The organism is Flavobacterium cheongpyeongense, from assembly GCF_003202435.1.
Lineage (GTDB): Bacteria > Bacteroidota > Bacteroidia > Flavobacteriales > Flavobacteriaceae > Flavobacterium > Flavobacterium cheongpyeongense.
This window is the reverse complement of sequence record NZ_QJHK01000002.1, coordinates 1-57,671: the sequence shown is the minus strand read 5'-3', so window position 1 is coordinate 57,671 and position 57,671 is coordinate 1. Positions and strand designations below refer to the sequence as shown.

Here is a 57,671-nt window from a genome sequence, read left to right as displayed (position 1 = left end):
ATTAAAGTTGTAGCTGAATTATTTGGATTTATAGTTACGCCTTCCTCCTGCGCACCTTCAAGAACATCTCCTGTCATTTGCAAATATCTAATATAAGAAGCAAGTGCTTCTGCCTCTTTTTCATTTCCTGGAAATTCAGGCATAAAAGTTCTTCCGTTGTGCATATTGGGCATATAAGCGGCCATTGATGCAATATCCAGAGGTTTTCCCCCAGCACCGTACATCCTGTCAAAAACACTCACTATACTGTTAACTCCCTGTGCAGTATGGCAACGGCTGCAAGCTATGATAAAAACATTTTTACCTGCTTCAATCTTGTTTTCGTCAGTTACTTTATTTACCGTAGTATAAGTGGCATGTTTTAAAATACCGTCCTGTTTGTAGACTGCATAATCCTCCTTGAGCAGAAGATTAGAATACATATACTGGCTTATAATATAGGGTTTTCGAATAAATTCGCGCACTCTTTCAAAAAAGCCCAGATAAGCCATAGCCGTTATAACAGGTATTATTACAACCCCGGGCCTTAACCATTTGGTTTTATAAATTCCTAATACCCCTATTATCAATGTGAGTCCTGCTCCTGCAAAAGCCACATAAAGCAGTAAATTGTAATATTGAGAAAAAGATAAGGATCCCACAGCTGTACTCATGTTTTCCACCATCGCTGCCGGCATTGCCCTATAGTACATATAAGCCGCAATAAGAGAGAGCGGAGCCCAGAGCAGCAGCCATTGTGAGGCGTATTTAACAGCATTGATTCTAATAGAAGTACCTGGTTTTGTAAATAAAGTAATAAAGAACATTCCAAATATTCCGGCAACAAGCATAGCAGTTGGTGTCCTGAAAAAAAGCTGGGGCAGATAAATGGGATTGGTAAAACCGTTTAGCAAAGTCTTATGGGTTTCCCAATTTCCCGGATCCATCATAAAACCAAGAATAGAAACGATGATTGCCATGGTAATCCAGGAGAATAAACTCAGATACCAGCCAAATTTAATATGACGCAATTTTGCTTTTAATGTAGTGTTGCTGTTTTTCCAGGTCAGGAAATAAATCATGATTAAAACCACTTCAGTAACAAAAACCAGCCATTCTGTAAACCATGCCCAGTAAAAAACCCGTATTAAACTCCCTATTGAAGCAGGACTTACAAGGGCAACAGAAAACCAGATCCCTACTCCTGTCATTGCTCCGATGGTTGTAGTGATAATAAAAGCAACTTTCATTATTTTATAAACCATAGCATCCCATTCCATATCGGTAATCTGATCTTTACCGCTTCGTGAAACGCCTCTTTGTTCAAGCCAGGTTACAAATGGCATAAAACCTACAGCCAGGCCATGATTGATAATAACGTGAAGAATGGCAATAATTGCGATGAGCATTCTATTATTTAGCCAGTCAAGATGAAACATTGGAAAATCCATAATCTATAAATTTATTGATGCAAATTTCAACAAACAATGAGGGTTCTCCTAAAAACAAAAAAGCGAAAAATTTAGAAAAACGTTCCTTTTATTTTAAAAAAACAACTTTTTTATATCATTATTCACCTGTGTTAATTTAGATATTCAATCCTGAAATACATTTTTTTAACTTCCAGCCTGGTACTTAAAAAGCAGCAATAAGTGCTAAGTCAGTTATATTAAAAAGTCTAAGGCAGAAAAAAAATAAGCCCGATATGATACCGGGCTTACTTTATAATCTGAGACTCAGAATTTCTTCATGTACTATCTTAAAGCTAAATGCAAAGTTATTTTACTTTAGTATTTATTGAGGGTATGCAAAAGGCTTGCTGATATCCCAAATTGTATGTTCTCGAAAATACGGATTACTGTGTTTTTGCCAGATATTCCTCCGGCTTTATAAGGAATTCATGTTTGCACATGCTAGAGCAAAAACCATATAATTTTCCTTTATAGGTAACAGTATCACTTACGCCGTATTTGGTAATATCCATTTTGCAGTAAAAATCTATCTTGTTCTCGTATTTGAGATTGTTCAGTGGATTTTTTGGTTCTATAACATTGGTTGTTTTTTTTACTGCATTAGTATTACTTTGCTTTTTGCTACAACTCAATAAAGCTGCAAAACAAAACAGATAAATTATTTTTTTCATTTTACTATTTTTAAGCAGTTATTAATGCTTACTTTTATTTCATTTTTTTCAGTGCAGCTGCATAATTGGCGCTTACCTGATTCCAGTTCACCACATTCCACACTGCTATGAGATAATCCGGACGTTTGTTCTGGTATTTTAAATAGTAGGCATGCTCCCATACATCAATCCCAAAAATCGGTGTTCCCTTGTTCTCTGCAATATCCATCAGAGGATTGTCCTGATTGGCCGTCGTACAGATCTCCAATTTGCCCTGCTGACTTACATATAACCATACCCATCCCGATCCGAATCTTGAAATGGCCGTCTGGTTTATTTTTTCTTTCAAGGCATCGAGGCTTGTGAAACGTTCCTGAATCGCTTTTTGCAGATCAGCTGAGGGTATGGTATTTTTTTCAGGAGTAAGAGCCGACCAGAAAAACTCGTGGTTATAGTGGCCTCCTGCATTATTTCTAATTGCCGTACTTAACTTAGAAACACTGGAAAGGATCTCCTCTATGGTCATTTTCTCAGCAGCAGTTCCTGTTATGGCTGCATTTAGATTTTTAACATAAGCAGCATGATGTTTACTGTAATGAATTTCCATAGTCTGCGCATCTATAAACGGTTCCAGGTCATTATAGGCATAAGGCAGGTTTTTTTGTGTGAACTGAGCTGAAACTGTGATGCACAGCAATAATAAAACGGATAAAATTTGATGCTTTTTCATAATTATTGATTTAATTGTTATTATTCATTTGATGCTTTTCGAAACTGCTCAGGGGTATTATTAATCTGTTTTTTAAAAAAAGTGACAAAATAGGAAGTGCTCTCAAAACCCAGCTGATCCGCAATTTCATTCACCGAATGGTTGGTATAATGAAGTAAGCGCTGGGCTTCCAGGATAATTCTTTTTCTTATAAGATCTCCAGCCGTACAATTTGAAATCTCTTTGCATATTTTGTTCAGATAGTTAGGGCTGATATGTAATAAATCGGCATACGCAGAAGGCATTTTTTTGAATTTAAAGTGCAGGTCAATCAGTTTTTCAAACTCCCTCACCTTCTGTTGTTTGATCGTATTATCAGGCACAAACCCCTGAGGGTTGGAGAGACGCTCCAGTTCGAATAAAAATATGTTCAAATACGAGCGGAGTATTTTTACTGTCTCCCTTTTTTGAAACTTGAACTCCTGAAAAAAAATCTCAAGGAGGTATATCCATTTGTTTTTTTCCTTTTCATTTAAGCGTACAAATGATTTTGCCGCATTGTGCAGAAATGAAAATTGATTTAAAATATTATTGTTGTAACGCAGTGAGAAAAAGTCGTCTGTAAAACAGATTATTTTTCCTTTTGCCTTACTATTTATATGTATACTGCTTATCGAGCGCGGTTTGATGACAATTACTTTAGAACCATCCAGGTTTATTTTTTGATTATCAATACTCACTTCTCCCTGAGCATCATCAATAAAAAGCAGCATAAAAAAATGCTGTTTATGAGGATCTTCTAAAATAGGAAAACGCTGTAGTAAGCTCTTTAAATCATCCATCCAAAAATGTCTAACTTCGTCGCCAAACAAACCAAAGTCGCAAACTGGTATTGCTGTAGTCTGCATTTTTTTTGATTTTATCTATTAATACTTAAAATTTTATTTTTTAAGCACACCGGGGCGGATGATAAATAGAAAAAATGAAAGCTGATTTCAACTGGTCTTTTTTAAGTACCGGATAAATTCTTTTAGAAAATAAGACGGGCTTAGAAAATGAAAAGATCATTTCATATTCACAGAACAATTGTATTTCTTTATAAGTTACTGTTGGGATTTTCTGATCCTGCTTTTCGGTGGTTTTTAATTCTTTGGTCAGATAGCACTGTCCTTTGCAGATCGGAACAGCATCAAATCTGTTGATACAGACATTTTTTGCAATATAATCCTGATTGATATAAAAAGCACCTATAACCCATAGGCTGCTCGTGTTTTGAAACACCAGCAGGATAAGAATAGATATGGAAATACTTTTTCTCATCAGAATAAATTATTTAGACTGGTTTTCTTCCAGAAGCGTTTTTATGTCTTTTATTAATCTTTTGGTTTCTTTCTGGTTGGTTCCATCATAAACACCACGAATATGCCTGTTTTTATCAATAAGAAGAAAACCTCCACTGTGTACATAACCTCCTGGCTCACTTGAATCAGGATAAGCAGTTGCGAAATAGCTGTCCTTTGCCATTTTATAGATACTGTCTTTATTTCCTGTCACAAAATGCCAGTTGTTTTTGATACCGTAATTATCAGTATACAATTTAAGATGTTCTACTGTATCGTTTTCAGGATCAATAGTATGAGATAAAAATAAGACTTCAGTATTATTTTTATAAGCATCGTAGACCTTTTTGAGTTCTGAATTCATTTTGGGGCAGATTGTCGGGCACGAAAGAAAAATAAAATCTGCTATATAGATTTTTCCGGCAAAGGTTTCATTGGTAACCGTATGGCCGTTCTGGTTTATAAAGGAGAAATCACGTATTTTAGGATAAGTTAAATTATTTCCTTCTATGGCAGGATTACCCAAAATGGGAAGTTTCTCCTGCATCTTTCCGCAGCTTACAATCTGTATGCAGACTGTTAAAATCCAAAATCCTTTTTTCATCTTATTTCATTTATTGACCGATATCACTTCATAATACTTAATCTGAACACATCAAGCTGTTTTTAGATCCCTTAGAGGGTATAATTTAGGTTAACGCTCCATCTGTAGTTGGCTTCCATTTTACCTGATGATAAATTTTGATTAACCGGCAGCATTGCATTTACACCAATTGATAATTTATCTTTTCCAGCCTCAATACCAAATTTTCCAAATAAAATATCCCCGGCAGTATTGGGAAGATCCAGTCCGTGCTGTTTATTGGTCTGGTATACCTCACCGGCCAGACCAGCCTGTGGCACTATCTGCACGGATTTTAAATCGAACAGATAAAACAGTGTCGCAGCGTAATTGAACTGATCGCCATATTGGTATTCATTTTTGTTCTGTGTCTTGAAAATATAATTCAATGTGGTGTTCAATCCAAGATCTTTTCTATTGACTACATACTCGGAAACTACTGAGTAGTCCCAGCTTCCGGTTCCGAGCTGAAAACTCTGGTTTACGCTTCCTAGATTATTGGCTTCGGTAAACTTACCGGTTGGTAGTTTTATTCCGGCTCCAATATTTACTTTATGGGTAAAAACAGCACTGTCCTTTTTAGTTTCAAAAACAGTATAAAGTCCCATCAGGGTAATATCCCCCAGGCCTGATATACTCGCTGTACTCGTGGTTAGTTTTCTTTCATGAAAATGATACGGCAGCAGGGCAGAAATCTGTATTCTCCCGGTTAGCGGAATTCTTGCCCAGGCCTGAACGGTATTGAAATTTTCATTTATCCATGGCGAATTGGCGAAAATACCATCGCGGCTGGTATAGCTCTGTTTGAAATACCTTAACCCCACAAAGTTGTTATTAAGCATTGAACTAAAGCCCATACTTCCTCCGCTTGCTGAACATCCGCAGGCATCGCAGTCAAAATCTTCCATCATCGCCAAACGCTGAAAAGTAAATCCTGAAATGCTGTCTTTTTCTGTTAAGCTAAAGGCTGAACTTACAGCCAAAAGCATCACTAGTACTATTATTTTTTTCATTTTTTGTATTATTCTGAAAAACGTTTATCGTTTATATACGCATAATCGGTCAGGGTTTTCAAAAAAGCAATCAATTGTTTTTTTTCTGTTTCAGAAAGTGGAATGCCTAAATTTCCATTCTTTCTTAATAAAGGATCTAAAGTAGACGAGAATAAAACACTGTTTGAATAATGTTCCAGAACAGCTTCTAAAGTTCCCAATCTTCCATCGTGCATATAAGGCCCTGTTTTTTCAATGTTTCTAAGGGTTGGCGTTCTAAATTTGCCTAAATCCTCACTACTGCCTGTAATTCTTGCTCTTCCTCTTCTCATCATGAGTTCGCTGTCATCAGTGAAATCATTATCAATCCCGTTATTGTGATACAAATTATCGGTCATCAGAGATCCGGCGTGGCACGAAAAGCAAAACTGCTCAGCCAGTTTTAATCCCTCAAGTTCTTCCTGATCAAGTATTCCGCCTGACTCTCCACGGACATATTTGTCATATCTTGAATTTGAAGAGATCAATGTTCTTTCAAACTGTGCAATTGCCTTTACAATATCAGCCTGGTTAATGGTTTTACCGAATGCCCTTTGAAACATTTTTGGGTAATCCGTATCTTCTTTGAGCTCATCAAGGAGTTCATCAAGGTTCTGGTGCATCTCATCCACATGCGCCAAAGGGGCAAATGCCTGAGATTCCAGATTCGTTGATCCACCATCCCAAAAAAGCCCGTTATTGGCCCAGGCCAGATTGATAAGTGCAGGCGAATTCCGCTCCAGTGCATTTCCAGAAATTCCCTGTTTTGTGAGGGCAAAACCATCTGAGAAGGCCAGGCTCTGCTGATGGCAGGTGGCACAGGAAACCTTATTGTTGCCTGAGAGCCTTTTATCAAAAAACAGCTTTTTACCCAGCAGTACTCCATCTGAAGTTAAGGGATTTGTTTTTGAATCCACAAACTCAGGAAAATTATCAGGAACCAAAACCAATGGCAGTGGTTCCTGATAGTTATCATCGAAATCATTACAGGAAAAACTTAAAAAAGCCAAGCCTGTAATACTTCCCAATTTTATAATTCTGTTCAGCATCAATTATTCTACGCTTTTAACTGTAAAAACATTGTTTTTATAGTTATCGGCTACTTTAGTCATTAATTCCGGCGTGCTTGCTGAAATTTTTGGTTTAGCTACTAAATCTATGTCTTTTATAATTTTCTCAACATCAACATTTAAGTTCAATTTTGCTGTTTTACCAGCACTTACGATCAAAGCAGTCGGAAGGGTAATTTCTACTGTTCTGTAGTTGGCGTTAAGTCCTGTTTCTACAGAGACAGCAACGGGAGTATCCGGAGTAACATTTTTTCCTGTCAAAGAAGAAAAAATATAGCTGGTATGCCACATCCACGATACATTGGTCATTCCGTTCAATTGTGATAGTTCTCCATCCTGAATACTCATATTATCATTGTGCGTCGCATCTACACCAATAGAAAAAATAACTTTAGTATATGATCCAGATGGAACGTCTTTTAAATCAATAGCTTCTCTTTTATTGGCTTTATAAGTAAATGTTTCCTGAACCAGAATGTCGCTTGTTTCTTCCATTAGAAAGAAAGAATTAGAAAGCGCGTAGGTTACGTTTTTATCACTTACCAGTTTAACATCGCTTACCCAGTAGCGCAAATGGTCAAATTGATAAGACTGTCCGCTGATGGTAAAGGGTGTATTTAGTGCAAAATCGGCAGTTCCTACTTTTGAATCAAAATTGATCTGTGTGCTTCCGCTTACATCAGCTATAGCCTGTACATCATCATTTGAACATGAATTAAGAGCAGTTAAGGCAATAAGAGCTAAAGTGATATTTTTAAAGTTTTTCATTTTTTTATATTTTATAAATAATCTATTTGTTTTTTTAAAATTCCGAAAATCGCTTATCGGTTAAATACTGTGTGTCTGTGAGCGTTTTTAAAAACGTAATGATTTGTTTTTTCTCGGTATCGGAAAGTTCAATTCCAAGCCTTCCATTTTGTTTCAGAATCGGATCCAGCGTTGGTGAATCGTTTACACCTGATGCATAGTGATTCAGGACGGCTTCTAGTGTACTAAATCTTCCATCATGCATATAAGGAGCCGAAACTTCTACATTACGCAGGCTCTGAACTTTAAATTTGTAATAATCCGAAACAACTTCGGTGACTTTATAACGGCCAACGTCATTTACTTTTGGATTCACTGCTAGTCCGTTATTACGAAACGAATTATCTGTCATAAGATCCGTGGCGTGGCAGGAGGCACATTTCGACTTAAATAAATTGTAACCGGCCAGCTCATCACTGCTGAATGTACCCCCGGTTTCATTGCGCCTGTACTTATCAAATTTTGAATTAGAAGAAACCATCATTACCATAAACTGAGAAAGCGCTTTGAGCATATTCTCTGTGGTTATAGCCTTGTCTTCAAAAGCCTGACCAAAGAGTTTCTGATACTCCTTATCTTCTTTCATCATTTTGAGAATAGTATTTAAGTTCCCATTCATTTCAATAACACTCGTTAAGGGAATAATAGGCTGCAGGTCTAAATTTTCTGCTGCACCATCGTACATGTAAAAGCTCTGAAAAGCCATGTTCTGGATCGGCGGTGCGTTGCGTGTTCCAAGTGCATCTCCAACTCCATGGCTTACCGTGTGTCCATGGTGGGTGAAGGCATTAGCCTGTAAATGGCAAAATCCGCATGAAACCAGACCATCGGAGGCCAGACGTCCATCATAGAAGAGCTTTTTTCCTAATTCGAAACCTTTCTCGGTAGGCCTGTTGCCATCAATATTGTAGGTCAGGTCTGGAAAATTAGAAGGAACAGTAAAGTCCAAAGGAACATCTACATATTGCTCATCCTCATCAGAACAGCTTATCAAAAATGGAATAACAAGCCAGAGAAAATATTTTATTTTCAGCATGATTGTAGTTTTATAAAAAGCAATTCGGTAGTTTTTGCCAAAGCATAAAGCAGCTTCCTTTTAGCTGTGAAGCCAAAAAACGGAAATAACCTGGCAGCAGACGTCCTCTGTGCTTCTTAAAATAGAATTAGTCGTTATGTACGTGGTCTACTCTGAACATTTTTGAAATGTTAGTGGTGATTTTAGGAAGGGCTTCTCCTCCCATAATCATAGCACCCATTCCGGCTTCATCGTAGTCTGAGAGTTTTATGGTATTCTCTCCATCAAGAATTTTAGACAAGTCCGTAACGATATGTACAGCAGGCTTGATGTTGCTTCTTACCAATGCTTTGGTAGGAAGATCCAGTGTTACTTCTGTATAGTTGTAAGCAGTTCCAATTTGCCCGGTGTGGATCATAAAAGGAGCCGCAGTGGTAACAGTAGCTGAAGTAAATGTTCCTTCGAAAGCAAGAAATTTATATCCTGCCGACCAGCTCCAAAGCAGATCTTTGGCCTGAGCCTTGGCTAGAAAATCACCCTGACCTGACGCACCGAGTTGCCATTGTTCCTTATCAACCCCAATTCCAAATTTTACCTTGGTATAATCTCCTGCCGGAATATCGGTAAGATCAAACTGATAACCAGCAGCATCGCCTTCGTCTGCTATAAAATAACTTTGTGCCTTTGGATAGGTAAAAGAAGTACCATCTGCTTTTATAAGTACAATATTGCTGACAATATAACGAACAACATTAATTTTTAATACCTCGTTATTTTTTGTAGTATTGCTCTGGGTGCTTAAAATTAGATCATTATCACCAAAAGAATTGTCAAATTTCAATCCTATTTTTCCGGTTTCAGCTACATTGTTTTCTGCATCATCACTTGAACAGGCTGTAACAAAAGCGCTGAGGGCCAAGATTGCTGCAGCCTTGTATAGTATCTTTCTCATTTTTGTATTTTTTATATAATTGTAATTTAAATTTTATCAGAGTGCATACACCTATTCATTGCTTAATAAACAATGAAAAAAAACATTCCAATAACAATTGAAATGAAAATTAGAATTTATATAAAAAAGGAAGGAGGACGAAAAGTTTCCGATGAAACGGCAACAGGCTTGTTATCGAATATACTTGGAAAGTCCGGTTTAATTTCGATAGGTTCTATAAGCCTGAAAGTATTCATTGAAGTATGTAAGATGTAGACCAGCTCTGTTTTCTCTTTCAGGTTGTCCTGCATTTTCTTTTCGTTATCGTCGTATTTCTTTAGGCTCTTTTGAAGTTCACATCGCCCGTTACAGGTATTGAAAACCATTTTTCGCTGTACACAGATGGTCTTAACGATCTCTTGCTGATCCAGCTTAAAGGATATATAAACAAAAACACTGCCCAATGAAGGTGCTAAAATAATACAGCTAAGCAATATGATTAGGTACTTTTTCAAAGTTGTTTTTTTGTTTATGAGCGCAAAAGTACAATTTTTTGTTTTTCTTTCGAAGAAACTTCCTGTTTACTTAAACAAAAAAGATGCTTCACTCATTTCCAAAAATTCATAAGAGGCTTCAATACTGTTCACCGTTATTAAAAAACCGCGACAGCTTTTGGTTATTTAGGCATTCAAATTTAATCGTGTAAAAAAGCTGTTTCACCTTTAATTGCAGTAGTTCTCTCAATAGGAAAAGGGTCTTTGTTAGAGAAAAATCCATCCTGCAGGTCCATAATTTCATCGGCGTTACAAAGACAGCTTTGTAATTGTTTTGTCATTTCTTTTTCATCCATTGAAATCCCAATAAAAACCAATTCGTTAAGCCTGTCGCCAAAATCAAGTGTCCAGCGTTCTTCAATAATGTCCTGATTCTGCACAAAACTCTGAAAATTCATTCGCTCACCCAGCGGCATGCTTGCCCACCAGACCCCTGCATTTTCTGCTTTCATTGAACCTCCGGCCTGACTCCAGTTGATGGCTTGTTCCGGACGGGATGCGATCCAGAACAAGCCTTTGCTACGGATGACAGTCTGGGGGAAATTCTTCGAAATAAAATCCCATAATCGGTATGGATGAAAAGGTCTCGGATCCCGAAAAACAAACGAACTGATACCGTATTCTTCAGTTTCAGGGGTATGAATACCTTCGAGTTCGCGAATCCAGCCTGCCGAAGTTTCGGCCTCTTCATAATTGAATAATCCTGTATTTATGATTTCGTTTGGGTTCACTTTTCCTAATTCCGAAAAAATAATTCTGGCAACTGGATTTAGTTTTTGAATGGAAGCTTTTAGGATTTCCAATTGTTTTTGGGTGACCAAATCGGTTTTATTGAGGACAATCACGTTGGCAAATTCTACCTGATCGACTAGTAAATTTACAATGGTTCGATTGTCATTTTCGATATTCGTTGCTTTGATATCCTCTAATGTCTGGGCAGAGCCAAAGTCTTTGAAAAAGTTAAACGCATCGACCACAGTTACCATAGTATCGATATAACTGAAACGAGATAAATCAATGTTTTCATCTTCATTCACAAATGTAAAAGTTTGCGCCACCGGAATAGGTTCGCTGATGCCTGTGCTTTCGATTAATAAATAATCAAAACGGTTTTCTCGGGCGAGTTTTTCAACTTCGAGCATCAAATCTTCCCGAAGGGTGCAACAAATACAGCCGTTGCTCATTTCGACCAATTTTTCTTCGGTTCGGGATAATGTCATTTCGTCTTTAACCAATCGGGCATCAACGTTTACTTCGCTCATGTCATTGACAATTACGGCAACTTTTAAGCCTTCTTTGTTGTGCAAAATATGGTTGAGCAAAGTGGTTTTTCCAGCTCCAAGAAATCCTGATAGTACGGTTACGGGTAGTTTTTTCATTGTTTTTAGGTATTAATTTGATGTGTTTTCGGGTTTGTTTTTGATTTGGATAGCACTTTAAAATAAATTGTCCTGGAATCTATTTTGAAGCTGTCATAAAAAACTCCATCTTTTATATCAAGCTTTTGCATAATTGGAGTCAATTTCAAAAAGCGAAGCAGTTTGTATTCTTCCTCGACTGTATAAACTTCAAAAGCCGTTTCGATAGACCGGCCATTTCCCGATTTCATTATTCTGATGATGTCTTTTGGAACTTCTTGATCGGGGTTTGCCAATGCTGTAAATTCATTTGTTTTGAATTCCGATATTTTTTTGGAGAATTTAGTTGGTTCATTTTTTGGAGTAAATCTAAAAGGTAATATTAGTATGAGGAAAATCAGTATGGTTTTCATAATAATTCTGTAAATTGTTAATGGAAGTAATATTGCAAATGTAGTTTTATTTCTTAATTAACGCAATTTAGTTGCGTTAATAATTGTTTTCAAATAGCCTAAAAAAATATCTCATTGTTCAACTTCTACACTATTTTTATCTGTTTCAAAAAGAATGATTTTGAGTTTAATGTTTTTGGGTAATTTTGATTTTAAAATAAAGTAGATTATCCAAGCAAAGTTTTCGGTAGAGACCATTTTGTTTTCAAATTCAGGACAATCGAGGTTTAGATTTTTATGATCAAAACGGTCTTCTATTTCTTCTTTTATAATGGTTCCCAGTTCCAGAAGATTCATTACAAAACCTGTTTCTGGATTAATTTCACCAGTAATTTTAACAATCAGTCTATAATTGTGTCCGTGGTAGTTTTTGTTATTACAAATTCCAAAAACAGTCTTGTTCTTTTCTTCCGTCCAATTTGGATTGTGCATTCTGTGGCAAGCATTAAAGTGGGCTTCTCTGCAAATGGTAGTTTTCATTGCTTTCTTCAGGTTTTTTGTTCCAAAATTTATTCATATTCGGTTACTAGTAATCCTTCTACGGGATGAAAAAGGAATTCTATATTTATATTTTCGAAAGCAATCAAAAAAGCAGTACTCAAATAACGACTCCCTTCAGAAACGACTTCTATTTTTTTAAATGGAGAAATTAATGCGGTTTTCCAGACGTCTAATACGGTTGCTTCTACTTTTTGTAGCCTTATTTGTTGTAGGAATTCGGTTTGCAAATTGGTTTTGTATTTTTCGAATTCAAATTCGGTTGTAATAGCAATGCCTGAATCATCATCATTAATTTTAAAAAATACAGAAGAAGAATCATCAAAAACCAATTCAATAACATCAATAAATCGATAATGCTTGTCAGGATTTGAAGTGTTTATCCAATAATAGTAGAAAACCGAAAGGATTTTGTTTTTGGAGTTAAAGTCTTCCAGTAGTTGAATTTCTTCGGAATTAAGGTAGGTTGAATTTTGCATTGCTAATTTTTATTTTACTGGCTTTTTCTACAAATCTCTAAAAGCAGGTGTTTCTAATATGGAAATATCAAAAGTTTTTTCTTCCATTTCATTGGTATTGATGACCTGAAAATTTCGAACATCTACCATATCATTAAATTCGGGTGAGGTATTGATGATGATGCCTCCCAATAAAAAAACACGTTTACAGAGAAATTCTTTTTTAGACATTTTGACCAGCAATTGTATTTTTTTATGAATTTCTTCGTAGAAAACTTCAGTAATTTCTTTTTTCGGGTTCTTGGCTTCCAGAATTCTTTGTTTATAAGGCATAACGGTTTGTTCCAACAGTGTTTGCTGGTAATCCAATTCGGAATTGATGGGAACGTATACTTCGTTTTGTTGTTGTAATCGTTCTAATCCAAGCATCAATGCACCGCAGCTGTTGGTTAATTTGCTTTGTCCGGGGCGTCTCATTTTGCCGAGTTCTCCATCATCTGTAATACCAATATGTGGTGCATAAAAAATAAACGCATCGCCACCATCGGGAATATGATGGGCAAAAGCCACCATTCCTGTAAGTCCGGAATACGGCAAACCGCCCAAACCTCCCATCGTAAAGGGGCGTGCCAAAACTTTTCTAAAATCAGTAGAAACATTGATATCATCTGAACAAAGGGAAGTCGCAAAAAGCATTTTCTTAAGATCGGACTGGTATTCTTTTTCTAAAAAATTCAAGTATTTGTGTGTTACACTTTCGCCTGTTTCAGCATTGGGATATTCGTTTAATACAAATTGATTCATAGTGTTTCATTGTTTTTACTTTGACATTTTTCACAGGTGCCTTCTATCAAAAGATTCATTGTTTCTATTTTGTTTTTGCCTAATAATTCTAGGTATTCAGTTGGTAAATCAGGAAGTGAAACCACTGATTTGCAATCGTTGCATTTAAAATGAGATTTGCCATTACAATTGGGATTATTAAGATTTAAAGTATAAACGGCTGTGCCAGATGCGTTGCAGAATTTTTCTAAAATTCCTTTCTCACAATACGTTTGTAAACTTCTAAATATACTGGATCGATCGTGTTGACTGTGCACCATTTTTTCTAAATCCAATAATGTAAAAGCCTTTTGAGAACCTAGAAAAATAGCCAAAACATCCAATCGGTTTTGGGTGATTTTGAGTCCATTTTCTTTGAGAATTGCTGAGGCTTTTGGTGTCATTTATATCATTTTAAAAAAGTCATTTCGAGTTTGAGTATCACAAAATTGTCCTCCGTACTCCAGGGTTGTTGTTGTACTGGATTTGTCATTTACACCACGGGTAGAAACGCACAAATGCTCGGCTTCGACCACTACAATCACATCATCGGTTTGCAGTGCGGTTTTTAATTCGTTAAAAATTTGCAGTGTCATTCGTTCCTGCACCTGGGGTCTTCTGCCATAATAGTCAACAATCCGATTCATTTTTGACAAGCCAATCACTTTACCCGACGAAATGTATCCGATGTGTGCCTTGCCAACAATGGGTAAAAAATGATGTTCACAAGATGAATTAAATGTAATATCACTTTCAATCAGCATTTTGTTGTACTCGTATTTATTATCAAAAACCGAAATTTTCGGTTTGTTTTTGGGGTCTAATCCTGAAAAAAGTTCTTTGACATACATCTTTGCCACCCGATAAGGTGTGCCGCTCAGACTGTCATCCGTTAAGTTCAAGCCTAATTCTTCCATTATTTTTTGATAATGAAAGGATATCGCTTTGATTTTTTCGTCATCTGTTTTAGTGAAAGCATCACTACGCAAAGGCGTTTCGATGGATGTTCCAATGTGGTTGTCACCAAGAGCCTCTATTTTTTCTTGATTTTTCATTTTTCTAAAAAATTCAATTGATGATTATTGAAGTCTAATTTTCGATAGAAACAGGCTTTTCTGTTTTTGCCTTGCTCGTTATAAGTATGACAAACCCCTCCTTTTTCGAGTGTAACTTTATAAACAATAGCATCTTGGTCGCAATCCACTAGAATTTCGTCTATCCGTAAAGTGTTTCCTGAAGTCAGCCCTTTGGTCCAAATCTCATTTTTTGAAGTACTCCAAAAAGTCGCTTTTTGGGTTTTTAAAGTGATTTCTAATGCTTCTTGGTTTACCGAAGCCAGCATTAACAATTGCTCTGTTTGCGTTTCCTGAACAGCTACGGGGAGTAATCCGCCACGCTTTTCAAATTGTAAAAGCAGTTTTTGGGTTTCTTCTAATTCGTTTTTACCAGTCTTCATTTTTAAAGTCTTTATATAAATAACTTGGTTGGATGCCATCGTTTTTTTGATATTTTCCGCTAGTGTAACTGTCAAAATCACCATGGATTGCATGGTAATAAATTTGGCAAGTTTCTACCTTGGGATAAATAATAAGGGGCTGAATAACAAATATTTCCAGTGTCCAATAACCTTCAAAACCCACATCGCCAAAACCTGCCGTAACGTGAATGAACATTCCCAAACGCCCAATACTGCTTCTGCCTTCTAACATTGGCACATAATTATGGGTTTTGGTGTATTCTACTGTTCGCCCTAAATACAGTTTGTTGGGTTCTAGCAACAAGCCCGATTTTGGGATGGTAATTCTCGATGTTTTGTTCTCTGTTTTCATATCCAAAACAGCATTGTCATAGACCAACAATTCCTCGTGCAACCTCAAATTATAACTATTGGGATTGAGTTGTTGGGCATCGAATGGTTCAATCGAAATGTCTGTTCCGAGTTTTTTTTCAATTTCTTTTCCGCTTAAAATCATTTTAGACTATTTTAAGTTCTTTTCTAAAATTCTCCATAAATTCTGAAACTAAAACCGCTCCTTTATCGCCTTCGCCGTGTACCCGAATCGAAATTTTGTTTTCCTGACCTGATAAATCCTCATAGATACCTTGACTGGTTCTGTCTGATACGGTAATAATTCCAATTTTTAGTTTTTCCATTTTATACCAATTGAAGTTTATCTGTTTGGGCAACAGCAGGTTTAAGGATTCGGGCTATCGTTTTTAATTCTAATTCTTTTCCAATAAAAACCAACTGACCTTTGCTTATTTCCTGATTATGGGCTAATTCAATAACTACTGATTTCCCTACTGTTTGAACCAAAACAACCTGATTTTCTTTGGTTACAACATATCCTTTTATCCTATAAATTTGATGGTAGTACAAATACAGATGTCTAAAAAGTTCGTATTTTAATTTTTGAACATCAAATAGCTCCTCGGTTTCATAAAGCATTGTTTTGATTTTATGGGTACTTTCGGATTTATAAAGCGTGCTGGGAGTGAACGTTTTTTGACTATTTTCTGTTGCTAAAATCATTCGATCTAACGAGCCATCTTTGGATAAAACAATACTCAAATACGGATTTATTGATTGTATAAAGTCTTTTATATTGGCCAAAATTTTGCTTGAAACCAAAGCAGATTTGTTAATTACAATACTATCTGCAGCTACAATTTGTTTTTGCACTTCGGAGTTAGCATCTTTATAAAAAAGTATATTTTCGGCATCAACTACGGTGATGATTTTTTTTAAATCGAATGCTTCTGATACAAAAAGAGAAGTAAAATTGGCGGCTATTTCTCCTGCGTCGGCAATGCCTGTAGTTTCTATGAACACATTATCGGGTTGGTTTTCTAAACTTATAATTTGAGTTAAAGTTTCCAGCAATTGATTGTTTATCGAACAGCAAATACAGCCGTTTGTGAGTTCATAAACCGATTCAAATGTTCCGTTTACAAGGGTTGCATCAATATTGATTTTACCAAATTCGTTTTCAATGACTACATTTTTTTCACTGGTAAATTGGGGTAATAAATTATTCAGTATTGTGGTTTTACCAGATCCTAAAAATCCTGAAATTATGTAAACATTTATTTTTTTAGACTTCTTCATTTCTGACTTTTCCAATTTGATTATATGATGCGAAAAGAAGTCGATTACAATTTTATGTAACACCAATTTAATATTTAGGTTACAAATTTGGTGTAATAAACTCTTACTGTGTTTGTAATTCTTCCGGATAGATTATCCTAAAAGAGCAATAGTAATTGGCTTAAAATTAAATCGATTTGAGAATATTTTTGTAATAATGGGACAGACGGAATTATTGGCACAAGGCAAAACAAATATTTATCAGCAATACTATTTCCTGATAACATCAGTGCGCTTGTTTCTCCCAAAAAAGAAACAACAAGCAAACGGCCTTGTTATTTTATACTATTGATTATTACATATTTTCCTTTACAATTTTAAGGATTGGTGGTGCTCTAAGAGCAAAAAGACTTCCTTTAAAAAAAAGCGAATGCTGCTGGAAGTAATAGAATGGAGAATAATTTTTACTACTGTTCTTGTAAAACGGTAAAAGATAAACCGTAAGAACTGTAAATAAGCTAAAGCTAAAATCGCAGGTAAAACATTTTTCAAATGCACTATGATCATCAATTATTAAAGCTTTTTCATTAGATAAATGATGATGCTCTTTCTTTTGAATCTGCAGGGAATGATGTTCATAAGAATGTATCGACTGGAACAGTATTGAAAACAATACAGCCATAGACAAAATAATACTAATTAGGATCCATTTTTTTTTCATTCCTAAACACAATAATTAAGCGACTTAAAAAAAGACTATATTGAAATATCTTCTTTCTAATTCTAAACACTCTTATAATTATTGCAAATATATAAATCTTATATCAAAATGCAACATTGTTGCGTTTTAAGTTTCGTTCAAAAATGAATTTTTTAGAACTCGGTTCTTTCGCATCTGTCAGAATCAAAAATAAGAACTTAAGTAATTTAAAAGTTAGACCACAATTTACAGCAATATTTAGACATAGATATCCCTGATAGTGTTCTGAATTTTTCTTGCTAATTTGGCAAAGCTTATGATTTTATCTTTTTTGTTTTCAAAGATTCTGCGAAGTTTTTGAGTTTGTTTATTGATCACTGAAAATCCATTAATACAAAAAGATAAAACGAAAAAAGAGCTGTTAGCAAAAACAGCTCTTTTAGGTTTTTCTAGTTAGTTGTATAAGCTTACTAATTCAAAATACTTCTAAAAATGAATGAAAAACCAAGATTTTTATTATTGAGGTGCAGCGATCTGAGGTTTTGACTTCATGATTACTTCAACCGTTTCTGGTACTGCGAAAAACTCTTTTGCAAAAGCTTTTATATCTTCGGGAGTTATTTCATTTATCGTCTTTTTATATTTTAAATCATCGTTAAAGCTTTCGTTGTTTAACAGCATATTATTAAGGCTGCTCAGCCAGAACCCGTTTGTCAACACCTTTTCTGTCCTGGTTTTTAAAACGGTGTTTCTAATAGACTCGATATCCTGTTCTTTTGTTACATCTTTTTGCGTTATATTAATCTGGTCATAAATAATTTTTGTTAGTTTTTCTACCTTTTCAGGATCACTGTCAAAATTGATCGTTATTGAATATTCATCAGAGGGTATTCTGCTGACACCAGATGAAACGTGAACACCGTAACTTCCTCCCTCCTCTTCCCGAATTAAATCAAGGTATTTTTTTGAAAGAACTTCAGATAAAATATGCAGTATAAAGACATTTTTGTACGTATAAGGAATTTTTTTTACAAATCGGATATAAACGCTCGCTTTGGGGACATTCATCTCCCGAATTAACAATCGTTTTGAAACACCCGGAGCAGGATCGAGATGATTGTCTGTAAAAATTTCTTTTTTATTGCTATCCGATGTTATACTTCCAATATACTTTTCCAATAATGAAATTGCATTTTCAGGAAGATTTCCGGTAAAGATAAAAGTAAAATCAGCTGCATTTTGAATTCTTTGTTTATATAAATCTGAAGCCTTTTCGAAACTCAACTGTTTCAAAAAATCCTGATTAAACAATGGAACTCTTTTGTTACGATTGTAATTCAACAAAGAGATAGTATCCTGAAAAACCTTTAGATTTGTATTTTCTGAATTTTCTAATGAATTCCTATAACCGGTTACCATTCTGCTATAAGCATCTTTATCAAATCTCGGTTCTTCGAAATACAAATACAGCAATTGTAATAAAGTTTCAAAATCTTTCTGATTTGTAGAACCTTTAAAGCCTTCTGTAAGTTCTGTAATATAAGGTTGTAAAGCAACTATTTTCCCGTTTAGTTTGTCTTTCAGATCGGTACTTTTGAAAGTACCCAAACCGGAACTTTGAACTAAATTTACAGCAATTTGAGCCGACGGAATATCTTCTGTTTTTATTAAAGAAGTGCCACCAAAACTGAAAGCAGAACATAAAACTTCATCTTTTGCTAAAGTTGTTGGATACAAAATAATCCTTGTACCATTTGCCAGTTTATAATTTTTTGCACCCTCAATTCCATCAATTGTTGTTTCTTTTGCAACTTTAGAACCTTTAAGTTCTGCTGTAACCAAAGGGAGATCGGTAGTTGTTTCTTTGTATTTTTCAAGAGGCATTTTTTTTACTGCATCGATGACTTTTGTGTAGGCTTCTTTTGATGGAAACACAATATCGTTTTTATCCGGACCCGTAACAGTCATGACGATATTATCTGTACTTTGTATTTTTTTGACTGCCTCGTTTATTTGTGCAAGTGTGATTAAAGTTAATCTTGTTTTTATATTTTCATATTGCGTTTCGATACTTTCAAACGGGTTAGCTTTCAGAAAATAGTTCACCAATTCTTCCGAATATTCATCAGATTCGATTTTATCTTTGTTCTGGAGAATATTTTCATAAAAGCTTAAAACACTTTTCTTGCTGCGATCCAGTTCTTTTTGTGTAAATCCGTATCGAACCGCCCTTTCAGTTTCAACCATCATTTCTTTGAAGCCCTCTAAGGTTTTATTGTTTTTTGGGGTAACATATAAATAATATGAGTTTGTTAATCTGGAGATTTCAGAAGATCCAATTCCGAGATTTAATAGTGCGGTTTCATGGTTTTGAATAAATTCCTTATAACGTCTGTTCATCATATTGAAGCATAAATCGTTTACAAAATCTCTTCTGATGGTTTCGTTATTTTTTACCTTGTCAAAATCTCTTTTGTAATACAAAACAACATTCGTTTCTGTTGCTTCTTTATCTTTCGCTAAAACATATTCCATTTCTTTGTTTTTGGGAACCGAAACATAATAGCGTTGAGCAGGGTTTTCAGGCATTTCTATAGAAGAAAATGTTTCTATAATCTTCTTTTCAATTTCTTTTGCATCAATATCTCCCACTACAATTACAGCTTGTAAATCCGGGCGGTACCATTTTTTGTAATAATCCCTTAATGCTTGATAATCAAAAGAATTTATAATATTTAAATCGCCAATCACATCCCGTTTTGCATATTTTGAACCTTTGTAAAGTGTTTTATCAGTTTCTAAACGAAGCCTGAATTCTGAATTTCTTCTGGTACGCCATTCTTCTCTGATTACGCCCCGTTCTGCATCTATTTCAGTATCTTTTAAAGAAAGAAAACCGGACCAGTCGTGCAGTACCAAAAGGCAGGAATCTATTAGTTTTGAATCTCCGGCAGGAACATTACTCAGGTTATAAACCGTTTGATCCTGTGCGGTATAAGCATTTATATCGGCTCCAAACCGAACGCCTTTTTTCTCCAGCATATCGATAATGCCTTTTCCTTCAAAATTTTTTGTCCCGTTAAAAGCCATGTGCTCCAGGAAATGCGCGAGTCCGTTTTGATCGTCGTTTTCTAAAATCGCACCAACATTTTGGGCAAAATAAAAGCATACACGGTCTTTTGGAAATTCATGATGTAAGACATAATATTTCAGTCCGTTTTTTAATTGTCCGGAAACTACATTTTTGCTCAGCGGAATGGTTGTCGAAAATTGAGCAATACTTTTAAATCCTATAAAAAGGGCAAAAAGTAAATATATTGATTTTGAAATTTTCATCGGGTTAGTTCTGTTTTATTCTTGAGATTAATTTTAGACGCTGATAAAACGGATTTGCTATTGCGTAAAATCAGATTTACACGGATTTTAAACTCTAAATTCAAATAAATCAGTTTTTTTCTGCGTCTTTTCAATAGGAAATCCGTCTTATTCGTGTACCCATTATTTTTTAAAATTAGCAATTCCTTCCTGAAGCCATTTATAATACGTTTCAATATCAGGATTATAAGCCGATGGTTTGTTTAAGTCATTTTCGTTATGATCCATTAAGACATAGTACGGCTGAGCGTTGGTTTTGTATTTCAAAATTTGAAGTTCACTCCATTTTTGTCCTGTGTATTTCAAGACTTTTCCTGTAATTTTAGAAACCACTTGTTCACTTTTTGGTAAAGGTCTTTTATCATCTACATATAAAGAAATCAGTACAACATCATTATTGAGAACACCCAAAACTTTTGGATCCGGCCACACTCTTTCTTCCATTTTTCGGCAGTTTACACAGGCATATCCTGTAAAATCGATCATTACGGGTTTGTTTACTTTTTTTGCGTAAGCTAAACCTTCGTTGTAATCATGAAAAGTCGGAATTCTGTTTGGGCCACTTTCTGCACCTTCCGGCAACGCTGTTTTTTCATTGTTAGTAACTGTTGTATTTCCAAAGCCATTTGGCGATTCGCTGTATTGTTTTGCAGGCGGGAATCCGCTAATGTATTGCAGTGGTGCTCCCCAAAGTCCCGGAATCATGTATATTACAAAAGAAAATACGACGATGCCTAAACTTAGTCTTCCAACTGATATATGGGTAACGGGTGTATCATGCGATAATTGGATTTTTCCAAATAAGTATAAGGTGAGTACCGAAAATATGGCAATCCAGATGGCGATAAAAACTTCTCTTTCTAATAAATGTAATTGTAAAACCAAATCGGCATTACTTAGGAATTTAAGTGCTAGAGCTAATTCTAAAAAGCCCAGAACAACTTTAACTGAATTTAACCAGCCACCGGATTTTGGCAACGAATTCATCCAGCCCGGAAATGCTGCAAATACAGCAAATGGCAATGCAATGGCTAAAGAAAAACCAAACATTCCGATAATTGGTGCCATTCCTGCCTGACTTGTGGCCTGAACCAATAATGTCCCAACAATTGGGCCAGTGCATGAGAAAGAAACTAAGGCTAAAGCCAAAGCCATAAAAAAGATTCCGATTATACCACCAACTTCAGATTTCTGATCGACTTTGGTCATCCATGAACTTGGCAATACAATTTCGAAAGCTCCTAAAAAAGAAATCGCAAATATTACTAAAAGGATAAAGAAAACAATATTAAAAACCACATTTGTAGCCAAAGCATTTAAGGCATCGGCACCAAAAATGGCGGTTACCAAACTTCCTAAAATTACATAGATGATAATGATAAAAACTCCGTAAAGAGCAGCATTTCGTATTCCGATGGCTTTGTTTTTACTTTGTTTGGTAAAGAAACTTACGGTCATTGGAATCATCGGGAAAACACAAGGCGTAAACAAAGCAGCAAGGCCTCCTAAAAAGCTGAAGAAAAATAAGGTCCAAAGGCTATCATCAGCTTTTTGGGATGATGGTTCTTTAAGTTCCGTTTTCTGTATTTTAGGAGTGTCTTTTTCGCTTTCAGTAACAGAATTTGTAGTGTCGTTTTTGGTTTCCTGTTTTGTTATTGTTTTTTTACTTGATTTCTTTGTTAAAGTTTCATCTGCTTTAGCAATTGCTGCAGTTTCTGCTTTTACCGGAACATCCGATTTTTTAAACGTAAATTTTAAATCTTTAGCTCCCGGAGGCAAACAGCTGTTATCGTTGCAAACCATAAAAAATATGCTCGCATTTATCGTAAAGGCTTCTGCAGTTTTGCGTTCTATATTTTGAGTAAAGACAGCTTTATCTGCAAAATATTTAATCCGCATGTTAAAAACAGGATCATCTACTTCATGTCCGTCAGGTTCTGTAACTGAACCTGCGGTTTTATAATTTTTTGATTTGGGAAAAGAAAAACCAGTTGGTGCAGGTCCGCCTTTTGGTACATTTTGCGAATAGATATGCCAGCCTTTATCGATTTTGGCTGTGATGATTAAGGTACATTTGTTTTCTCCTATTTCTTTTACGGATGTTGTAAAGGAAACGGGATCGTAAATTTGGGCAGTAAGGTTACTTACCGCAAATAAAATTGCGATAAAAAGAAATAATTTTTTCATGATAAAAAGTTAGATTTTAAATTGCCACAATGAATTCTCTTTTTTGTCATCCTGACGAAGGAAGGATCTCCGCAAGAAACTCTATGCAGTAATCGCAAATCTTTGTCGAATATCTTACGAAGATTCCTCGTTCCTCGGAATGACAAACACATCTTAATATTATGTGTGTTTATTTAATAAATTGAATTATTTTTTATAACGGGCCAAAATCCATTTTGAAATATTGTCGAGAACTTCCGGGGCGAAAACTTCATCTAGTTCTTTGACTTCGCTTTGTGTACAAGTTTTGCAGTGCTGGTACATATGATTCAGGCCTGGATAAATCTTTGCTGTAAGATCTTTTGTTTTCAGGTATTTTTTGAATGAATTGATATTCTCTTCAGCTGGAACACTGATGTCTTTATCGCCGTTTGCCACCATTACCGGAATGGTAATTTTTGGCAGGTAATTTTCCGGATTGTAATGAATGCTGTAACGGTACCATTTTCTGTCAGCATCTTTTCCGTAACGATACAGGAAATCCTTGTCCCGTCCGTCCCACAGATGTATTTCTTTTAATGTTGTCGAATCCTGCTTTTGCATCCATTCTTTCAACTTTACTTCCATTGCAGGCTGCGCAGATTCTCCGTCTTTTGTATCGTAAACAACCTTAAACATGATGTTGTACATTTCCATCTGTTTCGCCACCACTTTATCTGAAAAATTATAACTTTTCAAAATTGCCGTATTTTGAAGATTCAGCATTTCCAGTCCGTTTACTCCTACTCCGGATAAACTGATCATGAATTTTACATTTTTGTTTCTCGCACTTACGATCGATGCGATCATTCCGCCTTCACTGTGTCCGATTAAACCAATGTGGGATGCATCTATGTTTTTATCGCTTTGCAAATAGGCAATTTGCGCATCAACGTCGTCTGCAAAATCTCCGGTTGTTGACTCTTTAAAGTTTCCGGATGTTTTGCCAATTCCTCTATCATCAACACGAAGCGATGCGATTCCTTTGCGGGCTAATTCATCAGTCAGAACCGTAAAAAATTGTCTGCCTGCATAGGTATAATTTCTTTCATGCTGACCTGTTCCTGAAATTAAAATCGCCAGCGGATATTTCTTTTTATTCTTCGGAATTGTTAAGGTTGCTCCGTAGGTTAATTTGGTCTTTTTGCCAAGAAAAGTCATATCAATAACCTGATACGGATATGGCTTTTTGGGATGTTGTGGAAAATAAACGGGCTGTATTTCTTTTTCTTTTTTTAAGACAATGGCTGTATTTGGAATTGAATAGTAGTTAAAAATTCCTGAAATAGCACTTTTATTACCGTTGTATTTTCCTTTAAAAGAGAAACCGTATATTTCATTTTTAAAAAATATACTGTCTCCTTTTATAGTTGTAACTACTTTTTTATTAATTTCTAATTCGGGCAAATTGACACTTAGGGAATCTGTTTTATATTTTGCCAAATCTCCTGATAAAATAATGCGGTACGAATGATGCTGTCCCTGCCAGATAGTTTGGGCAAAACTATACTGGCCGGTCATCAGTAAGAAACTTAAGAATCCGTAAAGGATGCTTTTTCTCATTAAATTAAATAAGACTCTCATTATTTTTTTTCCGACTTTAAATATTCAACAATGATTGAAATTTCGTCTAATAATTCACTTGGGCTTCCGAAATAACCGTTTGACATCCAGCGTAATCTTCCGTCTGCATCGATAATCATTTTCTCCGGAATTCCAGAAAATTTAAATGCTTTTGAATATTGCTCATACGCTACATCCATTTTTCCCGTTTTGGGATTTTTTCCGTCGTAAAGCACATTAAAATCAAATCCTTTTTCTTTGATGAAGGCCTGGGTTTGTTCTTTATAATCTTTGATATATTCTTGTGTATCTACAAAATAGAATTTTATATTCGGGTCATTTTTGTATTTGTCAACTGCCATCTTCATTCCCGGCATAGCATTTTTACAAGGCCCGCACCACATTGCCCAGAAATCTAATACTACGATTTTTCCTTTCTGATCTGCCAGTTTTACCCTTCCTCCTTTGCTGCTTTCTAAATCAAAACCTGCAATTGGAAGGTTTATTAATTCTGATATTACTTTCTTTTTATGGCCTTCGATATTACTTAATGACTTTAACGATTCTAAGTATGCCTCAAAACCTGTTGCTGCGCCTCCATCTTTTAAATAAATTTCTTTTAATGATGTCAGTATCTCAGGACTTACCTGATTTTGTTTTACCGCAAGTGCCATATAATTTTTGGCATCTGCTGTTTGTCCTTTTCTTAATAACATTCTGATGTAAACTTCATTGTAAGCTGCATCATTGTAACCGTACAGAGGTTTAATTTTTGCTAAATATTTTTCTTCGAGATCATAATTTTTTGTTTTTTCTGCTAAATGGGCATACGTAAAATATTCTCTGGCCAGCATTTGCAAAGCCTGTTGTTTCCATTCATTTAAGGATAATTTTCCTTCATACATTTTTGGAACAAATGTTAGTCTGTTTTCCAATTCTCCCATAATTATATCGGCATATTTTTTTAATGTTTCGATTGAAGATTTTTCGATCCCGTCATGGTCTCTGTTAAAAGGAATAGATACTAAATGCCAGTGGTAATCTAATAAGTTGCCAAAAGAAACGGTTTTTACACTATTTAAAGCATAATTGTAATCTTTGTTATTTACGATATAACCGTAAACAATCGATTTAACCATTTTATCATAATACAAACTTTCTAAATCTGTGTAAACATCTTCAAATTTGTTTTGTGGAAAGTTTTTTTCGAAATCGGTAAACATTTTTACTTTTTTAGCAAAATCAACTTCCCTAAATATCTCCTGAATTTTTCTGTCTCTGGCTAAAACTCCTAAAGGATATTGAGTTAATAAAACCTTTTGTACAGAATCAATAAATACTTTATCTTTTGTATTTTCTAATAAATTCAATGTTTTTTGAACATCATATTGTGTGGTATGATCAAGATTGGTATCTGTTAATAAACTGCGCAATTCTTTCTTAATAGCTACAGATTCGTCTTTTCCTGATGCTAGTTTTTTTAATTTTAATCCATAATAAAAAATCTTTTTACGGCTTTCCGGATGATATTGCAATTCATAGTTAATCCACATTAAACCAACCTGATCTGCAATAAAAGCACTGTCATGCACCACATTGGGTACTTCATTCTCAAAAGCTTTGCTTCTTAAAATACCCCAGCCTGTATATGATCCGGGAACTTGAGCAAACATATATGCATGTGGAAATTTTTCGCCTTTGTCTACAATGGTATCCGATTTAAAGACACAGTTAATAAACGAAGCGTGACTGGAAAGTTTCATTTTGGTTTCCCATTTTTTATCTCCTGATGGTTTTAATGTAATATCGTTTGCAATCCATTTAAAATTATCAAAAGTATACACTACCCCACTTATATGCATAGCATTGGCAAGTGGACCATTTGCAGTGTTATATGTTATGGTAATTTCATCACCTGGATTTGGGTGTTCCGGAGAAAGCACAAGTTTTTGCATCGGTGCATCTTGAGCCAATAAAGCCGTTGTGATACTAAAAAAGAATAGTATCAGTTTTAATTTTTTCATTTTTTTTTGAATTGAGTGCACTCAAAAGAAATCTGAGTGCACATTTTTAATTAACCTGATTATGGATTTTGTTGTAAGTCTGGAGCGTACTCAAAATAGATTGAGGCAAAAGGCAATTGATAGCGATCACTGTTTGGGGCAAGTGTAAAAGTTTGGCTGCCAAAAGTATGTGTAATGGTTTTGGCAAATTCAGGTTCTTTGTTTAATCGTTTCAAATCAAACCATCTAAAACCGCCTGTTCCCATTAATTCTCTTCTTCTTTCTGCCAAAACTTTAATCAAAGCATCTTTACTGTCTGTTGCGGTTAAAGCCACATATTCTCCAGTTCTGAATCTTTTTTGTCTTAATTTATTGATTTCTGCTATTGCCTGATCTCCTGCTCCTGCTCTCGCCAGACACTCGGCTTTAATAAGCATCATTTCCGGAACTGTTGGACCGGCATTTCTGCTTTCACCTGTAAGACCTTCTTTAGAATAAGATCGTCCTATGGTATAATCAAAATTAAAGTTACTGGAGGGTTGTGTAAATAACACATAACGCAAATCATTGGTATCAAACAAATTGATTAGTTCATTGCTTAACGATAGTAATTGAGGTGCATAAGTGTAAGTTCCATATCCATTCCACTTTGATAATATCAATTCTTTGTCGAGTTTTCTTGATGGATAAGCTTCAAATTCATAATCTTCAAGATTGTTCAGTGTATTTTGTAAGGCCAGTGCTTTTTCTGCATTTTCTAAAGCCAATGGATAGTTACGCATATACAAATACGTTCTTGACAAAAGTGCATAAGCTGCTGCTCTGGAAGGAAATGCTACATTATTACCTGAATTAATTGGCTTCAAACCAGAATTTACAGCATCATTAAGATCGCTAATAATCACATTGTAAGCCTCCTGAACAGAAGTTCTTTTAATGTTATCAGATACTGTTGGCGTTGTAAACAATACAATTCCGGGATCTGTTGCTGAAGTTGAGGCATCATAGGCTTTTCCAAAAGTATTCACTAATGTTAAAAAGATAAAGGCACGGTGAACTTCTGCTTCTCCTTTTAAGGCTGCTTTTTCGGCTTCTGTTCCATTTGTGCTTTTCATTACTTCATTGATTACGATATTGATATTGTATAATGCGTTGTACAGATTCTCCATATCATAATCTCTTTCCCCTTCAAAATAGATTTTATCTGCCCACTTATACAAATTAACAAAAGGTCGGTAATAATCGGTTGATGTTAATGCGCTGGTTTGTGACTCATTTTGAAAACTTATATCATCTGATGCAACATCGATATTGCCATAAGCTTTGTCTAATGTGGAAGTGTTGTTTAAAAGATATCGGTAGTTTTGGGTTTCCTCCGGTATTAATTTTCCTTCGGTCTTAATATCAACGTAGTTATCACAGCTTAAAACGATTGCTCCTACTGCAGCAATTGTGATGTATTTTAAATATTTTTTCATCTTTAAAAATTAAAAATTAAGATTTAAACCAATTGAATAAATGGCTATTGCCGGCAGTTTCATATTAGTTCCGGTATAAGGTAAAAAATCAGGATCTAAACCGTCTTTGTTTTTTCTCCAGAAGAATCCAAGATTTCTGGCTGTAAAAGTTAGAGAGGCTCCTCTTACTATGCCTCTGTTTATTAGGTCTGTCATATCGTATTTTAAAGAAAGTTCTCTAAAACGAATATGATCTCCTTCTATAATTTGGTCTTCTCCAAAAACATACCTCACATAACTAAACCCGGCTGAACCCTGAATTCCCGGTACAGAAGTCGTAGCTTCATCTCCCGGATTTCTCCATCTTTGATCTATATCGCTATTTAAATCGTATTGGTTAAATCTTCCTTGTCTGTTGACATAACTACCATAAGTTGGTTTAAATAATACATAATCAAATTTGTAAGTGGCCAGGATATACAATGACAATTTTTTATAATTAAAAGTGTGACTGAAACTTCCGTAATATGAAGGAATATTGGTCCCCATATATTTCATGTCTTTAATATCTTTTAGAGAAGTAAAAGAATTTACAATATTACCTGCTTTATCATAAATCAGGGTTCTTCCTGTTGCATCCAATCCGGCTGATCTAAATGCAAATACACTGTTTAAAGCATATCCTTCAATAGGCGGTGTTGTTCCTGAACCGTTCAGATACTGACTGTAATTTTTAAAACGAGAATCGGTAATATCTGTTTCATTGAAAGAAACTACAAGAGCTGAATTCCATGAGAAATCTTTAGTTTTAAGAACAATTCCGTTTAAACTTAAATCAATTCCGTGCCCTTGTAAAGTTGCCGCATTTTGTACCAGCGAATTATTTGATACACCGTAAAATGCTGACACCGGGAACTCTACAATTAAATCTTTACTGTTTTTTTTATAATATTCAACTGTACCGCCTAATCTGTTATTTAATATCGAAAAATCAACTCCTAAATTTAAGATTGCTGTTTTTTCCCAGCGCAAATTAGGATTTGCCGGCTGCGAAATAAAAGCATAAGGCTGCTGCGAAAAGGAATCTAAATTGCTTAAACTGATATTGGTAAAAGGAAAAACATTTAAATTGATATTTCCGTTAAATCCGTAACTCGCCCTCAAATTCAAACTATTAACCAGATTCACATTTTTAAGAAAAGATTCGTCTTTAATATTCCATTTTGCTCCGGTTGACCATAATGGCGTTCTTCTTAGTTTTTTATCTACTCCAAAATTGTTGTAGTCGTCCAAACGTGCACTTCCGGTAAGGGTATATCTGTTTTTGAATGTATAACCGGCATTTGCATAATACGATAAAAAACGTCTTTTAAAATCTTTATGCTCATTTCCATTGCTCAAAGTATAGTTGTAACCGTTTACATCTACATAGTTTTGTGAAGGTAAATCGACAGATGTCTGCGTTTTTGGGTTATAACCGTAAAGTGTTCGTGAATCCTGAGTTTCTCTCGTTTCCCTTGCTTCTATACCACCAATAGCATTAATCAAATGGTCTTCGCCAATAATACCGTCATAGTTTAGTTGTCCTCGCATAGTAGAACTGCTTTTTCCAAATTCATTACTTTGAAAAATTCCTCCGTTTGGAATCGCTCTTACTAAATCACCATTATTGTTTATTGATGTAGCCGAGTTAATTCTGTCACGTGTATAATACGTATTTTCGTTATACATATTATCATTTGACGAAGTTGAAGTTTCTATAGAGTAAGTTCCAACAGCATCCAGACCTTTTAATAAAGGAACTGTTGCAGAAACAGTAGCTCCAAAATTTTGCTCGTTTACCTCATTATCTTTATTCTTCAATTCATCAATATAATTATAAGTCCATGGTAAATATCCTGCCTGCTCCAACGGAATGGTTTGCCCTGCATAATAATGACGGTAATAATCAACCGACTTACCATCATCATCAATAATCTGATTATAAGGTAATAGAGTAGTTGCTGAAATTCCTAAAGGAGAAAGTCCTAGTCCATTTTCGTTATATTTAAAAATAGAACCTCTTAAGTTAGTTGTCATTTTTAGATAATTAAACAGCTTAAAATCCTGATTAGATAATAATGTCAAACGCTGTCCGTCGTTTCCTTTTGACTGTGTTTCTTCTTTAGAATAGGATCCTGACATGAAATAAGAATAATCATTTTCTGCTCCGCTAAATGACAAATCATAATTTTGACTTGTTGAAGCCTGCAAGAAATATTTTTCTGCCTGACCATACGTATTACGGTTACGTAAAACATCTAAACCTGCATTTCTCTGAGCCTCTGTTATTTGACCTCGTTTGTATTGAAACATCAAATCCATTCCCTGGCTAACAGGAGAAGTAAGCATATAGGTTACATTTGCAGGATCTGTTACCAAATTTTTATTTACAAATTCCTGCTCCAGATTTAAAACCTGAGAAGAATTCATAAGCGGTAATTTAGATAAAGAAGGTTTGTTTGAAAAAGAATAATTTTGAGAAAAATTAATTCTTGTCTGACCCGATTTTCCTTTTTTGGTGTCAATGACCATAACTCCGTTTGCTGCTCTTGCCCCGTAAATAGAAGCCGCTGCCGCATCTTTGAGGAAAGTAATTTTCTCTATGTCATTTGGATTTATCGTTCTGATATCTAATTCTGTAGGCGTTCCATCAAGTACAATTAAAGGCATTTCGTTGGAATCAATGGTAGATTTTCCTCTAATGGAAATATTATAAGCTGTTTTTTCAGATTCTGAGCCAAATTTTCTTCCATAGACAAATGTATTATCTGAATCTAATAAATCTAACTGAAGACCTGCAACCTGCCCTTCTAATCTATGCAGTACATTGTTCACAGGTACTTTTTCTAAATCTTTGGCACTAATTACCGCAATAGATCCTGTAGAACGCTCTCTGTCAATTTTTTGATATCCTGTTGATACGATTTTTACTTCATCTAGTTTACTTACATCTTCCAGCATGATGGGATTGATAATCAAACTGTCCGAAACTGTAATTTCTAGTTTTTTGTATCCTAAATATTCAAAAACAAGAACATCTCCTTTGTGAGCCATAATTTCGTAAGAACCGTCAAAATTGGTAACAGCACCGTCTTTGGTACCTTTAACCCAAACCGATGCACCAAATAAATTTTCTTTTTTTGCATTGGTAACAACTCCTTTTATCTTTACTTTTTCTGCCAGTACTGTAGTAGTTCCATTTTTAACATTTTCCTTTACGGCTATAACAATCAGCTTATTATTAACAAATTCAGCTTTATAAGCATCACCAATTAATTCTTTCAATACTTGCAGCAATTCTGCATTTTTTACTGAAATATTTACTTTTCTCTGCGCATCAAAAACATCATTACTGTAAAAAAACTCAACATTTGTTTTTCTGGTAAGTGATTTTAAAACGGCTGCTACTGACTGATTTTTGGCATTGATTGTTACCTTTTGCCCATAAGCAAAAGCAACTATGTGGCCTAAAAAAATGGATAATATTAGGGATTTCCTCATAATGCAAAGAAATTTATCCCAAAGTGCGGATTTTACCCCACAATCTTTTGCGGATAGGTTTTTTTTCATACTTTTAAATGTTTTGGTTGGTTAAATTGAATTCGATCTCTTTTTTCGACTGAACAAATACTAGCCGGGAAATACTGCAATATTTTCCGGTTTTTTTGTTTTACTTACTTATAGTTACTTCATAGGTTTGGTTTACTTTGGTTATTTTATATTTCACATTCGATGTTTTACTTATGATATCAAGAAGATGTTCTATAGGTTCTTCTTTTAAAACAATTCCGGTGAACTTAATCTGCCCGATCGATGTGTTTTCGAACTTGACATTAAAGTTGTACCATCTTGACATTTTGGCTAATATGCTTTTAAGGCTTTCATTTTCAAAATAAAATTTTCCATCTTTCCAGGCTGTATATACCGATGGATCCACAGTTGCAACAGTTACAGAACCATCATTTTTAGTATCCACATTTGATTGTTCTCCGGGATTTAAAACCACCGATTTTTTTTCATCAGCACCAAAATCAGAAACTTTTACTTTTCCTTCTGCAAGTGTGGTTGCAAAAGTGTTGTCTTCTGCATAAGAACTTACATTAAAGTGTGTTCCTAAAACTGTAACATTCCCGAATTTTGTTTTTACAGTAAACGGACTGTGTGGATCTTTGCTTACTTCAAAATAAGCTTCTCCTTCAAGAATTACAGTTCTTTTGCTACCGCTAAATTCAACCGGATATTTTAATGATGATTTTGAGTTCAGCCAGACTTTTGTTCCGTCTGAAAGATTAACGGCATAAATACCCCCAACAGGGACAATTAAGGTATGCTCTCCGGAAGTTTGACCTTTTAAGTTTTTAGCATCGTAAACTAAAACGTGATTCATATTCGAGATCACCCCATTTTTTGAAACTATTTTTTCTTTTTTAGCCTCTAAGGAAACTAAAGTGCCATCTGCCAAAACTAAAGTAGGACTGTTATATTTTGGAGAAATAGTTGTAACACTAATTTCTTCTTTCTGAGCTGCTTTATTATTTATAAAAAGATAAGAAGCGGTAAGACCAAGTAAGAATAAAAAAACTGCCGCATATTTCAGCAGGTTTTTATATTTGAAAAGAGGAACAACCGGTACATGATTCTGATTGATTTTTTCTCTGATTCTTTCGAATGCAATATCAGTATCAATACCGCTGTAAAATGATTCTTTCGATTTTAAAGTTTCAAAATTAATAACCTTTTGATAATATGCCTCGTTTTCGGGCACCGAAAGCCATTTTTGCAAAAAAACATTCTCCTCTGTCGATAATTCACCCAGAAGCAACTCTTTTCTTATGAGGTCAGCGATTATAAATTCTTTTCTTTCTAAAGACATATTTTTGATATTAAGTATCTGTTATTAACATTTTAAGTAAATGTTATATAACTAAGAGTACGAAACATTAAAAATGGGTGGAAGGTTTTTTGAAAAACTTTAAAGAAAAAGTAAAATAAATAAAAGTTCGGAGTGATTTTTTAGTTTTTCCTTTAATAACTCAATGGCACGGGCACGCTGTGACTTAACCGTATTGACAGAAATGTTAAGCTTTTCGGCTATATCTTTATACTTCATTCCTTCAAGACAGGAAAGTTCAAAAACTTCTTTACATTTTTCGGGAAGCGAATTTAAAGCATCTATTAAAACAGCGTATATTTCTTCTTCCAAAATATTAAAATCAAATTCGGGAGCATCTTCAGACAATGATTTGTCAAGTTCTACTGATTTTATTTCTTTTTTTAAAACAAGTAAAGACCCGTTTCTGACCATCCTGTACAAATAGGATTTTACGTCGACAATTTTTTCAAACTTTAAGCGGTTTTCCCAAAGTTGAAGCATCACATTTTCGACTACTTCCTCGGCCATAAAATTATCTTTTACAAAACCAAAACTATAGCTCACAAGTCGTGGATATAAAGAATAAAAAAGTTCTTTATAGTAGGTTTCATCGATTCTGATATTTGTTTGCTCTGTAATAATTTTGTCTAAATTTTGTTGAACAAATATATAAGTAATATCAATAAAACTGCCTTTTTACAAAAGATTTAGCATCAAAACTAATGAATAGAAGTAAAAAAGTAGGAATAAAACTCGATTTATTATTATTTGAATTTTTACGATAACGTTTGAACAAAATGATACTATTATTGCCTTCGATATATTTTTGTCCCTCATCTATGGCTTGCAATTCTGTCCTGTATCGCAGTAACCCGTTTGGTGAAATTATAAAAAAAGTCAGTTGGGGAACTTATTGTGTAGAGAAACATAACAAAAAATGTATCGGGAATCGTTTTCAAATCATGATTTTTCTGTTATAGATATCATTTTACATAAGAAATTACTCTTAAATAACGAGAAATTAGCATCAAATGCTAAGTACACCCAATGTATCTTTAAATTCCATAAAAATGTATTTCTAATACCAAAGCTAAAAAATCATTAATTTTGTTTAAATTTATACTCAAAAGATTAAACAAAAAAAACAATGAAATCCATAATTTTAAAAATCGACAATAGTGTATTGAATGAAGTTCAGATCGATAGAATTATTGAAATGGCCTGGGAAGACCGCACACCATTTGATGCTATAACATTTCAATTTGGTCTGTCTGAAGCCGATGTAAAAGCTTTGATGAAAAAAGAACTAAAGTTCAGCAGTTACAAATTATGGCGTGAAAGGGTTGAAAAGTGCAAAACAAAACACGCTGCAAAAAGACCTCAGGCAATGAATCGATTCAAGTGCAGAAGGCAAAAAGCAATTTCAAATAATAAAATCTCTAAACGTTAAAAAAATATTAGCAAATGATCCAAAAAGACAAACCCGATAATGTAGTATTTTCTAACGAAGAGGGCTATAATGCAAGCCTGTTACCGTATGCCACTAATGTAGGTGCGCCGGTAATAAAAGCTGATGATGTTGCCGGCTGGAAAAATACGGGTATCAATAAGGTAAACAGAGAATTTGAGAGTAAATTCAATGAACTAAAAATTCAATACCAGAATTTAATCAAAGAATTCCAGTGGAATGAACTGGTGTACAATGCCAGATTTTCTTTTGAACCTATTGTTGGTGAAATATATCACTTATATAAAGATACAGACGGTTTTGATTTTCTCTCCCTAATCGGACCTAATGAATGGAATAAGGAACATGTAGGTACTTTTAGACTTAACAGTGATAAAAAGTGGATACGCATCGATTAAGAGGTCCTACATTTTAAATCTGTTGATTCTGAATTACTCAAAAAGTCAGTTCGGTTTTTGTGTAACGGAAACGGAACAAAAAGATACCGAAACCCGTTTTTGATGATGTTTTTTATTCTCGGTTCAATTTTCTATCAAAATTACCCGAACTTAAGAAAAAATAATCATCAAAAACGAATTTGACCCAATGCGTTTTTTTATAAAATTTAAACCTAATGAAAAACAAAACAAATTTTAAGACCAGTGACCTGCAAAAAATGGACAGACAAAATGCCGTTCATTTAATCAATAGTCTGGGAGGTTTCAAAAGTGTCGCATTGGTAGGAACTTCTGATGTACAGGGAAATACAAATTTATCCATTTTTAGTTCTTTTTTTCATATTGGTGCCAATCCGCCTTTAATTGGAATGATTTTTCGTCCGAGTCCGCCCGAGCGTGATACTATGAGAAATATTATGAATACGGGTTTTTATACCATTAATCATATCAACGAGCAGATTTATAAGCAGGCACACCAGACATCAGCGAGGTATAACAGAGAAATCTCAGAATTTGACGCTACAGGGCTTAGTGCAGAATATAAAAATAACTTCGCTGCTCCTTTTGTAAAAGAAAGTAACATACAGTTAGGTATCCAATTTAAAGAAAAAATAGAAATTGCAATTAACGATACCAGTATGTTTATCGGGGAGATTGTCGAAATTTTTATTAGAGAAGACTGTCTTTCTGAGGATGGTTTTGTGAATTTAGAAAAAGCCAATACACTAACATGCTCCGGACTGGACAGTTATCATAAAACCATACAGTTAGACCGGTTAAGCTATGCTAAACCCGATAAGGAAATTACCTCACTACTCAAAAGCTGAACAAAAAAAAGATAAATATTAGGTGGTTTAAATGTGTTTTTTGTTTTAAAGATCCTGTTTTTTGTTTCGTTTTTAAAGACCTAAATTGACAAAAATAGTAGCAGGAACACTGTCTGAAATTATTTTCAATAGTGCATGAGTTTTTACGTTAGTTTTTCAGATTTTTTTTGAAGTACAATTTTGTACCTGTAAACAAGATTGCGTTTTAATGTTAAAAACACGTATAAATACTCTTTTTTCATCTCTTCGATGTTCACAAATTTAGCATTGAATTTAAACAATTGTAAATCAGTAGTTTATTTGTTTTTTTTACTCGCACTAAAATTTGATTTGTTATCTGGAGTTATCTGATAAAACAATATCTGTGTACTATTATTACAAATTATCTTTTCATTTTGAAGAAAGACAAAAAAGTAATTACCATCAACAATCAGGTACCTGAAAAATGAACATTCAAAATATTTATTAATTAAAAACAAACTACCATGGCATCAATGGTACCATCAGACAAAAAGAACAACTACGAAAGATTATTTGCCTCCTGTACCATAAAAGAAGATAAATACCCTGAAATTGACAAGATAACAGCAAAAATACTTTTAAATAAAGTCAGATATCAAACTATGGGGGATCTCTTGCAAATTCCTTGGTATGTTATTGCTATTATACACTGTATGGAAGGTAATTTGAGATTCGATACCCACTTACATAATGGCGATTCACTTAACAAACGAACAGTACAAGTTCCTGCGGGACGTCCAAAAGCAGGAAATCCGCCTTTTACGTGGGAAGAAAGTGCTAAGGATGCTTTAGTATATGACAAACTAAACTTGTGGACAGATTGGAGCATTGCCGGAATCTTATATAAGCTGGAATTATTTAACGGATTAGGATATTACAAACAAGGAATTAATTCGCCGTATTTGTGGAGTTATTCTAATCATTACACAAAAGGAAAGTATATTCAGGATGGGCGATACGATCCTAGTTCAATTTCTAAACAATGTGGGGCAGCAGTATTGCTAAGACGTTTAATGGAGCAGCAATTAATAATCCTGACAAATGGTAATATTGTAGAGCAAATTCTGAAACTGGGAAACAAAACAATGTATTATACAGGGACTGTCTCCAGGGAGGCTAAAGAATTGCAAACTTTACTTAATAGAGCCGGAAGTGTATTACGAGTCGATGGCAAAGCAGGCGAAAAAACGTCTAATGAGTATTTCAAGTATAGCCACACTTATTTAGCAGGAGATCCAAGAAATATTTGATTTGATATGCTAATCTAAGTTAGTTGTTATATAAATTTTAATGTCTGATATACCCATTTTTTATAAATCATAAGCAAACAAATAACCCTTTGGGGTAAGTTTTTGTTCATAATTTTTCATCAAGTTTAATAAAAATATTGCAGTGCAGAATGGTATAAAAAAAAAAAATTGATTTTAAAGATACCGATCGGTATTTATAATTATATTTGTAGCAAACTTTTTTACATAAAGCAGAAATCATGAATACATCTGAATTTATATTAGAGAAGGTAGCACCAATTTTTAATAAACAAGGCTATGTAGGAACTAGCCTGGCCGATATAACCAGTGCGACCGGACTTACAAAAGGCGCCATTTATTGCAATTTTTTGAACAAGGAAGATTTAGCATTGAAAGCTTTTCAGCTAAATATAACTGTAGCAATAAAACCTTTATTCAGAATAATTGCCAATACACATGGCAGTATTAATAAATTATTCTCAATAACAGATTACCAGCGCAGTTATTATGATTTAGTCAAGGATAGAGGCGGTTGCCCTATGCTGCGTGTTGGAGTCGATACAAAATTTATCAATCCACTTTTATTTGATGAAGCACAAAAATTATCTCAAAAATTTATCAATGGTCTCACTACTATAATAAAAGACGGTATTGTTAATAATGAAATCAACTCCAATACTGATCCGGATAAATCTGCTAGAGTTATTTTGTCATTAATTGAAGGAAGCTCGCTTTTAGCTTTCACTCATGATGATCAAACCTATATATCAAATACAATGGACTATATCGACAGCACTTTTATAAACAGCATTCAGAAATAAAAAAAATTTAACCCTGTAGATACCAATCGGTATTTACGCAATTTATATTCAAATGAATAAGATATTAAAAACAAAGAGAAAAATCAGATTTCAGGATTGTGATCCTTTTAATCATTTAAACAATTCTAAATATCTCGAGTATTTTATTAATGTTCGTGAAGACCAGATTGCAGAACACTATGATCTTGACATATTTAAATATATGGCAGCGACAGGGCTTAGCTGGGTTGTTGCCTCTAATCAGATAAGTTACGTAAAACCTGCCGCTACAATGGAAACAGTCGTAATAGAATCGCAGTTAATTCAATATTCCGAAAATCTTCTTCTGGTTGAAATGAAAATGTGGAATGAGGATGAAACAGAATTAAAAGCTATTCTATGGATCAAATTTATTCCATACAACATCCTGACAAAAAAAGCAGCGAGCCATTCTGATGATTTAATGAAATTATTTGAATCGGTTTTGGTACCAATTGAGGAATCAATTTTTGAAAACAGATATGTGAAAATTATCAAGGAGTTCAAAAGCAAAACTGCAGCTTAATTATTTTAAAGGATTCATCAGTAGTATTTTATAACTTTTCATAAAAATTATATAAGAACACCTGTAAGTATTTGGGATACCTTTAATGCAGCTTAAAATTGGCAAACTATGAACCCCAATAATCAAAATTCGAAAAGTACTAAAAATAGGGATTCTGAGAATCGGACTGATACCTCAAAACATCCATATAAAGATCATGATGAAGTTTTTAAAATCGAAAAAATTATGATGTTGATACTCAAAAATTCAAATGAAAAGTACCTGATTTTGGTGAAAAACTAAATAATGAAGAAAAAACAAAATGTAAAACGTCTTAAATCAATAATTTATGGCGTTTTTTAATTTTTTTAATGTGAAGTGTTTTTTTAAGAGAATTTATACTTCAAAATCCTAAGTTTGTATATGCTTTTTTCGTTAAATTCGGATATGAAAACAAAACAGGATGTAATAATTATTGGTGGAGGTCTGGCAGGTTTGGCTGCAGCAATACATCTGTCCAAAAAGGGTTTAAAAGTAACCTTGATTGAAAAATCAGAATTCCCGCGTCACAAAGTATGCGGGGAGTATATTTCGAATGAAACCCTGCCCTATCTTCTTTGGCTGGACATAGATGTTTTGTCATTAAGTCCTCAAAAAATTACCTCTTTTGAATTTACAACACAAAACGGCAGAATAGCCAAAGTAAAACTACCCCTGGGAGGCTTTGGTATCAGCAGGTATTTACTGGATTCTACCTTATATGAAAAAGCATTATCAAATGGATGCCAGATTTTAAAAGAAACAGTTACGGATATTTCTTTTCAAAATGATGAATTTTCGGTTGCAACATCGAACGCAAAAGTATCAGCAAAATTAGTGTTGGGAGCCTTTGGAAAACGCTCTAATATCGATCAGTTTTTAGCACGGGATTTTATTACTAAAAAGTCCCCATGGCTGGCCGTTAAAGCACATTATTCAGGTACTGTTCCTAATGATACTGTGGCTCTTCATAATTTTAATGGAGGTTACTGTGGTGTTTCAAAAGTAGAAAACGATATTATAAATATCTGTTATCTGGCAGATTACGCTACTTTTAAAAAATATAAAAATATAGAAGAGTATCAAAAAAATGTACTTTACAAAAATAAATATCTCAAATCAGTTTTCGAAAAGAGTACTCTCTTATTTGATAAGCCGCTTACAATCAGCCAGATCTGTTTTGATAAAAAACAGCCTGTAGAAAACCATATCTTAATGATTGGAGATTCTGCAGGCCTTATCCATCCGATGTGCGGTAACGGAATGGCGATGGCAATACACAGTGCAAAAATAGCATCTGAATTAATACTTGATTATCATATAGGAGTAATTCCATCAAGAAATAGCTTAGAAAAAAATTATGCCACAGAATGGAAAAAACATTTTAGTAAAAGATTAACAATGGGAAGACTTTTATCACACGCCTTAACTAATAAAACAATTACAAATATGTTCATGAAAATCGTTACAGCAATACCTGTTCTATTATACCAAATAATCAAACAGACACATGGAAAACCCATATCAGTCAATTAAATGTCAATAAATACAAAGTACAGGACACTGCAAGCAGAAATAATGGATGATTTTTTGCTTCAGGGAACAGAACTCCGCGAAGCTCTTGATCAGATTGCCCGTATTAATCAATTGCTTGGAGGCAATAAAATAACCTTAAACGGAACAAAAGAGATATTAAAAAGAGTCCATAAATCAAAAACGATAGTAATCGCTGATATTGGTTGTGGCAACGGCGATATGCTTCGCATGCTGGCAGATTACGGTTTAAAAAACAATTTAAAATTTAAATTAATCGGTATAGATGCTAATGTTTTTACTGTAAATTATGCAAAAGCGTTATCAAAAGAATATACTAATATAACCTATTTATGTCTGGATATTTTTAGTGAAGAATTTTCAAAAATTCATTATGATATTGTGCTATGCACCCTTACCCTGCACCATTTTACTAATGAACAAATATTAAATATAATTACTATCTTTAAAGATAAGGCAAGCATGGGGATTATTATCAATGATTTGCATCGTAGTAAATTGGCTTACAGGCTTTTTAAAATAATTTGCATTTTATTTAATCTCAAAAAAATGCCCCGTGAAGATGGTCTGGTGTCTATTTTAAGAGGTTTTAAAAAGAAGGAGCTGGAGGAATTCTCCAAAAAGCTGAATTTATTAAATTATACTATAGATTGGAAATGGGCTTTCCGTTACCAATGGATAATTACAAAAATATGAGTGTCAAAATAATAACTGTTGCCAAGCAACTCCCACAATATTCGAGAACAACAGAAGAAATACTACCGCTTTTGGATGGATGGCTGCAGGGTCAGGAGGAACGTTTTATAAAAAAAGTTAAAAAAATTTTTGAGGGTGCTGCTGTAAGCAAACGATATTCGATTATGGAACCCTTAGAGGTTTTTACAGCAACTTCTTTTGAAGATAAAAATGATATTTACAGCCGTGAAATGATTGTATTAGGCGAAAAAGTTTTAGAAAAAGCGCTCGCCAAGGCAAACTGGACCCCGCAAAGTATCGACTATATTATTACCGTAAGCTGTACGGGTATTATGATTCCTTCTTTAGATGCTTATCTTATCAATAAAATGAACCTGAGACAGGACATTGTACGTCTGCCTGTTACAGAAATGGGGTGTGCTGCAGGAATTTCAGGCATCATATATGCCAAAAACTTTCTTAAGGCAAATCCCGGAAAACGTGCTGCTGTCATAGCAGTAGAGTCACCTACGGCAACTTTTCAGCTTACTGATTTTTCAATGCCCAATGTTGTGAGTGCTGCTATCTTTGGCGATGGTGCTGCATGCTGCCTTTTGTCTTCACACGAAGAAGATAATGGTCCGGAAATACTTGATGAACAGATGTATCATTTTTATGATGCAGAACACATGATGGGTTTTAAACTTACTAATAGCGGCTTGCAAATGGTATTGGATATCGAAGTTCCGGATACGATTGCAGCTAATTTTGGTGACATTATTCATCCATTTCTGAAGAAAAACAATTTAGAAATAAAAGATCTGGATCATATGATATTTCATCCCGGAGGCAAAAAAATCGTTACTACAGTCGAATCTCTTTTTGAAGACTTGGGTAAAAATATTAATGACACTAAAGAAGTATTGAAACAATATGGAAATATGTCTAGTGCTACTGTGCTTTATGTTCTGGAAAGAATCATGGACAACAATCCAAAGCATGGAGAAAAAGGCCTGATGCTTAGTTTTGGCCCCGGATTTTCAGCACAAAGAGTGTTATTGCAATGGTAAATTAGACAAAACAAAATTATGAGCCTGAATGATATTATTGAAAAATTGCCTTATACAAAACCTTTTTTATTTGTGGACGAACTGCTTCATGTAGATGAAAACAGCGTTTCAGGTACTTATACTTTTAAAGAAGACCTTGATTTTTATAAAGGTCACTTTAAAGATAATCCTGTAACACCTGGTGTGATTTTAACCGAAACTATGGCGCAAATTGGCATGGTTTGCTTAGGAATCTATTTATTAGGAGACGCATTTAATAAAGAAACCGTAATCGCTTTCACATCTGCTGATATGCAGTTTTTAAAAGCTGTTTATCCTAATGAAAGGGTAACAGTGACTTCTCAAAAAACATTTTTCAGGTTTGGAAAATTAAAATGCGAAGCGGTAATGAAAAACGAAGCAGGGCAGGAAGTTTGCAAAGGCGTTTTAGCCGGAATGATAACAACAAAATTATGAGTAAGCGGGTTGTCATAACAGGCCTTGGCGTAGCAGCTCCAAACGGTGTTGGTATTCCCGCGTTTACCTCTGCAATAAAAAATGGAATTTCAGGCATCCGACATGATTCACAACTACAAGAGCTTCAGTTTTCCTGTCAGATTGCAGGTAAACCTGAAATAACAGACGAACTCAAATCGCAATATTTCACAGATCTTGAACTGCGTGGTTTCAACAGTACCGGTATCTTATACGGCGTTATTGCAGGTATGGAAGCGTGGAAAAATGCCCGATTACCAATCGAGGTAAACGAGGATCCGGATTGGGATAGCGGTACTATTTTTGGATCTGGAACTTCCGGAATTGATAAATTTCGCGAAAGTATTTATAAAATAGACGAATTACAAACCCGAAAATTAGGAAGTACAGTAGTTGGTCAGACCATGAACAGTGGCATAAGTGCTTATCTTGGCGGTAAACTTGGCCTTGGAAATCAGGTGACGACCAATTCATCAGCCTGTTCAACCGGAACAGAAGCTGTTATAATGGCGTATGACCGCATAAAATCCGGACAGGCAAAACGCATATTAGCCGGAAGCACAGGAGACAGCGGACCATATATCTGGGCAGGATTTGATGCACTTCGGGTATGCAGTTCTAAGTATAACGATAATCCTGAACTTGGCTCCCGCCCTATGAGTGCAACAGCTGCAGGATTTGTACCCGGTAGTGGTGCCGGTGCTTTGCTTATTGAGGATTTAGATACTGCTTTAGCAAGAGGTGCTACCATTTATGCAGAAATTTTAGGCGGAAATATAAACTCAGGAGGCCAACGCAGAAACGGAAGCATGACGGCACCAAACAGTACTGCAGTACAGCGCTGTATTACTGATGCAGTTCGTAATTCGGGTATTTTGCCAACTGATATCGATGCTATAAATGGTCACTTAACGGCTACCACAAAAGATAGCCTTGAAATAGAAAACTGGACAAAAGCACTTAACCGAAAAGGAAATGATTTTCCCTACATAAATTCATTAAAAAGCATGACCGGTCATTGCCTTAGTGCAGCCGGAAGTATTGAAAGTGTAGCTGCTGTACTGCAGCTTTATAAAGGTTTTTTATTTGGAAATACAAACTGTGAAGATCTTCACCCGGAGATTTCCAATCTAATTGATCCTTCAAAAGTGCCTTTTAAAACCTTTGATAGTGATTTGAAAATTATTGCCAAGGCCAGTTTTGGTTTTGGCGATGTAAATGCCTGTTTATTATTGAAAAAATATAAAAATTAATATGAATAAAGAAGAACTTATTGCAAAATTGAAAGTCATTATTAAGCCTTATACGGCCAATATTAAAGCATATGACAATCTTACTGAAAATACAGATTTTATTAAAGATCTTGAAATCAACTCAGCAAATCTTGTAGATATTGTGCTGGATATTGAAGAGAGTTTTGATGTTGTTATTGATAATGCTGATATGGAAAGAATGCTGGATGTGAAAACTGCAGTAGAAATTATAACTACTAAACTAGCTGCAAAATGATAGGTAACGATGTGGTTGACTTGCTACAATCACGTCAGGAAAGCAATTGGCAACGGACTGGATTTCTTGAAAAATTATTTACCGCTGATGAACAACAGGCTATAAAACAGGACATACATCCTGAAATTATGGTATGGCTGTTTTGGAGTATGAAAGAAGCTGCCTATAAAATTTATAACAGACAAACAAAATTAAGAGCATATATTCCTAAAAAACTGATTTGTAAAATTCTTTCAAATACCAACAATTACATTACAGGTATGGTAACTTGTGATGAAAATGTTTATTATACCAAAAGCACAATTTTAAATGACAGTATACACACCGTAGCGGTTAGCTCTTTTGATGATTTAAATAATGTTATTGAAATTAAAAAGATAAGAATATTTAAAGACCAATATGGAATCCCCTATTTAAGGAACCTCGGAGCCAAAATTCAGGATGTATCGATTAGCCATCATGGCCGATTTGAAAAAGTCGTTACCATCATTTAAAGACAGATAAGAGCTTTTTTCAAAAAATCACGAGTATTTAAACATATCCCAATAAAAAAATAAGCCTGTTTTTTTCATAATTATATTAGCATTACCAGAAAATTTAGAACTGCTAAATATATTTTGCTATTAGATCTAAAAAAGTTATAACTAAAAAAGCCCCATTAAATGGAGCTTTTATATCTGGTTCTATAAGTAGAACCATACATTACATACAAATTATAATAAAATATTACATTTCGTTTAAATCGTTGAACTCGTGTAATGATTTTAGAGTACCCTCGTAAAACAAAATAGCAGCTATTAAATTTGCCTTATCGGAATAGGGCATCATTTTTCTTTGAAACTCTACTGTAGTATCTAAGAAAGTCGTAGTGCCAATTGCCTGATTGTCTAATATCTTTTTGTGGTCACTATCATCCGGAATCCCCAAGTCTGCCATTGTAACACCTGGTTTGGTAACCAAAGCAATGTATGGAAGAGTTTTTACCAGAACCTTAATACGTTCTATGTATAATTCCAAAAGTTCTCCTTTTTGCATACCACTCAATTCTTTTTGATCGTGGTATTTGCGAATTAGAGCTGTTGTACTGATGATACTTCTTGGTGCGTTTTTTGTCTGTGCTGAAATAGCACCAGTTGTCAAGAAGAAAAGGAAACTTAATAAAATAATTTTGCTCTTCATTTTATAAATTGTATTGGTTGTTAATGAAACAAAAATATATAAATTAACTTAAATTACAACTTATATTGACCTCTTTTTTAATTAACAATAGTTATAAGGTATTTTTTTGAGGATTTTACCACATAATGCTTCTTTATTGCTTTATTATTCTAAAACGCCCCGGATATTTTACAAATATGCTTTTTTTATTGCCATAATAGTCCATATACTCTTCACAAACAAAAACTGCATGCACTTTTGACCATGCAACAACCCCACAAAATTCACTTCCTGATTCTCGTTTAAGCTTTTGTATTTGTTTTCCTACTTCAAACCCTAAATATTTATAAATAGTTGGAGTATATACTTCGCCATCTTCTAAACCTTCTAATGCTTTATCAAAAGTTTCCTCCTTGTCAATAATTTGCTTATATTTTGCCATTACCGCGTATGTCAGTACAGCGTATTCTATTATTTTTTCGCTTTCGTAATTTTCTTTGATGTATACAAAACCTGCAGATAATTTAGCTTTTTTTATTTCCTCATTTTTCAGATCAAACGATGCATTATTTTTAAGTATTATTTTCTGTAAACTATCATTTATTGCCTCTGTTGCAAAAAGATTGTCTAAGCCATAAACATTTAAAGAAGCTTTAATAAAAGCTATCGATGAACAATTTGTGCGGTCCCCCTGTTTGAAGCTTTCGAATATTTTATCTGAACTCAGTTGTGAATAGGAATTCAGACAGGTAAACATTAAAAATAAAAATATTGAAGTTACAGATTTCATTGTTTTTATATTTTATAATTATTTCCCGGGTATTTTGTTTTTGGAAAATACAGATTTTACAAATCTATAAAAATCAATTCATAGTTGTTTTTTAACTGCTTAAACTTTTATAAAAAAATAAAAACTAACTTAAATAATACATTTTCAATTAGTTAAAAGCAAATAAAACTCATTATCTATAAAAAATAAGACTATGCTGTACGGATAGTACCACAATTAATTTGTACTGTTAATTTAGGTTCAGCCTCTCATGGTTTTGATTGTAAATATTCCCGAATTGTTAATCAAAAAATAGAGTGTGCAATCGTTATAAAATTAAGATACAACCGGAAAACTCAATTCTTTTATTTATCGCTATTTTTATGTAATCCAAAATAGGATTCGAACGTATCAATATCTGATGTGTTATTAAAAAAGAACGCAGAATACGAAGCAATTGTATCACATAATATGATGTATAATTTAGAAAAAGAAGTAGTTAAAATTAGATTTTTTTGGGATGTAAATGCATTTATTAATAAAACACCAATTGAACAAGGCGGAAGTTATGAAGTGGATTTTTTATAAAATAGATGATTTAAAAGATCAGTATCAAATTAGCAATGTTCTGTGAATTATTTGTTTCTACTTTATTTAGATATATCCTATTCAACATTACGCGGCATGTTTGTCAATACTTAGAAAAATATTTATTTGAGTAATGTCATCATACCAATTATTGGCATATATGAGTTATTAACTTACCTTACGCAAAAAAGTTATCAAACCTCCAGTTTTAACATTTGCCTTGTTAACAACACATTTGGCATAAAAACATTATAGCTATGCTGCTGTTCTAAGTTTTGCTAACATAGCTAATTCTGTTTGAGCCGCTAAATAGATTTGTGCTTTCATTGCAAAATGATTTTTGTTTGTTCTTTGTTTGAGCCATTCCAGCTTTACGTAGGCTACAATGGATAAAACATAATGATTAGTTTGTGCTTTGATTGTTTTTGTTGGCGACTTGGCAAAGCCAGTGTTGCTTTTTATGGATTTATGATATTCTTCTACTCCCCACCGTTTTTTGTAGATTGTATTGATTTAGCTATACGATAAGTTTAAATCACTACAAGCAAAGTACAACTCGCCGACTGTACCATTATCGTTTTTGAAAACTTGCTTTGTGAGCAACAGCGAAAAATCTAATTCTTTGAGCCAAATATCCACGGTTTGTTGCCCTGACTGTAATGTTTCAATACCTATTTATGTTTATTCCTTATTGCCTTTATTTTTTTTGATAACGCTACTTTTCTATTGCTTTTTATAGCCATAATAAAATGGTTATTCAATTCTTCTTTACAGCAAATCATATTTCTGCCGCTGAATAACAGCTGTCAGCCAAAACATAATCAAAATGAAATTTGCCGTTGCATTCTTTGAGCATCTTTCTAAAAGCTCATTTTTTTTCACGCTAGCTTTACGCTTATTTTTACCTGTTTTAGAATCAACTTCCCAAGTGTCTTTCTTCACAAATTCAACCCCAACAGGCAATTTCATCCCGCCAACTTCAACTAAAGCAGTCAAAAAATTTACGCCTTTTACCGACCTGCCAAAGCTATGGTATAATGCCAACAATAAAGTGGACTATCATCAGTATATAGTTTTTCATCTATCGAATCATCAAAACTTAATGCGATGGTATATTTGGATTGTGTGAGTTCTTGAATGTATGGTTTTACCCGTTGCCATAAAAATTTACGGTCATAATCTCTTCTGGGTAATTCTTGAGTAACCTTGTCGTGCTTTATATTTAACAAAATAGACATACCAGTAGCCAGTAGTATAAGAGGTAGAACATATCAAATAATCACTATATAAATCTGCGAAATTTTCAATCTTATTCTACGCTAAATCTTATCAACATTCTAAATGTTAAAACTATGAATTTTTAAGCTATTTCTATGTAAAGTGTGTCATTAATATAATTTATCTAATATAATTTCATTAGGAATCAGATTATTACCACTTCTTTTTGAAAATTGCAAAGCTCCTTCATTTACATATAAAACGCCACTTGCAGAACGTCCATCTTTAGTTTTAAATTCTATATGGGCTTTATCTCCAAGTCTGTAGACATATCCTGAAACATCCATAATTCCGGAATTCACTTCTTTTTTGTCACTGCTAATTTCGGCTATTCCAAAAAGCTGATAATAGGACTGTGCAATTTTAATTGTAAAAATATATTCCTTTTTACAATCTTTACAATTTTCATTGCTCCATGTTCCGGTAAATTGATTGTGCTGTGAATATGATTTTAATGAAATTAACAGCAACATCAGAACAAAAATTCTCATATATAATTTTTGTTCAAATATAAAGTAATACTGGTTATATTTTCAATATAACCCAATAAAATTAAACTATTTTATCATACGCATTATATCAGAAAACTTTAGAACTGTCCAACATAATATAATTGGTAAAAAAAATCCGGATTTTAAAATCCGGATTTTTTTTACACTTGTTTTTTATCTGGTCTGATAATCATTCTAAGAGACTGGTCACTTGCAAAATAAGCAACCATCCAATTATAAAAGGTATTTAATCGGTTTCTGTATGTGATCAGCGAAATTAAATGAACAAATAACCAAATAAACCAGGCAAAGAATCCTTTGAAGTGCCATTTCGGATTGGGCAAATCAACTACAGCTTTATTTTTTCCGATAATAGCCATTGATCCTTTATCATTGTAAACAAAAGGTTTAAGTGGCTTTTTTTCAAGTGAAGCTTTAAAATTTTTAGCAAGATTTATTCCTTGTTGTATCGCAACCTGAGCTACCTGAGGATGCCCTCCCGGAAAGTTTTTATCAGTAGTTAAAATAGCGGTATCTCCAATAGCATATATGTTTTCTGTAGCATTCACTTTATTAAAAGCATCAGTAGCCATCCTTCTGCCACGACCATAACTTTCTGCCGGCATTCCTTCGAAAACTTTAGCCGTAACACCTGCAGCCCATATTAAATTTTTAGTCTTAATAGTTTCTCCATTTTCAAAATATACGGTATCATCTATATAATCAGTTACTTTGCTGTTTAATTTAACTACAACCCCTAATTTTGTAAGGGCTTCCAACGTATCTTTTTGAGAAGCTTCGCTCATTGGGGCAAGCAGGGCATCGCCACCATCAACCAGATATATGTTACTTGCTGTTGTATCTAATTCAGGATATTCTTTTAATAAAATATTTTTTCTCATTTCAGCAAACATACCGGAAACCTCTACTCCTGTTGGTCCTCCACCTGCTACAACAATTGTCAGGAGTTTACGTCGTTTACGGATTTCTTTGCAAATTGCTGCTTTTTCTAAATTCTTAAGTAATGTGTTTCGCATTACGATGGCATCATTTAAGGTTTTCATCGGAATGGCATTTTTCATGACGTTTTCCATACCAAAATAACTGGTTTCGGCACCTGTAGCAAAAACCAAATGATCGTAGGACAATTCACCATTGCTTAGAATAACTTTATTTTCTGAAGGAACAACTGACATTAATTCTCCAAGACGAAACTGAAGGTTTTTTTTGCCAGCAAAAAATTTCCTAAAAGGATAGCTGATGCTTGAAGGCTCCAAAAAAGCCGTTGCAACCTGATATATAAGAGGTGGAAAAAAATTATAATTGTTTTTATCTACGAGGGTTACTTGTATTTGTGGATGATTTAGAAGCTCTTTTGCCAGATTTAATCCTGCGAAACCACCTCCAATGATGACTATGTTCATATTATATTATATTAAGACTTTTGTATAAAAATATTCTGTTTTTATGTATTGTATAAATTTAATGCTAATAATTTCAAGTACAAACTTATCTTTAAAATTTATTTAAATTACAGAAACTAATATTATTATTTGAATTTGATATTAACGGATCAGAATGACACTAAATGGAACATGAAGCTACTTTTTAAACTTTTTAACGACTTTTTCGGTTATTTCGACTTTATTCTGCAAAATGTAGTTAGCCATTAATTTTTCAATTAATTCATCTTTGGTAAGATGATGAAAGACGGTTTTTACTTTTGTTTTTAAATCATCTGAAACGTCGTGATTTGGTTTTGTTTTAAAAATTTGTTTCGCCCACAAAAGCATATTATTTTCTTCCAGACTTGTTGCAGTAGGTTTCTTGAATTCAGTAAATTTTAAACCTAATTCTCTTTCAAAGTCAGCAATTTCAGCAACTTCTTCGTGTTGTAAAACTGTCAGTGAAAGTCCTTTTGCCCCTGCCCGTGCTGTTCTTCCGCTTCGATGAACGTAGTTTTCGTAGGTATCAGGTAAATGATAATTTACTACATACGAGATTTCTTTTACATCTATTCCCCTTGCTGCCAAATCGGTTGCTACTAAAATATTGATATGTCCTTCACGAAACTGTTCCATAATCCGGTCACGAATCCCCTGTGATAAACTTCCGTGCAGTGCTCCTGATGAAAAACGATTTATAGCGAGATTTTTAGCTAATTTGTTGACTGCGGCTTTTGTTTTACAAAAAATGATTCCGCGTTCTCCATCCTTTGAGTTTAAAAAATGCATTAAAACATCTAATTTTTCAATAGGATCAACTACAATATATTCATGATCTATCCCTTGGTTTCCAACTGTTTCCATACTTGCACTTATCTGGACTACATTTTTGTTTAAGTAGTTCTGGATTAGTTGCTTGATGGCTCCTGGCAAGGTAGCTGAAAACAAAATAGTACGATGTTTTTTAGGGAGTTCGGCAATGATTTCATCTAAACTTTCTTTCAGGATTGAAACCATTTCATCAGCTTCGTCTAAAACCAAATATTGGGTTTGTTTTAAATCAATGGCTTTTCGCTGAATCAAATCGATTAATCGACCAGGCGTTGCGACAACAATATGTGTTGGATTAGTAAGTCTCTCTATTTGGGGTTTTATCGGGATGCCCCCGCAAGTAGCTGCAATAGAAATATTTGGGATTTGTTTTGAAAATTCTTCCAGATTTTTAAAAATCTGCTGTCCAAGCTCTCTTGTTGGGGCTAAAATAACAGCCTGAACAAGGGGTGATTCTGCATCAATTAACTGTAATAATGGTAATCCGAATGCAGCCGTTTTTCCGGTTCCGGTTTTGGCAAGTCCTACTAAATCATGGGTTTCTGATAGAAGTAGCGGAATTGTTTTTTGCTGAATTTCGGTTGGTTCAACAATGTTTAATTCGCTTAATGCTTTTAAAATTGGTGTTGAAATTCCTAATGATGCGAATTGTTTAGACATTGTTTTTGTTTATTTTAGATTTTGTGAGCTGATTGCAGAATTTAAAAAGGTTTACTGGAATTATTCCCGTTTCTTATAAAACCTAAAGTCCTAGCCCTGATGGGAACGGCATCCTTTTATGCCGGGGTTCGGCATAAAAGATATAGTGTACAGCAGGAAAAAGCTTCTTGTTTTTATTATACTCAGAATGTTTTTTTTTATAATTCGATTGATTCTCCTATTTTGAGGAGCATTAAATCTTTTCCTTTATCGAAAAATTTACGGATAGATTCTTCGTGATTGATTTCGATATACCCGAAAGTATCAAAGTGATACCCTAGTATTTTGTCGCATTCTATAAAGTCAGAAGCGATAATGGCATCATCGACATCCATTGTAAAGTTGTTTCCAATTGGCAAAATTGCCAAATCCAGTTTGGTACGCATCGGGATTAGTTTCATATCCATAGTCAAGGCTGTGTCGCCAGCGATATAGATGTTTTTATGTTCGCCTTCGATAACAAAACCTCCGGGATTTCCTCCGTAGCTTCCGTCAGGAAATGAACTGGAATGAATTGCGTTAACATATCTAACTTTTCCGAAGTCAAAATTCCAGCTTCCACCATGGTTCATTGGATGTGATTTTAAACCTAATTTGGCGTAATAGCTAGCAATTTCGGCATTTGAAACGATGGTGGCTTCTGTACGATTTGCAATTGCCTCAACATCCAGAACGTGATCGCCATGTGCGTGGGTAATCAAAATATAATCGGCTTTTAATGTATTTATATCAATCGCTGCTGCCTGTGGGTTCCCTGTAATAAAAGGATCAACAATAATATGCTTTCCTCCTACTTCAATTCCTAAAGATGCGTGTCCGTAAAATGTAATTTTCATTTATAAAATTTTATAGTGTAATAATTATCTTCCCCCTAAAAAGAGATTTACAATAATATCGGAAATTAAAGATATCATACAAATGGTTAGTAATACAGAAAGTAAAAAAGTACTTAGTGCCAGTTTTTTTAATTCGGGATCTAACAGCTTAGGGTTTTGATTTTTAGAAACCGTAATTAAATGTTTAGTTAAAGGTATGTATGCTAATAAAAACAAATACTGATCGAAATTATAATCGCTTAAGATGGCAAAAATTATAACCAAAACCATGGCCGTAATGATTAAAGAAAAATGATATACTTTTGCTTTTGCTCCCCCAATCTGAACCACAATGGTGTTTTTTCCAGATTTTCTGTCTGATTCTTCATCACGCATGTTGTTCAGGTTTAAAACGCCAACACTTAATAAACCAATTGAAATTGCAGGCAAAATCAAAAGTGGGTCAACTTCTTTAGAATATAAAAAATTAACCCCCAAAGTGCTTACAAGTCCAAAGAATATGAAAACGAATACGTCTCCGAATCCTTTATATCCGTAAGCTGAGTTACCAACTGTATAACGAATTGCTGAAGCGATTGCTGCGATTCCGAGTATTAAAAAAAATATAGAATATCCGAAATTATTTTGTCCAAAAGCAAAATATATCAGGGTAATTGCAGATAAAAGTGTTAATAGTGAGGTGATTATGATTGCTTTTTTCATTGCCTGCGGAGTTATTACACCACTCTGAATAGCCCTTTGCGGTCCTACTCTATCTGCATTATCAGTACCTTTAACACCATCACCATAATCATTGGCAAAATTGGACAAAACCTGTAATCCAAGAGTTGTTAAAAGTGCAAAACCAAAAATTTTCCAACTGAATACTTCTGTTGGTGTATTGATGGTTTCTGTGGGGTTTGATAAGGCATAAATGCTTCCTACTATAATTCCGGAAACAGATAAAGGCAATGTGCGCAGTCTGGCGGCTTCAATCCAATGTTTCATTCTGATTTTTTAGTTTATTTTAATTCAGGTTTCAAGTTTCAGTTTTTTACAAAATGTATAGTATTAAACTAGAACTCTAAAACAATTTTTTAATTACGGCAACCATTTATTTTCTCCAAAATTAGGCTTTCTTTTTTCTAAAAAAGCATTTCTTCCCTCTTTTGCTTCTTCGGTCATGTAAGCCAGACGGGTTGCCTCGCCTGCAAATACCTGCTGCCCAACCATTCCGTCGTCAGTTAAGTTCATCGCAAATTTTAGCATTTTTATAGACGTTGGTGATTTTTGAAGAATTTCCTGAGCCCATTCATAGGCAGTTGCTTCTAACTCATCATGTGGAATTACAGCATTTACCATTCCCATTTCAAAAGCCTCCTGAGCTGAATAATTTCTTCCTAAAAAGAAAATTTCACGGGCTTTTTTCTGCCCTACCATTTTAGCCAGATAAGCTGATCCGTAGCCACCATCGAAACTGGTAACATCAGCATCTGTTTGCTTAAAAATAGCATGCTCTTTACTGGCCAATGTCATGTCACAAACAACATGTAGGCTATGTCCGCCGCCAACTGCCCAACCCGGAACAACAGCGATTACTACTTTTGGCATAAAACGAATCAATCGCTGTACTTCAAGTATATTTAAACGATGTTGTCCATCATCTCCCACATATCCCTGATGCCCGCGGGCGTTTTGGTCTCCTCCACTACAAAAAGAATACACTCCGTCTTTTGTAGAAGGCCCTTCTGCTGATAGTAAAACTACTCCTATTGAAGTATCTTCCTGCGCATCGTAAAAGGCCTGGTATAATTCTGAAGTTGTTTTTGGGCGAAAAGCATTTCGAACATTTGGTCTGTTAAAAGCAATTCTTGCAACTCCGTTACACTTTTTATAGGTTATATCTTCAAATTCTCTGGCTGTTATCCAATCCATTTTTGTTTGTTTTATTTTAAATATTTATAGTGTAAAAATAAACCATTTTTATATTTATACCTACTCAATTTTCAGGAAGTCTTTTTCTTAATCAGGTTTTGATGTTAATTTCACTCTAAAAATAAAAAATAACATTTTTTAACACTTCCTTTTAAAATAAATAATTAAATTTACATACTCTAAATCAATTAGATACATATTATTTATTGATTTAAAGATGGATTTTCTTCACTGATTTATTAACCTAAAAAATGACTTTTTTTGAGAAAATTTAAAAAATTTGTCGCTCATTTTTTTATGGTTTTTAATTGTAACACCAAAAACAATGAGCAAATGATTTATTCATATGTTTCAACTATAAGAAAAAGATAGTAACACCGAGGGTTAAATACTAGAATTGTTTATTCAATTTATCGAAATGAATTAAGTTAATCGAGAATTAAAATTGAAGTCTTTCTATAAAATATATTATAAAAACCAAAGGGTCAGCCGTGAAATTGATTGATTGTTTTTGAAATAACTGAATTGATTGTTTAAAGACATAAGAAAAAAGTAAATCTTAAAATTCCTAAAATTTTTACTTTTTAAAATGCATTAAATTAAAGATTATTTTATTTCTGTTTTTTTTTAATTACAATTTTTTAAAACTAGAATAAAAAGAGAAAGGCTATTTGTAATGAATAGCCTTTCTTGTTACTTGGATGTCGTTTTTTTAGCAGAAGGATTCGTGATTTTTAATAAATATATACCTTCAGGAAGTTCGTTTAAATCAATTTCTTTTGTACTGTTATTTGATATTCTCTCACCCTGCGAAAATATTTCTATTTTCTTTGTGTTTAAAGAATTTGTTTTTGCAATAGCCGTTGCATTGGTATCGTTTTGTATAGTTTCTTTTTCTAAAGCTATTTCAGTTTTTACATCCTGTTTGGGTTGTGTATATTTTTCAAGGTTATATAATGCAAGAATTTCCTTGTCTGATAAAGCAGTGTCATAAATTTTTAAATCATCCAAATCAGCATTAATTCCAATTTTAGTATTAATTTCTCCTAATCTAAAAATATTTCCCTCAGTATTAATTGATAGAGCCTTTTCATATTTTAATAATTCTCCATTTCGATATATTTTTGAAATGTTGCCATCGTATGTGACACTATATTGATACCATATATTCTTAGCCAAAGGAATATTGACTATAATATCATTTAAAGCTCCCCAGGCAGCCAGATTTAAATCAGAATTAGAAGTTGTTGTACCTTGCTGCAAGAGCCCAAAATACTGCGCATTGGAGGCTTCACCATATCCCCAGATATAATTTGCTGAAGAAATATCATTCATTTTGATCCAGATTGTTATGGTTCTTGGTTTATTTTTCTGCGGAAGATTGTCTATTACAGCTTCTAGTGCTTTGTTTGTTAATCTTTGTGCACCTTTATCTTTTCCCATCCTGTCGGCTACATAATTTTCTGTTCCCATAAAAGAAATGGAGTTTTCAGTATTTTGTAATGTTCCGTTGAAATTAAATTTATGAATGGGTATTTGAGCGCCCATTTCTAAAGAAATAGCAAATATAAAGAGGATTATTCTTTTCATGAAAGGATTGTGGTATTTTATCATTTTTTCTACTACCAAAATAGATTTAAAACCGATTTCGAATGAAATTTACTCGATAAACGGCATGGATAATCGTTGAAATCCATGATATTCGGTACTGTATCCACATTCTGTATTAGGCTCTTTTAGTTTCTCCTTCCTGTTTTATAACGAATTTTTTATTATCTATAAAAGATATGATGTTCTCGGCATTGTGATGCGTTTCGCTAAAATTAAATTCCTGAACTGTTTTCTGTTCATCACTATCAAAAGAGATTAACGCAATTAATATTAAGTATTAAAGTATTAAGTAAAACGTAAAACAAACTAAAATGATTCTTTAGAAAGTTCAATAATGAAGATTTGATGCTTTGTTAACTTTAAAAATTATAATATAAATTAAAAATAATACTAGCTTTATAAAACTTCAAGGTTCAAATTTGAAAAACTAACAACAATTAACAAAAAAAATATTTTTATTTTATTCACTACCAGCGGGTTAAAAAATAACTTAAAATTAAGTTGATTTTTTGTTTGTATACATGAAAAACGTTGCTATATTTGCAACCGCTTAGAACAACAAAGCGCAAGAATGCTGAGATCGGGGGAGATACTCAAGCGGCCAACGAGGGCAGACTGTAAATCTGCTGTGTGAACTTCGCAGGTTCGAATCCTGCTCTCCCCACAAAAGGGTGAAAAAAGTAAAAAAGTCACTTTTTCAATCTTTTCAAAAACCCTAAAAAATGTGTTAAAACCTGCAAATCGAAAGATTCGCAGGTTTTTTGTTTTACTGTATTTTTCATTTTTTTTATAACTGCACAAATAGGATCAAGACGTAAATCTGAGGAGCAGTAAAAATTATACATAAATAGTAGTGAGTCTAAAAAGGAAGTATTCCACATTCCTAACACCTCTGAATTTTGATCTGAATGCTTTTATTTTAGCATTGAATGATTCTGCTGAGGCATTTTTGTACTTCTGTTGTCAAAATAGTTTAATATGGTTTGATAATGATTCATAATTGTACGAGAGATTATACCGAAAGACTTAAATCCAGATTGATTTACTTTTTCATGCCATTTGGCTAATTTTGCAAAACCAATGATTTTGTCTTTTGTATTCTCAAAGATGCCACGGAGCTCTTGAGTTAGATTATATCCTTTTTGAATATCAGGATATAATTCAAATAGTAAGATAGCTCGTTGTGTTTGATTTTGAGTCCATTTCGATTCGGTTTTGTACAAGAAATAGCGACTCCTCGCTAATAATTGCTTAAGGGTATCCCCATTTGAAAGTATTTTAGATTCGAAATTTACTTTTGACTTTTTGGTTTTTTCAATAGCATCATTTTCTTGATCGATGGCCTCCCAACGATATTTAATCCTAATTTCCTGAAGGGCTTCTGTAGCTAGCTTTTGGACATGGAATCGGTCTGTAACGCGAGTAGCATTAGGAAAACACTTTTTAGCTATCAATCCCATGTTACCGGCCATATCCAGAGTGATTTCCCTGACTAGATTTCGCTCTTTAAGAGAGATTCTTTCAATAACGCCAATAACTGTTTCTGCTTTAGTTCCTGCAATCATAGCCACTATAGTTCCTTTTCTGCCTTTGCCGGATTTGTTGGTTATAACAGTATAGAGTTCGCCATTTGAAAGTGAGGTTTCATCTATTGATAAACGCTTTCCAATATTTTGTGGAAAAAGAAGCCATTTTTTGGCATGTGATATTTGATCCCAAACTTTAAAATCACTTAGAAAATCTTTGTATTGACATTGCAGATTTCTTCCAGAAACTCCATAGAAAGAGGCAATGGTATTACAATCATTTGGACTGGAATCTATTGATCTCTTTTAAAAAAGACGCAAACTCCAGGGTTATACGAGTTCCGTCTGCTACTAAATTCCAATCCCTAAAAACAATCTTTCCACTGTCCTCATTTAGCCATCCTCTGCGAGTGATATGAAGATATACCTGATGTCCACGGATAGGAAAATCCTGAACTGTGATCTCTTCAAAGAATCCTTTTGAACTTAATTTTGATTCTCGGTATTCTTTAGGTGTAGAATTAATCTCTTTTAAATAAAGATGTAATGTTTGCTCTTCCTTTTTATAAGAAGTAAGTTCAAAATAATCCACTATTATTTCTGGCAACAATAACTTGAGAAGGTCGATAAAAGAATCCTGCATTTCTATTTAATTTCATTGTTGTCCGATAAAAAAGAAGCCAAATTAATGGCTTCTTAAAAAACATCGTAATTTAGAGTTGCAAAATTCAAATAACGATGGGTAAAAATAAGTATTTTTCGACTAAATCTGTTTTCGGACAG

General features: G+C 34.0%; 59 protein-coding genes and 1 tRNA gene (1 of these 60 running past the window's edge). 15 read left to right on the top strand and 45 right to left on the bottom strand.

Translation table 11 applies throughout. From position 1 onward, the window contains the following. The 32 genes from DMB65_RS02545 to DMB65_RS02390 all read right to left on the bottom strand — a co-directional run. Positions 1-1,430 carry the 5' portion of a c-type cytochrome gene (locus DMB65_RS02545; RefSeq protein WP_110305107.1) on the bottom strand. 16 nt of this gene lie to the left of the window's left edge, so only the first 1,430 of its 1,446 coding nucleotides appear in the window; the start codon lies at positions 1,428-1,430; the stop codon falls past the left edge of the window. Between the two features lie 404 nt (positions 1,431-1,834). Continuing rightward, positions 1,835-2,122 (bottom strand): YHS domain-containing protein, encoded by a 288-nt coding sequence (locus DMB65_RS02540; protein ID WP_110305106.1) that lies wholly within the window; start codon positions 2,120-2,122, stop codon positions 1,835-1,837. A gap of 34 nt (positions 2,123-2,156) precedes the next feature. Then, positions 2,157-2,831 carry a superoxide dismutase gene (locus DMB65_RS02535; RefSeq protein ID WP_110305105.1) on the bottom strand — a complete coding sequence of 225 codons (675 nt, stop codon included), beginning with the start codon at positions 2,829-2,831 and terminating at the stop codon, positions 2,157-2,159. A 20-nt stretch (positions 2,832-2,851) separates the two neighbouring features. Continuing rightward, positions 2,852-3,718 (bottom strand): AraC family transcriptional regulator, encoded by an 867-nt coding sequence (locus DMB65_RS02530; RefSeq protein WP_110305104.1) that lies wholly within the window; start codon positions 3,716-3,718, stop codon positions 2,852-2,854. Between the two features lie 40 nt (positions 3,719-3,758). Further along, complete coding sequence (locus DMB65_RS02525; RefSeq protein ID WP_110305103.1) at positions 3,759-4,130, bottom strand: hypothetical protein; 372 nt, start codon at positions 4,128-4,130, stop codon at positions 3,759-3,761. Positions 4,131-4,139: 9 nt separating this feature from the next. Next, positions 4,140-4,754, bottom strand: coding sequence for an SCO family protein (locus DMB65_RS02520; RefSeq protein ID WP_110305102.1), 615 nt, complete (start codon positions 4,752-4,754; stop codon positions 4,140-4,142). A gap of 71 nt (positions 4,755-4,825) precedes the next feature. Then, positions 4,826-5,785, bottom strand: a complete 960-nt coding sequence (locus DMB65_RS02515) for a transporter family protein (protein WP_110305101.1) — start codon at positions 5,783-5,785, stop codon at positions 4,826-4,828. A gap of 8 nt (positions 5,786-5,793) precedes the next feature. Next, positions 5,794-6,852 carry a cytochrome-c peroxidase gene (locus DMB65_RS02510; RefSeq protein ID WP_110305100.1) on the bottom strand — a complete coding sequence of 353 codons (1,059 nt, stop codon included), beginning with the start codon at positions 6,850-6,852 and terminating at the stop codon, positions 5,794-5,796. A 3-nt stretch (positions 6,853-6,855) separates the two neighbouring features. Then, the gene (locus DMB65_RS02505; RefSeq protein ID WP_110305099.1) at positions 6,856-7,641 is read right to left on the bottom strand and encodes an MbnP family protein; all 786 of its coding nucleotides are present in this window, start codon (positions 7,639-7,641) and stop codon (positions 6,856-6,858) included. A 34-nt stretch (positions 7,642-7,675) separates the two neighbouring features. Further along, a complete protein-coding gene (locus DMB65_RS02500; protein WP_110305098.1) occupies positions 7,676-8,716 on the bottom strand; it encodes a cytochrome-c peroxidase in 1,041 nt (346 codons plus the stop codon). Positions 8,717-8,843: 127 nt separating this feature from the next. Beyond that, a complete protein-coding gene (locus tag DMB65_RS02495) occupies positions 8,844-9,647 on the bottom strand; it encodes an MbnP family protein (protein ID WP_110305097.1) in 804 nt (267 codons plus the stop codon). A gap of 116 nt (positions 9,648-9,763) precedes the next feature. Then, positions 9,764-10,141: a hypothetical protein gene (locus DMB65_RS02490; protein ID WP_230470580.1), complete on the bottom strand. Its 378-nt coding sequence runs from the start codon at positions 10,139-10,141 to the stop codon at positions 9,764-9,766. Between the two features lie 179 nt (positions 10,142-10,320). Then, the gene (locus DMB65_RS02485; RefSeq protein ID WP_110305096.1) at positions 10,321-11,559 is read right to left on the bottom strand and encodes a GTP-binding protein; all 1,239 of its coding nucleotides are present in this window, start codon (positions 11,557-11,559) and stop codon (positions 10,321-10,323) included. 5 nt (positions 11,560-11,564) lie between these two features. Beyond that, positions 11,565-11,951, bottom strand: a complete 387-nt coding sequence (locus DMB65_RS02480; protein WP_110305095.1) for a hypothetical protein — start codon at positions 11,949-11,951, stop codon at positions 11,565-11,567. A 111-nt stretch (positions 11,952-12,062) separates the two neighbouring features. After that, positions 12,063-12,470 (bottom strand): 6-carboxytetrahydropterin synthase, encoded by a 408-nt coding sequence (locus DMB65_RS02475; protein WP_110305094.1) that lies wholly within the window; start codon positions 12,468-12,470, stop codon positions 12,063-12,065. Positions 12,471-12,499: 29 nt separating this feature from the next. Then, entirely contained in the window at positions 12,500-12,967 is a 468-nt protein-coding gene (locus DMB65_RS02470; RefSeq protein WP_110305093.1) for a hypothetical protein, read from the bottom strand. Between the two features lie 27 nt (positions 12,968-12,994). After that, positions 12,995-13,750: a hypothetical protein gene (locus DMB65_RS02465; protein WP_110305092.1), complete on the bottom strand. Its 756-nt coding sequence runs from the start codon at positions 13,748-13,750 to the stop codon at positions 12,995-12,997. Continuing rightward, a complete protein-coding gene (locus DMB65_RS02460) occupies positions 13,747-14,172 on the bottom strand; it encodes a Fur family transcriptional regulator (RefSeq protein WP_110305091.1) in 426 nt (141 codons plus the stop codon). The genes DMB65_RS02465 and DMB65_RS02460 overlap by 4 nt, the downstream gene beginning before the upstream one ends. After that, positions 14,173-14,823 (bottom strand): GTP cyclohydrolase I FolE, encoded by a 651-nt coding sequence (folE, locus tag DMB65_RS02455; protein WP_110305090.1) that lies wholly within the window; start codon positions 14,821-14,823, stop codon positions 14,173-14,175. Continuing rightward, positions 14,820-15,224, bottom strand: coding sequence for a phosphoribosyl-AMP cyclohydrolase (locus tag DMB65_RS02450; RefSeq protein WP_110305089.1), 405 nt, complete (start codon positions 15,222-15,224; stop codon positions 14,820-14,822). The genes folE and DMB65_RS02450 overlap by 4 nt, the downstream gene beginning before the upstream one ends. After that, the gene (dcd, locus tag DMB65_RS02445; RefSeq protein WP_110305088.1) at positions 15,211-15,741 is read right to left on the bottom strand and encodes a dCTP deaminase; all 531 of its coding nucleotides are present in this window, start codon (positions 15,739-15,741) and stop codon (positions 15,211-15,213) included. The genes DMB65_RS02450 and dcd overlap by 14 nt, the downstream gene beginning before the upstream one ends. Position 15,742: 1 nt before the next feature. Beyond that, the gene (locus DMB65_RS22350; protein ID WP_230470579.1) at positions 15,743-15,922 is read right to left on the bottom strand and encodes a hypothetical protein; all 180 of its coding nucleotides are present in this window, start codon (positions 15,920-15,922) and stop codon (positions 15,743-15,745) included. A 1-nt stretch (position 15,923) separates the two neighbouring features. Continuing rightward, positions 15,924-16,877 carry a CobW family GTP-binding protein gene (locus DMB65_RS02435; protein ID WP_110305087.1) on the bottom strand — a complete coding sequence of 318 codons (954 nt, stop codon included), beginning with the start codon at positions 16,875-16,877 and terminating at the stop codon, positions 15,924-15,926. 334 nt (positions 16,878-17,211) lie between these two features. Further along, positions 17,212-17,577 (bottom strand): hypothetical protein, encoded by a 366-nt coding sequence (locus tag DMB65_RS02430; RefSeq protein WP_110305086.1) that lies wholly within the window; start codon positions 17,575-17,577, stop codon positions 17,212-17,214. A 495-nt stretch (positions 17,578-18,072) separates the two neighbouring features. Next, positions 18,073-20,892: a M16 family metallopeptidase gene (locus tag DMB65_RS02425; protein WP_110305085.1), complete on the bottom strand. Its 2,820-nt coding sequence runs from the start codon at positions 20,890-20,892 to the stop codon at positions 18,073-18,075. 162 nt (positions 20,893-21,054) lie between these two features. Further along, positions 21,055-23,118 (bottom strand): protein-disulfide reductase DsbD family protein, encoded by a 2,064-nt coding sequence (locus DMB65_RS02420; protein ID WP_110305084.1) that lies wholly within the window; start codon positions 23,116-23,118, stop codon positions 21,055-21,057. Positions 23,119-23,304: 186 nt separating this feature from the next. After that, on the bottom strand, positions 23,305-24,699 hold the full coding sequence (locus DMB65_RS02415; RefSeq protein WP_165834839.1) for an alpha/beta hydrolase family protein: 1,395 nt from the start codon (positions 24,697-24,699) through the stop codon (positions 23,305-23,307). Positions 24,700-24,719: 20 nt separating this feature from the next. Continuing rightward, positions 24,720-26,723, bottom strand: a complete 2,004-nt coding sequence (locus tag DMB65_RS02410) for a TlpA disulfide reductase family protein (RefSeq protein WP_110305082.1) — start codon at positions 26,721-26,723, stop codon at positions 24,720-24,722. 59 nt (positions 26,724-26,782) lie between these two features. Then, complete coding sequence (locus DMB65_RS02405; protein WP_110305081.1) at positions 26,783-28,180, bottom strand: RagB/SusD family nutrient uptake outer membrane protein; 1,398 nt, start codon at positions 28,178-28,180, stop codon at positions 26,783-26,785. Between the two features lie 9 nt (positions 28,181-28,189). Further along, positions 28,190-31,771 (bottom strand): SusC/RagA family TonB-linked outer membrane protein, encoded by a 3,582-nt coding sequence (locus DMB65_RS02400; protein WP_110305080.1) that lies wholly within the window; start codon positions 31,769-31,771, stop codon positions 28,190-28,192. 100 nt (positions 31,772-31,871) lie between these two features. Then, positions 31,872-33,074, bottom strand: coding sequence for a FecR family protein (locus DMB65_RS02395; RefSeq protein WP_110305079.1), 1,203 nt, complete (start codon positions 33,072-33,074; stop codon positions 31,872-31,874). Between the two features lie 99 nt (positions 33,075-33,173). Continuing rightward, positions 33,174-33,689, bottom strand: a complete 516-nt coding sequence (locus DMB65_RS02390; RefSeq protein WP_262511960.1) for an RNA polymerase sigma-70 factor — start codon at positions 33,687-33,689, stop codon at positions 33,174-33,176. Positions 33,690-34,221: 532 nt separating this feature from the next. On the opposite strand from DMB65_RS02390, the gene DMB65_RS02385 reads away from it, so the two are divergent. The 14 genes from DMB65_RS02385 (at position 34,222) to DMB65_RS02325 (ending at position 44,236) form a co-directional block, all read left to right on the top strand. Next, positions 34,222-34,524 (top strand): TIGR03643 family protein, encoded by a 303-nt coding sequence (locus tag DMB65_RS02385; RefSeq protein ID WP_110305077.1) that lies wholly within the window; start codon positions 34,222-34,224, stop codon positions 34,522-34,524. A 14-nt stretch (positions 34,525-34,538) separates the two neighbouring features. After that, complete coding sequence (locus DMB65_RS02380; protein ID WP_165834835.1) at positions 34,539-34,940, top strand: DUF2452 domain-containing protein; 402 nt, start codon at positions 34,539-34,541, stop codon at positions 34,938-34,940. A gap of 215 nt (positions 34,941-35,155) precedes the next feature. Continuing rightward, positions 35,156-35,806 (top strand): flavin reductase family protein, encoded by a 651-nt coding sequence (locus DMB65_RS02375; RefSeq protein WP_110305076.1) that lies wholly within the window; start codon positions 35,156-35,158, stop codon positions 35,804-35,806. Between the two features lie 485 nt (positions 35,807-36,291). Further along, positions 36,292-37,077 (top strand): hypothetical protein, encoded by a 786-nt coding sequence (locus DMB65_RS02370; RefSeq protein ID WP_110305075.1) that lies wholly within the window; start codon positions 36,292-36,294, stop codon positions 37,075-37,077. 239 nt (positions 37,078-37,316) lie between these two features. Next, on the top strand, positions 37,317-37,898 hold the full coding sequence (locus tag DMB65_RS02365; RefSeq protein ID WP_110305074.1) for a TetR/AcrR family transcriptional regulator: 582 nt from the start codon (positions 37,317-37,319) through the stop codon (positions 37,896-37,898). Positions 37,899-37,950: 52 nt separating this feature from the next. Beyond that, positions 37,951-38,442, top strand: a complete 492-nt coding sequence (locus tag DMB65_RS02360; protein WP_110305073.1) for an acyl-CoA thioesterase — start codon at positions 37,951-37,953, stop codon at positions 38,440-38,442. A gap of 108 nt (positions 38,443-38,550) precedes the next feature. Then, on the top strand, positions 38,551-38,724 hold the full coding sequence (locus DMB65_RS22070) for a hypothetical protein (protein WP_165834833.1): 174 nt from the start codon (positions 38,551-38,553) through the stop codon (positions 38,722-38,724). 144 nt (positions 38,725-38,868) lie between these two features. Then, positions 38,869-39,996: an NAD(P)/FAD-dependent oxidoreductase gene (locus DMB65_RS02355; RefSeq protein WP_110305398.1), complete on the top strand. Its 1,128-nt coding sequence runs from the start codon at positions 38,869-38,871 to the stop codon at positions 39,994-39,996. Further along, positions 39,997-40,710 carry a methyltransferase domain-containing protein gene (locus DMB65_RS02350; protein WP_110305072.1) on the top strand — a complete coding sequence of 238 codons (714 nt, stop codon included), beginning with the start codon at positions 39,997-39,999 and terminating at the stop codon, positions 40,708-40,710. Beyond that, entirely contained in the window at positions 40,707-41,759 is a 1,053-nt protein-coding gene (locus DMB65_RS02345; RefSeq protein WP_110305397.1) for a type III polyketide synthase, read from the top strand. Before DMB65_RS02350 ends, DMB65_RS02345 begins: the two co-directional genes overlap by 4 nt. 18 nt (positions 41,760-41,777) lie before the next feature. Then, positions 41,778-42,215, top strand: a complete 438-nt coding sequence (locus tag DMB65_RS02340; RefSeq protein WP_110305071.1) for a 3-hydroxyacyl-ACP dehydratase FabZ family protein — start codon at positions 41,778-41,780, stop codon at positions 42,213-42,215. Then, complete coding sequence (locus DMB65_RS02335) at positions 42,212-43,486, top strand: beta-ketoacyl-[acyl-carrier-protein] synthase family protein (RefSeq protein WP_110305070.1); 1,275 nt, start codon at positions 42,212-42,214, stop codon at positions 43,484-43,486. The genes DMB65_RS02340 and DMB65_RS02335 overlap by 4 nt, the downstream gene beginning before the upstream one ends. Position 43,487: 1 nt before the next feature. Then, the gene (locus DMB65_RS02330) at positions 43,488-43,742 is read left to right on the top strand and encodes an acyl carrier protein (protein WP_110305069.1); all 255 of its coding nucleotides are present in this window, start codon (positions 43,488-43,490) and stop codon (positions 43,740-43,742) included. Beyond that, positions 43,739-44,236: a 4'-phosphopantetheinyl transferase family protein gene (locus DMB65_RS02325; RefSeq protein WP_110305068.1), complete on the top strand. Its 498-nt coding sequence runs from the start codon at positions 43,739-43,741 to the stop codon at positions 44,234-44,236. Before DMB65_RS02330 ends, DMB65_RS02325 begins: the two co-directional genes overlap by 4 nt. A 232-nt stretch (positions 44,237-44,468) precedes the next feature. Here the strand turns inward: DMB65_RS02325 and DMB65_RS02320 are convergent, their stop codons facing one another. From DMB65_RS02320 to DMB65_RS02270, 10 genes are all read right to left on the bottom strand, one after another. After that, entirely contained in the window at positions 44,469-44,921 is a 453-nt protein-coding gene (locus DMB65_RS02320; protein WP_110305067.1) for a hypothetical protein, read from the bottom strand. A gap of 133 nt (positions 44,922-45,054) precedes the next feature. Next, positions 45,055-45,690, bottom strand: coding sequence for a hypothetical protein (locus tag DMB65_RS02315; protein ID WP_110305066.1), 636 nt, complete (start codon positions 45,688-45,690; stop codon positions 45,055-45,057). Positions 45,691-47,025: 1,335 nt separating this feature from the next. Continuing rightward, positions 47,026-47,253, bottom strand: a complete 228-nt coding sequence (locus DMB65_RS02310; protein ID WP_110305065.1) for a hypothetical protein — start codon at positions 47,251-47,253, stop codon at positions 47,026-47,028. A gap of 392 nt (positions 47,254-47,645) precedes the next feature. Then, complete coding sequence (locus DMB65_RS02300) at positions 47,646-48,026, bottom strand: hypothetical protein (protein ID WP_110305063.1); 381 nt, start codon at positions 48,024-48,026, stop codon at positions 47,646-47,648. A 161-nt stretch (positions 48,027-48,187) separates the two neighbouring features. After that, complete coding sequence (locus tag DMB65_RS02295) at positions 48,188-49,450, bottom strand: NAD(P)/FAD-dependent oxidoreductase (protein ID WP_110305062.1); 1,263 nt, start codon at positions 49,448-49,450, stop codon at positions 48,188-48,190. 177 nt (positions 49,451-49,627) lie between these two features. Continuing rightward, on the bottom strand, positions 49,628-50,962 hold the full coding sequence (locus DMB65_RS02290) for a DEAD/DEAH box helicase (protein WP_110305061.1): 1,335 nt from the start codon (positions 50,960-50,962) through the stop codon (positions 49,628-49,630). A gap of 197 nt (positions 50,963-51,159) precedes the next feature. Further along, on the bottom strand, positions 51,160-51,837 hold the full coding sequence (locus DMB65_RS02285) for a metal-dependent hydrolase (RefSeq protein ID WP_110305060.1): 678 nt from the start codon (positions 51,835-51,837) through the stop codon (positions 51,160-51,162). Positions 51,838-51,861: 24 nt separating this feature from the next. Then, entirely contained in the window at positions 51,862-52,824 is a 963-nt protein-coding gene (gene menA, locus DMB65_RS02280) for a 1,4-dihydroxy-2-naphthoate octaprenyltransferase (protein ID WP_110305059.1), read from the bottom strand. A 93-nt stretch (positions 52,825-52,917) separates the two neighbouring features. Beyond that, positions 52,918-53,751, bottom strand: coding sequence for a 1,4-dihydroxy-2-naphthoyl-CoA synthase (locus tag DMB65_RS02275; protein WP_012024845.1), 834 nt, complete (start codon positions 53,749-53,751; stop codon positions 52,918-52,920). 693 nt (positions 53,752-54,444) lie between these two features. Next, on the bottom strand, positions 54,445-55,341 hold the full coding sequence (locus DMB65_RS02270; protein WP_165834831.1) for a LamG domain-containing protein: 897 nt from the start codon (positions 55,339-55,341) through the stop codon (positions 54,445-54,447). Between the two features lie 604 nt (positions 55,342-55,945). Here DMB65_RS02270 and DMB65_RS02265 point away from each other — a divergent pair. Beyond that, positions 55,946-56,026, top strand: a tRNA-Tyr gene (locus DMB65_RS02265). A 173-nt stretch (positions 56,027-56,199) separates the two neighbouring features. Here DMB65_RS02265 and DMB65_RS22745 read toward each other — a convergent pair. The 3 genes from DMB65_RS22745 to DMB65_RS02255 are packed head-to-tail and all read right to left on the bottom strand — an operon-like array spanning position 56,200 to position 57,531. Next, positions 56,200-56,280: a hypothetical protein gene (locus tag DMB65_RS22745; RefSeq protein ID WP_449403994.1), complete on the bottom strand. Its 81-nt coding sequence runs from the start codon at positions 56,278-56,280 to the stop codon at positions 56,200-56,202. Continuing rightward, the gene (locus tag DMB65_RS02260; RefSeq protein ID WP_449403993.1) at positions 56,277-57,155 is read right to left on the bottom strand and encodes an ISAon1 family transposase; all 879 of its coding nucleotides are present in this window, start codon (positions 57,153-57,155) and stop codon (positions 56,277-56,279) included. The genes DMB65_RS22745 and DMB65_RS02260 overlap by 4 nt, the downstream gene beginning before the upstream one ends. Before the next feature lie 10 nt (positions 57,156-57,165). After that, positions 57,166-57,531, bottom strand: a complete 366-nt coding sequence (locus tag DMB65_RS02255; RefSeq protein ID WP_110305057.1) for an ISAon1 family transposase N-terminal region protein — start codon at positions 57,529-57,531, stop codon at positions 57,166-57,168. Positions 57,532-57,671 lie beyond the last annotated feature (140 nt).

Coding starts and splice junctions, on each gene's coding strand:
- DMB65_RS02290 (WP_110305061.1), bottom strand. CDS start 50,962: ATGTCTAAACAATTCGCATCATTAGGAATTTCAACACCAATTTTAAAA.
- DMB65_RS02460 (WP_110305091.1), bottom strand. CDS start 14,172: ATGACACCAAAAGCCTCAGCAATTCTCAAAGAAAATGGACTCAAAATC.
- DMB65_RS02325 (WP_110305068.1), top strand. CDS start 43,739: ATGATAGGTAACGATGTGGTTGACTTGCTACAATCACGTCAGGAAAGC.
- DMB65_RS02345 (WP_110305397.1), top strand. CDS start 40,707: ATGAGTGTCAAAATAATAACTGTTGCCAAGCAACTCCCACAATATTCG.
- DMB65_RS02495 (WP_110305097.1), bottom strand. CDS start 9,647: ATGAGAAAGATACTATACAAGGCTGCAGCAATCTTGGCCCTCAGCGCT.
- DMB65_RS02295 (WP_110305062.1), bottom strand. CDS start 49,450: ATGAACATAGTCATCATTGGAGGTGGTTTCGCAGGATTAAATCTGGCA.
- DMB65_RS02360 (WP_110305073.1), top strand. CDS start 37,951: ATGAATAAGATATTAAAAACAAAGAGAAAAATCAGATTTCAGGATTGT.
- DMB65_RS02470 (WP_110305093.1), bottom strand. CDS start 12,967: ATGCAAAATTCAACCTACCTTAATTCCGAAGAAATTCAACTACTGGAA.
- DMB65_RS02520 (WP_110305102.1), bottom strand. CDS start 4,754: ATGAAAAAAGGATTTTGGATTTTAACAGTCTGCATACAGATTGTAAGC.
- DMB65_RS02255 (WP_110305057.1), bottom strand. CDS start 57,531: ATGCAGGATTCTTTTATCGACCTTCTCAAGTTATTGTTGCCAGAAATA.
- DMB65_RS02335 (WP_110305070.1), top strand. CDS start 42,212: ATGAGTAAGCGGGTTGTCATAACAGGCCTTGGCGTAGCAGCTCCAAAC.
- DMB65_RS02275 (WP_012024845.1), bottom strand. CDS start 53,751: ATGGATTGGATAACAGCCAGAGAATTTGAAGATATAACCTATAAAAAG.
- DMB65_RS02510 (WP_110305100.1), bottom strand. CDS start 6,852: ATGCTGAACAGAATTATAAAATTGGGAAGTATTACAGGCTTGGCTTTT.
- DMB65_RS02340 (WP_110305071.1), top strand. CDS start 41,778: ATGAGCCTGAATGATATTATTGAAAAATTGCCTTATACAAAACCTTTT.
- DMB65_RS02400 (WP_110305080.1), bottom strand. CDS start 31,771: ATGAAAAAAAACCTATCCGCAAAAGATTGTGGGGTAAAATCCGCACTT.
- DMB65_RS02500 (WP_110305098.1), bottom strand. CDS start 8,716: ATGCTGAAAATAAAATATTTTCTCTGGCTTGTTATTCCATTTTTGATA.
- DMB65_RS02380 (WP_165834835.1), top strand. CDS start 34,539: ATGATCCAAAAAGACAAACCCGATAATGTAGTATTTTCTAACGAAGAG.
- DMB65_RS02270 (WP_165834831.1), bottom strand. CDS start 55,341: ATGAAAAGAATAATCCTCTTTATATTTGCTATTTCTTTAGAAATGGGC.
- DMB65_RS02420 (WP_110305084.1), bottom strand. CDS start 23,118: ATGAAAAAATTATTTCTTTTTATCGCAATTTTATTTGCGGTAAGTAAC.
- DMB65_RS02410 (WP_110305082.1), bottom strand. CDS start 26,723: ATGAAAAAATTAAAACTGATACTATTCTTTTTTAGTATCACAACGGCT.
- dcd (WP_110305088.1), bottom strand. CDS start 15,741: ATGATTTTAAGCGGAAAAGAAATTGAAAAAAAACTCGGAACAGACATT.
- DMB65_RS02300 (WP_110305063.1), bottom strand. CDS start 48,026: ATGAGAATTTTTGTTCTGATGTTGCTGTTAATTTCATTAAAATCATAT.
- DMB65_RS02315 (WP_110305066.1), bottom strand. CDS start 45,690: ATGAAATCTGTAACTTCAATATTTTTATTTTTAATGTTTACCTGTCTG.
- DMB65_RS02365 (WP_110305074.1), top strand. CDS start 37,317: ATGAATACATCTGAATTTATATTAGAGAAGGTAGCACCAATTTTTAAT.
- DMB65_RS02450 (WP_110305089.1), bottom strand. CDS start 15,224: ATGAAGACTGGTAAAAACGAATTAGAAGAAACCCAAAAACTGCTTTTA.
- DMB65_RS02320 (WP_110305067.1), bottom strand. CDS start 44,921: ATGAAGAGCAAAATTATTTTATTAAGTTTCCTTTTCTTCTTGACAACT.
- DMB65_RS02425 (WP_110305085.1), bottom strand. CDS start 20,892: ATGAAAATTTCAAAATCAATATATTTACTTTTTGCCCTTTTTATAGGA.
- DMB65_RS02525 (WP_110305103.1), bottom strand. CDS start 4,130: ATGAGAAAAAGTATTTCCATATCTATTCTTATCCTGCTGGTGTTTCAA.
- DMB65_RS02355 (WP_110305398.1), top strand. CDS start 38,869: ATGAAAACAAAACAGGATGTAATAATTATTGGTGGAGGTCTGGCAGGT.
- folE (WP_110305090.1), bottom strand. CDS start 14,823: ATGAAAAATCAAGAAAAAATAGAGGCTCTTGGTGACAACCACATTGGA.
- DMB65_RS02515 (WP_110305101.1), bottom strand. CDS start 5,785: ATGAAAAAAATAATAGTACTAGTGATGCTTTTGGCTGTAAGTTCAGCC.
- DMB65_RS02350 (WP_110305072.1), top strand. CDS start 39,997: ATGTCAATAAATACAAAGTACAGGACACTGCAAGCAGAAATAATGGAT.
- DMB65_RS02395 (WP_110305079.1), bottom strand. CDS start 33,074: ATGTCTTTAGAAAGAAAAGAATTTATAATCGCTGACCTCATAAGAAAA.
- menA (WP_110305059.1), bottom strand. CDS start 52,824: ATGAAACATTGGATTGAAGCCGCCAGACTGCGCACATTGCCTTTATCT.
- DMB65_RS02530 (WP_110305104.1), bottom strand. CDS start 3,718: ATGCAGACTACAGCAATACCAGTTTGCGACTTTGGTTTGTTTGGCGAC.
- DMB65_RS02540 (WP_110305106.1), bottom strand. CDS start 2,122: ATGAAAAAAATAATTTATCTGTTTTGTTTTGCAGCTTTATTGAGTTGT.
- DMB65_RS02285 (WP_110305060.1), bottom strand. CDS start 51,837: ATGAAAATTACATTTTACGGACACGCATCTTTAGGAATTGAAGTAGGA.
- DMB65_RS02535 (WP_110305105.1), bottom strand. CDS start 2,831: ATGAAAAAGCATCAAATTTTATCCGTTTTATTATTGCTGTGCATCACA.
- DMB65_RS02485 (WP_110305096.1), bottom strand. CDS start 11,559: ATGAAAAAACTACCCGTAACCGTACTATCAGGATTTCTTGGAGCTGGA.
- DMB65_RS02385 (WP_110305077.1), top strand. CDS start 34,222: ATGAAATCCATAATTTTAAAAATCGACAATAGTGTATTGAATGAAGTT.
- DMB65_RS02480 (WP_110305095.1), bottom strand. CDS start 11,951: ATGAAAACCATACTGATTTTCCTCATACTAATATTACCTTTTAGATTT.
- DMB65_RS02405 (WP_110305081.1), bottom strand. CDS start 28,180: ATGAAAAAATATTTAAAATACATCACAATTGCTGCAGTAGGAGCAATC.
- DMB65_RS02370 (WP_110305075.1), top strand. CDS start 36,292: ATGGCATCAATGGTACCATCAGACAAAAAGAACAACTACGAAAGATTA.
- DMB65_RS02475 (WP_110305094.1), bottom strand. CDS start 12,470: ATGAAAACTACCATTTGCAGAGAAGCCCACTTTAATGCTTGCCACAGA.
- DMB65_RS02415 (WP_165834839.1), bottom strand. CDS start 24,699: ATGAGAAAAAGCATCCTTTACGGATTCTTAAGTTTCTTACTGATGACC.
- DMB65_RS22350 (WP_230470579.1), bottom strand. CDS start 15,922: ATGGAAAAACTAAAAATTGGAATTATTACCGTATCAGACAGAACCAGT.
- DMB65_RS02330 (WP_110305069.1), top strand. CDS start 43,488: ATGAATAAAGAAGAACTTATTGCAAAATTGAAAGTCATTATTAAGCCT.
- DMB65_RS02435 (WP_110305087.1), bottom strand. CDS start 16,877: ATGAAGAAGTCTAAAAAAATAAATGTTTACATAATTTCAGGATTTTTA.
- DMB65_RS22070 (WP_165834833.1), top strand. CDS start 38,551: ATGAACCCCAATAATCAAAATTCGAAAAGTACTAAAAATAGGGATTCT.
- DMB65_RS02505 (WP_110305099.1), bottom strand. CDS start 7,641: ATGAAAAACTTTAAAAATATCACTTTAGCTCTTATTGCCTTAACTGCT.
- DMB65_RS02375 (WP_110305076.1), top strand. CDS start 35,156: ATGAAAAACAAAACAAATTTTAAGACCAGTGACCTGCAAAAAATGGAC.
- DMB65_RS02465 (WP_110305092.1), bottom strand. CDS start 13,750: ATGAATCAATTTGTATTAAACGAATATCCCAATGCTGAAACAGGCGAA.
- DMB65_RS02430 (WP_110305086.1), bottom strand. CDS start 17,577: ATGAAAAAAAAATGGATCCTAATTAGTATTATTTTGTCTATGGCTGTA.